57 protein-coding genes (2 of these 57 only partly in view) are annotated in these 54,495 nt (G+C 68.2%); 27 read left to right on the plus strand and 30 right to left on the minus strand.

The features are described 5' to 3' along the window. A protein-coding gene (locus SFB74_RS22140; protein ID WP_432726431.1) for a helix-turn-helix domain-containing protein crosses the window boundary here: on the minus strand, positions 1-81 show its beginning. 897 nt of this gene lie to the left of the window's left edge; 81 of the gene's 978 nt are visible here — the first part of the coding sequence; it begins with the start codon at positions 79-81; its stop codon lies beyond the left edge, outside the window. Between the two features lie 161 nt (positions 82-242). On the opposite strand from SFB74_RS22140, the gene gnd reads away from it, so the two are divergent. Both gnd and SFB74_RS22150 read left to right on the plus strand, forming a co-directional pair. Beyond that, entirely contained in the window at positions 243-1,667 is a 1,425-nt protein-coding gene (gnd, locus tag SFB74_RS22145) for a decarboxylating NADP(+)-dependent phosphogluconate dehydrogenase (protein ID WP_432726432.1), read from the plus strand. A 15-nt stretch (positions 1,668-1,682) separates the two neighbouring features. Continuing rightward, a complete protein-coding gene (locus SFB74_RS22150) occupies positions 1,683-2,234 on the plus strand; it encodes a GNAT family N-acetyltransferase (protein WP_432726433.1) in 552 nt (183 codons plus the stop codon). Positions 2,235-2,240: 6 nt separating this feature from the next. Here the strand turns inward: SFB74_RS22150 and SFB74_RS22155 are convergent, their stop codons facing one another. After that, positions 2,241-2,747, minus strand: coding sequence for a gluconokinase (locus SFB74_RS22155; RefSeq protein WP_432726434.1), 507 nt, complete (start codon positions 2,745-2,747; stop codon positions 2,241-2,243). Between the two features lie 109 nt (positions 2,748-2,856). On the opposite strand from SFB74_RS22155, the gene SFB74_RS22160 reads away from it, so the two are divergent. Genes SFB74_RS22160 through SFB74_RS22170 form a run of 3 tightly spaced genes read left to right on the plus strand, consistent with a single transcriptional unit; the run spans position 2,857 to position 8,871 of the window. Beyond that, positions 2,857-6,078 carry an efflux RND transporter permease subunit gene (locus tag SFB74_RS22160; RefSeq protein ID WP_432726435.1) on the plus strand — a complete coding sequence of 1,074 codons (3,222 nt, stop codon included), beginning with the start codon at positions 2,857-2,859 and terminating at the stop codon, positions 6,076-6,078. 4 nt (positions 6,079-6,082) lie between these two features. After that, positions 6,083-7,384, plus strand: a complete 1,302-nt coding sequence (locus tag SFB74_RS22165; protein ID WP_432726436.1) for an efflux RND transporter periplasmic adaptor subunit — start codon at positions 6,083-6,085, stop codon at positions 7,382-7,384. Beyond that, positions 7,381-8,871 (plus strand): efflux transporter outer membrane subunit, encoded by a 1,491-nt coding sequence (locus SFB74_RS22170; RefSeq protein WP_432726437.1) that lies wholly within the window; start codon positions 7,381-7,383, stop codon positions 8,869-8,871. The genes SFB74_RS22165 and SFB74_RS22170 overlap by 4 nt, the downstream gene beginning before the upstream one ends. A gap of 26 nt (positions 8,872-8,897) precedes the next feature. Here SFB74_RS22170 and SFB74_RS22175 read toward each other — a convergent pair whose 3' ends face one another. The 15 genes from SFB74_RS22175 to SFB74_RS22245 form a co-directional block, all read right to left on the minus strand. Continuing rightward, positions 8,898-9,752, minus strand: a complete 855-nt coding sequence (locus tag SFB74_RS22175; protein ID WP_432726438.1) for an oxidoreductase — start codon at positions 9,750-9,752, stop codon at positions 8,898-8,900. Positions 9,753-9,920: 168 nt separating this feature from the next. Beyond that, positions 9,921-10,544: an START domain-containing protein gene (locus SFB74_RS22180; RefSeq protein WP_432726439.1), complete on the minus strand. Its 624-nt coding sequence runs from the start codon at positions 10,542-10,544 to the stop codon at positions 9,921-9,923. A gap of 133 nt (positions 10,545-10,677) precedes the next feature. Beyond that, complete coding sequence (locus SFB74_RS22185; RefSeq protein ID WP_432726440.1) at positions 10,678-11,688, minus strand: AraC family transcriptional regulator ligand-binding domain-containing protein; 1,011 nt, start codon at positions 11,686-11,688, stop codon at positions 10,678-10,680. 155 nt (positions 11,689-11,843) lie between these two features. Continuing rightward, the gene (locus tag SFB74_RS22190) at positions 11,844-12,773 is read right to left on the minus strand and encodes a LysR substrate-binding domain-containing protein (protein ID WP_432726441.1); all 930 of its coding nucleotides are present in this window, start codon (positions 12,771-12,773) and stop codon (positions 11,844-11,846) included. 49 nt (positions 12,774-12,822) lie between these two features. After that, positions 12,823-13,182, minus strand: coding sequence for a hypothetical protein (locus SFB74_RS22195; RefSeq protein WP_432726442.1), 360 nt, complete (start codon positions 13,180-13,182; stop codon positions 12,823-12,825). 96 nt (positions 13,183-13,278) lie between these two features. Next, positions 13,279-13,674 (minus strand): roadblock/LC7 domain-containing protein, encoded by a 396-nt coding sequence (locus SFB74_RS22200; protein ID WP_432726443.1) that lies wholly within the window; start codon positions 13,672-13,674, stop codon positions 13,279-13,281. After that, positions 13,671-14,213, minus strand: a complete 543-nt coding sequence (locus SFB74_RS22205; RefSeq protein WP_432726444.1) for a GTP-binding protein — start codon at positions 14,211-14,213, stop codon at positions 13,671-13,673. Before SFB74_RS22205 ends, SFB74_RS22200 begins: the two co-directional genes overlap by 4 nt. Positions 14,214-14,231: 18 nt before the next feature. Then, positions 14,232-14,903: a hypothetical protein gene (locus SFB74_RS22210; protein ID WP_432726445.1), complete on the minus strand. Its 672-nt coding sequence runs from the start codon at positions 14,901-14,903 to the stop codon at positions 14,232-14,234. Positions 14,904-14,933: 30 nt separating this feature from the next. Beyond that, positions 14,934-18,689, minus strand: a complete 3,756-nt coding sequence (locus SFB74_RS22215; RefSeq protein ID WP_432726446.1) for a pilus assembly protein — start codon at positions 18,687-18,689, stop codon at positions 14,934-14,936. Between the two features lie 20 nt (positions 18,690-18,709). Next, positions 18,710-19,294, minus strand: coding sequence for a pilus assembly PilX family protein (locus tag SFB74_RS22220; RefSeq protein WP_432726447.1), 585 nt, complete (start codon positions 19,292-19,294; stop codon positions 18,710-18,712). A 14-nt stretch (positions 19,295-19,308) separates the two neighbouring features. After that, a complete protein-coding gene (locus SFB74_RS22225; protein WP_432726448.1) occupies positions 19,309-20,469 on the minus strand; it encodes a PilW family protein in 1,161 nt (386 codons plus the stop codon). Continuing rightward, entirely contained in the window at positions 20,466-20,888 is a 423-nt protein-coding gene (gene pilV, locus SFB74_RS22230; protein WP_432726449.1) for a type IV pilus modification protein PilV, read from the minus strand. The genes SFB74_RS22225 and pilV overlap by 4 nt, the downstream gene beginning before the upstream one ends. After that, positions 20,885-21,487: a pilus assembly FimT family protein gene (locus SFB74_RS22235; RefSeq protein WP_432726450.1), complete on the minus strand. Its 603-nt coding sequence runs from the start codon at positions 21,485-21,487 to the stop codon at positions 20,885-20,887. The genes pilV and SFB74_RS22235 overlap by 4 nt, the downstream gene beginning before the upstream one ends. Next, the gene (locus SFB74_RS22240; protein WP_432726451.1) at positions 21,475-21,942 is read right to left on the minus strand and encodes a type IV pilin protein; all 468 of its coding nucleotides are present in this window, start codon (positions 21,940-21,942) and stop codon (positions 21,475-21,477) included. The genes SFB74_RS22235 and SFB74_RS22240 overlap by 13 nt, the downstream gene beginning before the upstream one ends. A gap of 401 nt (positions 21,943-22,343) precedes the next feature. Next, a complete protein-coding gene (locus SFB74_RS22245; RefSeq protein WP_432726452.1) occupies positions 22,344-23,270 on the minus strand; it encodes a LysR family transcriptional regulator in 927 nt (308 codons plus the stop codon). A 337-nt stretch (positions 23,271-23,607) separates the two neighbouring features. On the opposite strand from SFB74_RS22245, the gene SFB74_RS22250 reads away from it, so the two are divergent. Beyond that, positions 23,608-24,153: a MarR family winged helix-turn-helix transcriptional regulator gene (locus tag SFB74_RS22250; protein WP_432726453.1), complete on the plus strand. Its 546-nt coding sequence runs from the start codon at positions 23,608-23,610 to the stop codon at positions 24,151-24,153. 71 nt (positions 24,154-24,224) lie between these two features. Beyond that, positions 24,225-24,803, plus strand: coding sequence for a DUF1569 domain-containing protein (locus SFB74_RS22255; RefSeq protein ID WP_432726454.1), 579 nt, complete (start codon positions 24,225-24,227; stop codon positions 24,801-24,803). A 12-nt stretch (positions 24,804-24,815) separates the two neighbouring features. Here SFB74_RS22255 and SFB74_RS22260 read toward each other — a convergent pair whose 3' ends face one another. Then, on the minus strand, positions 24,816-25,649 hold the full coding sequence (locus SFB74_RS22260; protein WP_432726455.1) for a hypothetical protein: 834 nt from the start codon (positions 25,647-25,649) through the stop codon (positions 24,816-24,818). A 181-nt stretch (positions 25,650-25,830) separates the two neighbouring features. Here SFB74_RS22260 and SFB74_RS22265 point away from each other — a divergent pair, with 181 nt between their 5' ends. Beyond that, a complete protein-coding gene (locus tag SFB74_RS22265) occupies positions 25,831-26,583 on the plus strand; it encodes an alpha/beta fold hydrolase (RefSeq protein WP_432726456.1) in 753 nt (250 codons plus the stop codon). 7 nt (positions 26,584-26,590) lie between these two features. Here the strand turns inward: SFB74_RS22265 and SFB74_RS22270 are convergent, their stop codons facing one another. Further along, positions 26,591-27,625 carry an RNA methyltransferase gene (locus SFB74_RS22270; RefSeq protein ID WP_432726457.1) on the minus strand — a complete coding sequence of 345 codons (1,035 nt, stop codon included), beginning with the start codon at positions 27,623-27,625 and terminating at the stop codon, positions 26,591-26,593. A gap of 42 nt (positions 27,626-27,667) precedes the next feature. Then, positions 27,668-28,762: a PA0069 family radical SAM protein gene (locus SFB74_RS22275; RefSeq protein ID WP_432726458.1), complete on the minus strand. Its 1,095-nt coding sequence runs from the start codon at positions 28,760-28,762 to the stop codon at positions 27,668-27,670. Between the two features lie 124 nt (positions 28,763-28,886). Between SFB74_RS22275 and SFB74_RS22280 the strand changes: the two genes are divergently transcribed. From SFB74_RS22280 to SFB74_RS22305, 6 genes are read left to right on the plus strand one after another with little or no spacing between them, the layout of a single operon-like run. Then, complete coding sequence (locus SFB74_RS22280; RefSeq protein ID WP_432726459.1) at positions 28,887-29,480, plus strand: GbsR/MarR family transcriptional regulator; 594 nt, start codon at positions 28,887-28,889, stop codon at positions 29,478-29,480. Positions 29,481-29,540: 60 nt separating this feature from the next. Beyond that, positions 29,541-29,960 carry a thiol-disulfide oxidoreductase DCC family protein gene (locus SFB74_RS22285; protein ID WP_432726460.1) on the plus strand — a complete coding sequence of 140 codons (420 nt, stop codon included), beginning with the start codon at positions 29,541-29,543 and terminating at the stop codon, positions 29,958-29,960. Positions 29,961-29,997: 37 nt separating this feature from the next. Next, positions 29,998-30,939 carry an SAM-dependent methyltransferase gene (locus SFB74_RS22290; RefSeq protein ID WP_432726461.1) on the plus strand — a complete coding sequence of 314 codons (942 nt, stop codon included), beginning with the start codon at positions 29,998-30,000 and terminating at the stop codon, positions 30,937-30,939. 48 nt (positions 30,940-30,987) lie between these two features. Beyond that, positions 30,988-32,043 (plus strand): SRPBCC family protein, encoded by a 1,056-nt coding sequence (locus tag SFB74_RS22295; RefSeq protein ID WP_432726462.1) that lies wholly within the window; start codon positions 30,988-30,990, stop codon positions 32,041-32,043. After that, entirely contained in the window at positions 32,040-32,669 is a 630-nt protein-coding gene (locus SFB74_RS22300; RefSeq protein WP_432726463.1) for a DUF4166 domain-containing protein, read from the plus strand. The genes SFB74_RS22295 and SFB74_RS22300 overlap by 4 nt, the downstream gene beginning before the upstream one ends. Positions 32,670-32,676: 7 nt before the next feature. Further along, positions 32,677-33,036, plus strand: a complete 360-nt coding sequence (locus SFB74_RS22305; protein WP_432726465.1) for a DOPA 4,5-dioxygenase family protein — start codon at positions 32,677-32,679, stop codon at positions 33,034-33,036. On the opposite strand, the gene SFB74_RS22310 is transcribed toward SFB74_RS22305, so the two are convergent. Continuing rightward, complete coding sequence (locus tag SFB74_RS22310) at positions 33,033-34,352, minus strand: Rieske 2Fe-2S domain-containing protein (RefSeq protein WP_432726466.1); 1,320 nt, start codon at positions 34,350-34,352, stop codon at positions 33,033-33,035. The genes SFB74_RS22305 and SFB74_RS22310 overlap by 4 nt on opposite strands. Before the next feature lie 34 nt (positions 34,353-34,386). Then, the gene (locus tag SFB74_RS22315; RefSeq protein ID WP_432726467.1) at positions 34,387-35,373 is read right to left on the minus strand and encodes a Bug family tripartite tricarboxylate transporter substrate binding protein; all 987 of its coding nucleotides are present in this window, start codon (positions 35,371-35,373) and stop codon (positions 34,387-34,389) included. Positions 35,374-35,483: 110 nt separating this feature from the next. Between SFB74_RS22315 and SFB74_RS22320 the strand changes: the two genes are divergently transcribed. Next, complete coding sequence (locus tag SFB74_RS22320) at positions 35,484-36,311, plus strand: helix-turn-helix domain-containing protein (RefSeq protein ID WP_432726469.1); 828 nt, start codon at positions 35,484-35,486, stop codon at positions 36,309-36,311. A 1-nt stretch (position 36,312) separates the two neighbouring features. Here SFB74_RS22320 and SFB74_RS22325 read toward each other — a convergent pair whose 3' ends face one another. Continuing rightward, on the minus strand, positions 36,313-36,969 hold the full coding sequence (locus tag SFB74_RS22325) for a glutathione S-transferase (protein ID WP_093209685.1): 657 nt from the start codon (positions 36,967-36,969) through the stop codon (positions 36,313-36,315). Between the two features lie 92 nt (positions 36,970-37,061). On the opposite strand from SFB74_RS22325, the gene SFB74_RS22330 reads away from it, so the two are divergent. From SFB74_RS22330 to SFB74_RS22340, 3 genes are all read left to right on the plus strand, one after another. Then, positions 37,062-38,282 (plus strand): polyhydroxyalkanoate depolymerase, encoded by a 1,221-nt coding sequence (locus tag SFB74_RS22330; RefSeq protein WP_432726470.1) that lies wholly within the window; start codon positions 37,062-37,064, stop codon positions 38,280-38,282. A 351-nt stretch (positions 38,283-38,633) separates the two neighbouring features. Then, on the plus strand, positions 38,634-39,518 hold the full coding sequence (locus tag SFB74_RS22335; RefSeq protein ID WP_432726471.1) for a universal stress protein: 885 nt from the start codon (positions 38,634-38,636) through the stop codon (positions 39,516-39,518). After that, positions 39,515-40,150: an N-acetyltransferase gene (locus tag SFB74_RS22340; RefSeq protein ID WP_432726472.1), complete on the plus strand. Its 636-nt coding sequence runs from the start codon at positions 39,515-39,517 to the stop codon at positions 40,148-40,150. The genes SFB74_RS22335 and SFB74_RS22340 overlap by 4 nt, the downstream gene beginning before the upstream one ends. A 4-nt stretch (positions 40,151-40,154) precedes the next feature. Here the strand turns inward: SFB74_RS22340 and SFB74_RS22345 are convergent, their stop codons facing one another. After that, entirely contained in the window at positions 40,155-41,111 is a 957-nt protein-coding gene (locus SFB74_RS22345) for a LysR family transcriptional regulator (RefSeq protein WP_432726474.1), read from the minus strand. A gap of 87 nt (positions 41,112-41,198) precedes the next feature. Here SFB74_RS22345 and add point away from each other — a divergent pair, with 87 nt between their 5' ends. Genes add through SFB74_RS22360 form a run of 3 tightly spaced genes read left to right on the plus strand, consistent with a single transcriptional unit; the run spans position 41,199 to position 44,375 of the window. Beyond that, positions 41,199-42,290: an adenosine deaminase gene (gene add / locus SFB74_RS22350; RefSeq protein WP_432726476.1), complete on the plus strand. Its 1,092-nt coding sequence runs from the start codon at positions 41,199-41,201 to the stop codon at positions 42,288-42,290. 8 nt (positions 42,291-42,298) lie between these two features. Then, complete coding sequence (locus SFB74_RS22355; RefSeq protein ID WP_432726477.1) at positions 42,299-43,276, plus strand: Bug family tripartite tricarboxylate transporter substrate binding protein; 978 nt, start codon at positions 42,299-42,301, stop codon at positions 43,274-43,276. Positions 43,277-43,298: 22 nt separating this feature from the next. Further along, complete coding sequence (locus SFB74_RS22360) at positions 43,299-44,375, plus strand: nucleoside hydrolase (RefSeq protein WP_432731979.1); 1,077 nt, start codon at positions 43,299-43,301, stop codon at positions 44,373-44,375. A gap of 42 nt (positions 44,376-44,417) precedes the next feature. Here SFB74_RS22360 and SFB74_RS22365 read toward each other — a convergent pair whose 3' ends face one another. After that, positions 44,418-44,870, minus strand: coding sequence for a CBS domain-containing protein (locus SFB74_RS22365; RefSeq protein WP_093209578.1), 453 nt, complete (start codon positions 44,868-44,870; stop codon positions 44,418-44,420). 164 nt (positions 44,871-45,034) lie between these two features. Here SFB74_RS22365 and SFB74_RS22370 point away from each other — a divergent pair, with 164 nt between their 5' ends. Together SFB74_RS22370 and SFB74_RS22375 are read left to right on the plus strand one after the other, a co-directional pair. Beyond that, on the plus strand, positions 45,035-46,345 hold the full coding sequence (locus SFB74_RS22370) for an O-acetylhomoserine aminocarboxypropyltransferase (RefSeq protein WP_432726478.1): 1,311 nt from the start codon (positions 45,035-45,037) through the stop codon (positions 46,343-46,345). A 1-nt stretch (position 46,346) separates the two neighbouring features. Next, complete coding sequence (locus tag SFB74_RS22375; RefSeq protein WP_432726480.1) at positions 46,347-47,156, plus strand: alpha/beta fold hydrolase; 810 nt, start codon at positions 46,347-46,349, stop codon at positions 47,154-47,156. A 4-nt stretch (positions 47,157-47,160) separates the two neighbouring features. On the opposite strand, the gene SFB74_RS22380 is transcribed toward SFB74_RS22375, so the two are convergent. Continuing rightward, positions 47,161-48,150, minus strand: a complete 990-nt coding sequence (locus SFB74_RS22380; protein ID WP_432726481.1) for a Bug family tripartite tricarboxylate transporter substrate binding protein — start codon at positions 48,148-48,150, stop codon at positions 47,161-47,163. A gap of 8 nt (positions 48,151-48,158) precedes the next feature. Beyond that, positions 48,159-49,586: a M20 family metallopeptidase gene (locus SFB74_RS22385; RefSeq protein ID WP_432726482.1), complete on the minus strand. Its 1,428-nt coding sequence runs from the start codon at positions 49,584-49,586 to the stop codon at positions 48,159-48,161. 128 nt (positions 49,587-49,714) lie between these two features. Between SFB74_RS22385 and SFB74_RS22390 the strand changes: the two genes are divergently transcribed. After that, on the plus strand, positions 49,715-50,683 hold the full coding sequence (locus tag SFB74_RS22390) for a LysR family transcriptional regulator (RefSeq protein ID WP_432726483.1): 969 nt from the start codon (positions 49,715-49,717) through the stop codon (positions 50,681-50,683). Here the strand turns inward: SFB74_RS22390 and SFB74_RS22395 are convergent. After that, positions 50,667-51,329: an NmrA family NAD(P)-binding protein gene (locus SFB74_RS22395; protein ID WP_432726484.1), complete on the minus strand. Its 663-nt coding sequence runs from the start codon at positions 51,327-51,329 to the stop codon at positions 50,667-50,669. The genes SFB74_RS22390 and SFB74_RS22395 overlap by 17 nt on opposite strands. 14 nt (positions 51,330-51,343) lie before the next feature. Further along, complete coding sequence (locus SFB74_RS22400) at positions 51,344-51,730, minus strand: thioredoxin family protein (protein ID WP_432726485.1); 387 nt, start codon at positions 51,728-51,730, stop codon at positions 51,344-51,346. 112 nt (positions 51,731-51,842) lie between these two features. Here SFB74_RS22400 and SFB74_RS22405 point away from each other — a divergent pair, with 112 nt between their 5' ends. Then, positions 51,843-52,181: an Mpo1-like protein gene (locus SFB74_RS22405; RefSeq protein ID WP_432726486.1), complete on the plus strand. Its 339-nt coding sequence runs from the start codon at positions 51,843-51,845 to the stop codon at positions 52,179-52,181. Here SFB74_RS22405 and SFB74_RS22410 read toward each other — a convergent pair. Further along, positions 52,178-53,389, minus strand: coding sequence for a YihY family inner membrane protein (locus tag SFB74_RS22410; RefSeq protein WP_432726487.1), 1,212 nt, complete (start codon positions 53,387-53,389; stop codon positions 52,178-52,180). The two genes, SFB74_RS22405 and SFB74_RS22410, sit on opposite strands and share 4 nt — an antisense overlap. 35 nt (positions 53,390-53,424) lie before the next feature. Here SFB74_RS22410 and SFB74_RS22415 point away from each other — a divergent pair, with 35 nt between their 5' ends. Next, a complete protein-coding gene (locus tag SFB74_RS22415) occupies positions 53,425-53,832 on the plus strand; it encodes a DUF2069 domain-containing protein (RefSeq protein WP_432726488.1) in 408 nt (135 codons plus the stop codon). Continuing rightward, positions 53,829-54,495, plus strand: the 5' portion of a protein-coding gene (locus SFB74_RS22420) for an FAD-binding oxidoreductase (RefSeq protein ID WP_432726489.1). Its footprint extends 770 nt past the window's final position; the window shows 667 of its 1,437 coding nt (coding positions 1-667); the start codon lies at positions 53,829-53,831; its stop codon lies off the right edge, out of view. Before SFB74_RS22415 ends, SFB74_RS22420 begins: the two co-directional genes overlap by 4 nt.

The raw sequence follows: 54,495 nt of genomic DNA on the forward strand, positions 1-54,495 counted from the left end.
GACCGCGCCCACCCAGTAGTCGAGCCGCTGCGCGGGCGGCACGGCGTCGGTGGACCAGCGGTGGATGGCGTCATGGCTCATGCGCGCGAAACGATAGCCAAGGCGGACCCGCTTGCCAATCGGGAATAGACCGCCTCCGACGCCCCCGCGCGCGCCGCACCGGCACAATGGCCCTCGAACCAAACCGGTGCGCCGGGCGCCTGGCCCGCATGCACACACTCGAAGGAAGGGCAATTCAGGTCATGACCAACAAGCAAAGCGATTTCGGACTGATCGGCCTGGCCGTGATGGGCCAGAACCTGGTGCTGAACGTGGAAAGCCGCGGCTTCCAGGTCAGCGTCTACAACCGCACCGAGGCCACCACCGAGGCCTTCATCGCCGCCAACCCGGGCAAGAAGCTGGTGGGCGCGAAGACGCTGGAAGAGTTCGTCCAGAGCCTGGCCAAACCCCGCAAGATCCAGATCATGGTCAAGGCCGGCGCGCCGGTCGACCAGGTGATCGAGCAGCTCATTCCGCTGCTGGACAAGGACGACATCGTCATCGACGGCGGCAACAGCCTCTACACCGACACCGAGCGCCGCGACGCCTACCTGAGCAGCAAAGGCCTGCGCTTCATCGGCGCGGGCGTCTCGGGCGGCGAGGAAGGCGCGCGCAAGGGCCCGTCGATCATGCCGGGCGGGCCGCTTTCCACCTGGGAAGTGATGAAGCCGATCTTCGAGAGCATCTCGGCCAAGGTGGACGGCGAACCCTGCGTCATCCACATCGGCCCCGGCGGCGCGGGCCATTACGTGAAGATGGTGCACAACGGCATCGAGTACGGCGACATGCAGCTCATCTGCGAGGCGTACAGCCTGTTCAAGGCGGCCGGCTTCACCACCGACGAGATGGCCGCCATCTTCAACGAGTGGAACGACGGCGAGCTGCAGAGCTACCTGATCCAGATCACTGCCAAGGCGCTCGAGCAGAAAGACCCGGAAACGGGCAAGCCGATCGTCGACGTGATCCTCGACAAGGCCGGCCAGAAGGGGACGGGCCAGTGGACGCTGATCAACGCGGCCGAGAACGCGGTGGTCATCAGCACCATCAACGCCGCCGTGGAAGCGCGCGTGCTCTCGTCGCAGAAGAAGGCGCGGGTGGCGGCCAGCAGGCAGCTGCAGGGGCCGAAGATCGAACTGTCGGTGGAGAAGAAGGCGCTGGTGGCCAAGGTGCACGACGCGCTCTACGCCTCGAAGGTCATCAGCTACACGCAGGGCTTCGACCTCATCAAGACCATGGGCGACAAGAAGGGCTGGGGCCTCGACCTGGGCGGCATCGCCTCCATCTGGCGCGGCGGCTGCATCATCCGCGCGCGCTTCCTCAACCGCATCACCGACGCCTTCCGCACCGACCCGGCCCTGGCCAACCTGATGCTCGACCCGTTCTTCAAGGACCTGCTGAACCGCACCCAGCAGAACTGGCGCGAAGTGGTGGCACTGGCGGTGAGCAACGGCATCCCGGTGCCGGCATTCAGCGCCTCGCTGGCCTACTACGACAGCTACCGCACCGAGCGCCTGCCGGCGAACCTGCTGCAGGCGCAGCGCGACTTCTTCGGCGCGCACACCTACGAGCGTGTCGACAAGCCCGAGGGCCAGTTCTTCCACACCGACTGGCCCGAAGTGATCGGCTGAACACCGTGTGATCCCATGCCGGCCCTCGACTACCCCAGCCACCTGGTCGAGGACTGGCAACTCGCCGACGGCACGCCGGTGCGCATCCGCCCGATCCGCGCCGAGGACCTAGCCATGCACACGGCCTTCGTCGGCGGTCTCTCCAGGGAAACCGGCTATCGCCGCCTGCTGTCGCCGCGAACGCCGCAGCCCGACGAGCTGTGGCGCATGACGCACATCGACTACCACCGCGAACTCGCGCTCATCGCGACCACGTTGGTCGACGGCGTCGAACAGCAGATGGGCGTGGTGCGCTACGTGCGGGGCGAGACGCCCGAGACGGCGCAGGTCGCCGAGTTCGCCATCGTCATCGCCGATGCCTGGCAGCACCACGGCCTGGCCCTCAAGCTCATGCGCAAGCTGATCGACGCGGCCACGGCGGCCGGCGTCGGGCAGCTGGCGGACATCACCCTCTACGACAACACGGCGATGCTGGCGCTGGCGCGCAAGCTGGGCTTCAAGGTACAGCGCGATCCGGGCAATCCGAACGTGACGCGCCTGCGGCTCGTGCTGGGTGCGTCCGCGTGAACCGGTTCAGCCCCGGGCCAGCCAGCCTTCCACCTGCCCGACCGACTCCGCCAGCGGCGCCGTAGCCTCCACCGCCAGCACGCCCGCCTCGCCCACCGGCGACTCCAGCGTGGCGAACTGATTGGCCACGAGGCTGGCCGGGAACGTGTGTTCTCCCGCATCCGCCCGCGCGGCCACCCGCCGCTGCGCCTCGGCCTGCTCGATTTGCATGAACACGAAGCGCAGGCCCGGAGCGGCCGCACGCAGCTGGTCGCGATAACTGCGCTTGAGCGCCGAACAGGTCAGAACCGCGCCCTGCGGCGCCGCTGCCAGCGCACGGCCCAGCGTGGCCAGCCAGCCGGCGCGGTCGGCATCGGTCAGTGCGATGCCGCGGCTCATCTTCTCGACATTTGCCGGCGGATGGTGGTCGTCGCCTTCGATGAGCGGCAGCCCGAGGGCCTTGGCCAGCGCCGCGCCCAGGCTCGATTTGCCGCATCCCGAAACGCCCATCACCACCAGCCGAACCCCGTCCATACGCACCCTTTTGGTAAAGCACCACACCTCATTCAAAGGCGCCTGCAAACCTAAATCTACTTCCTTATGATGCAAAACCTTTTTCCGCCGGAAGCAGAGAGCCTTCGCCATGGTCCAGCTCGCGTTGCGTCGTCCGTACACCTTCATCGTCATGGCGATGCTGATCGTGCTGGCCACGCCTTTTGTCCTGGCGCGCATGGCGACCGACATCTTCCCGGAAATCAACATCCCGGTGGTCAGCGTCATCTGGAACTACACCGGCCTGCCGGCACAGGAGATGGGCCAGCGCATCTCGGGCCAGGTGGAGCGCGGGCTGACCACCACCGTGAGCGACATCGAGCACATCGAATCGCAGTCGCTGGCGGGCGTGGCCATCATCAAGGTGTTCTTCCAGCCCACGGCCAACATCGAGATGGCCATCTCGCAGGTAGTGGCCTCGATGCAGGCGCAGGTGCGGCAGCTGCCGCCGGGCATCACGCCGCCGCTGGTCATCAAGTACTCGGCCTCCAGCGTGCCGGTGATCCAGCTGGCGCTGTCGAGCCCCACGCGCTCGGAGAACTCGCTCTTCGACGCCACCGTCAACCAGCTGCGCCCGCAGCTCATCACGGTGCCGGGCGCGGCCATTCCCTTTCCCTACGGCGGCAAGAACCGGCTGATCTCGGTCGACCTCGACACGCAGGCGCTGCAGGCGCGCGGCCTCTCGCCGGCCGACGTGGTGAACGCGGTGAACACGCAGAACCTGATCCTGCCCTCGGGCACGGCCAAGTTCGGCGCCACCGAATACAACGTGAAGATGAACGGCTCGCCCGATGCCATCGCGGGCCTGAACGACCTGCCGATCCGCACGGTGAACGGCGCCACCACCTACCTGCGCGACGTGGCCTACGTGCGCGACGGCTTCTCGCCGCAGACCAACGTGGTGCGCCAGGACGGCGTGCGCGGCGTGCTGCTGTCGGTGCTGAAGAACGGCGGCGCCTCCACGCTGGACATCGTCTCCAACATCCGCGCGATGCTGCCCATCGCCGCCCAGACGATGCCGGAGGACATCAAGATCACGCCGCTGTTCGACCAGTCGGTGTTCGTGAAGGCGGCCGTCAAGGGCGTGGTGTTCGAGGCCATCCTGGCGGCGGCGCTCACGGCCGCGATGGTGCTGCTCTTCCTGGGCAACTGGCGCAGCACGCTCATCATCGGGCTGACCATTCCGCTGTCGATCCTGGCGTCGATCCTGGTGCTGTATTCGCTCGGCGAAACGCTCAACCTCATGACGCTGGGCGGCCTCGCGCTCTCGGTGGGCATCCTGGTCGACCAGGCGATCGTGACCATCGAGAACATCGAGCGGCACCTGCACATGGGCACGCCGCTGAAGGAGGCCATCGAAGTCGGCGCGGGCGAGATCGGTTCGGCCGCCTTCGTCTCCACGCTGTGCATCTGCATCGTGTTCGTGCCGATGTTCTTCCTCTCGGGCGTGGCGCGCTTCCTGTTCGTGCCGCTGGCCGAAGCCGTGGTGTTCGCCATGATCGCCTCGTACCTGCTGTCGCGGACGCTGGTGCCCACGCTGGTGATGCTGCTGATGGGCGGTTCGCATGCGGCGCACCAGGCTCCGCTCGAGGGTGCCAAGCAAAGCGCCCTGCAACGCCTGTACCGCGCCTTCGACCGCCGCTTCGAACGCGTGCGCCGCGCCTACACGCTGGTGCTGTCTGCAGTGCTTTCCAAGCGCGCGGGCTTCATCGGCCTGCTCCTCGGCTTCTGCCTGCTGTCCTGCCTGCTCTACCCCGCGCTGGGCCGCGACTTCTTCCCCACGGTCGATGCCGGCCAGATCCGCCTGCACCTGCGCGCGCCCACCGGCACGCGCATCGAGGAAACCGCCCGCCTCACCGACCGGGTGGAGGCCGCCATCCGCGAGCTGGTGCCGCCCGACCAGCTCGAGACCATCCTCGACAACCTCGGCGTGCCCAACAGCGGCATCAACCTGTCGTACAGCAACGCCGGCACTATCGGCACCTTCGATGGCGAGCTGCTGCTGTCGCTGAAGGACGGCCACAAGCCCACCGAGCAGTTCGTGTCGCTGCTGCGCGCCGAACTGCCCAAGCGCTTTCCGGGCACGGAGTTCTTCTTCCAGCCGGCGGACATCGTCACGCAGATCCTGAACTTCGGCCTGCCGGCGGCCATAGATGTGCAGTTCAGCGGCAACGACATGGCCGGCAACGCCGCGCGCGCGGCCGAACTGACCAAGGCGATCCGCCAGATTCCCGGCGCGGTCGACGCCCACGTGCACCAGCGCCTGGACGGCCCCGCGCTGAGCCTGCAGATGGACCGCACGCGGCTGCAGCAGTACGGCCTGACCGCCTCCAACGTGGGGCAGAACGTGCTCATCGCGCTGTCGGGCAGCTCGCAGACGGCGCCGGCCTTCTGGCTGAACCCGGCCAACGGCGTGGTCTACAGCATCGCGGTGCAGACGCCGCAGTACGTGGTCGATTCGCTGGACTCGCTGCTGAACATCCCGGTGGGCGCGGGCGGCACGCCGGCGGCTGGCAGCGGTTCGCAGCAACTGCTGGGCAACCTGGTCGACGCGCAGGCCGCGCGCCAGCCGGCCGTGATGTCGCGCTACAACATCGCGCCGGTGATCGACGTGTACGTGAGCGTGCAGGGCACCGACCTCGCCAGCGTGGCGTCGAAGGTGCGGAAGCTGGTCGACGAGATGCGGCCCACGCTGCCGCGCGGCAGCCGCGTCGACATCCGTGGGCAGGTGCAGACGATGCAGTCGTCGTTCATCGGCCTGGGCGTGGGGCTGGCGATGGCCATCGTGCTGGTGTACCTGCTGATCGTGGTCACCTTCCAGTCGTGGCTGGACGCGGCCATCATCATCACCGCCCTGCCGGCGGCGCTGGCGGGCATCGCGTGGATGCTGTTCATCACCGGCACCACGCTGAGCGTGCCGGCGCTCACGGGCGCGATCATGACCATGGGCGTGGCCACGGCCAATTCCATCCTGCTGGTGTCCTTCGCGCGCGAGCGGCTGGCCGCGGGCATTCCGCCGCTGTCGGCCGCGCTGGAAGCCGGCGCCACCCGCATCCGCCCGGTGCTGATGACGGCGCTGGCGATGATCATCGGCATGATCCCGATGGCCCTGGGCCTGGGCGAAGGCGCCGAGCAGAACGCCCCGCTGGGCCGCGCGGTGATCGGTGGCCTGGTCTTTGCCACTGTGTCGACATTGTTTTTCGTGCCCGCCGTGTTCGCGGGAGTGCACAGTCGGCTTGCGCACCGCCGTGCGGCGCGCGAGGCCGCCCAGCAGCATCAACCCCCAGCAGCCACAGCGGCCCAGGAGACCTGATTCCATGACGGAGCAACGCCATTCGGCATTGGCCATCCACCCCATCGCCGTCGAGGAAGGCGACGGCGAGCAGCTGCTGCGCCGCCGCCAGATCGTTCGGCGCACACGTTGGCTGGTGCTCATCGTCCTCGTGCTGCTCGCGCTGGGTGCGGCGCGCACCGTGTTCGTGCGCATCGCCAACGCCCGTGCGCTCGAAGCGGGCACCGCCGAGCGCGCCAGGCAGTACGTGCAGACCGCCCTGCCCCGCGTGCCCACCGCGGGCCAGACGCTGTCGCTGCCCGGCACGCTGCAGGGCTTCGTGCAGTCGCCCATCTCGGCACGCGCCAGCGGCTACCTCAAACGCTGGACCCGGGACATCGGCAGCCGCGTCGAAAAGGGCGAGCTGCTCGCCGAGATCGAGACGCCCGAGATCGACCAGCAGCTCTCGCAGGCCGTGGCAGCGCGCGCGCAGGCCGCCTCGGGGCTGGAACTGGCGCGCAGCACCGCCGAGCGCTGGGAAGCGCTGCGCAAGAAGGACGTGGTTTCGCAGCAGGACCTCGACGAGCGCCGCAGCGCCGTGGCTCAGGCCACTTCCAACGTGGCGGCGGCCGATGCCAACGTGCAGCGGCTGAAGCAGACCGAAGGCTTCAAGCGCGTGGTGGCGCCGTTCTCGGGCGTGATCACGCGGCGCAACGTCGACGTGGGCGACCTGATCGACGCCGGCGCGGGCGGCGGCGCGGGGCGCGCGCTCTTCATGCTGGCGCAGACCGATCCGCTGCGCGTGTACGTCAACGTGCCGCAGGCCTACGCGCAACTGGTGAAGGCCGGCCAGCCGGTGGTGGTGACGCAAGCCGAGCTGCGCGGCCAGACTTTCAAGGGCGAGGTGGCGCGCACCTCGGGCGCGATCGACACGACCACGCGGATGATGCAGGTCGAGATTTCGCTGCCCAACAAGGACGGCGCGCTGCTGCCGGGCGCCTACGTGCAGGTGTCGCTGCCGCTGGCGGCGAGCCGCACGCTCACGGTGCCGGCGAACGCGCTGCTGTTCCGCGCCGAGGGCACGCGCATCGCGGTGGTCGATGCGAAGGGCCGCGTCGGCCTGCGCGCCGTGACGCTGGGTCGCAACTACGGCGAGAACGTCGAGGTGATCGACGGGCTCGAAGGTACCGACCGCATGGTGCTGAACCCCTCCGACTCGCTGGCCGAGGGCGACATCGTCGCGGTCGCGCCCGATGCCCAACCGCAGCAACCACAGCAGCAGCCGGGCGCTTCGAAGGCCGGCACGCCTCCAGCCCCCGCCACGCTGCCGAAGAAGGAGCCGGCGTGAAGCTGCGACAGCTGGCCACCGCCGCTGCCTGCGCCGCATTGCTCGCGCTCGCCGCGGGCTGCGCCGTCGGCCCCGACTACAAGACGCCCGACACGCCCCTGCCCGTGAGCTGGAAGCTCGAGGAGCCCTGGCGCGTGAGCACGCCCAGCGACAGCGCCGACAAGGGCCCCTGGTGGAAGCGCTTCGACGACGCCACGCTCGACACGCTGCAGGCACAAGCCCTGGCCGGCAGCCCCACGCTCGCCATCGCCAACGCGCGGCTGGCTCAGGCGCGCGCCACGCTGGCCGCCACTTCGGCCAGCCAGTACCCGCAGCTCGGCCTGGGCACCCGCGCCTCGCGCCTGAAGATCTCGGCCAACCGGCCGCTCACCAACTACGCCACCGCCAACTCATCGACGGTGCAGAACGACTTCGCCGTCTCGCTGAACGCGAGCTACGAAATCGACCTCGCGGGCCGCGTGCAACGCACCGTCGAGGGCGCGGCCGCCTCCGCCGAGCAATCGGCTGCCGACCTCGCCAACACCAGGCTGCTGCTGAGCGCCGAACTCGCCAACAACTACTTCAACCTGCGCTCCACCGACATCGAGCTCGACGTGCTCTCGCGCTCCATCGGGCTGCAGCGCCGCGCGCTGGAGCTGGTCACGGCGCGCCACGACCTGGGCGCGGTGTCGGGCCTCGACGTGGCGCAGCAGCAGGCGCTGCTCGAAACCACGCTCACGCAGGTCGACGTGCTGAAGAAGCAGCGCGCCCAGTACGAGCACGCGCTGGCCACCCTCACCGGCACGCCCGCTCCGAACTTCTCGCTGCCGGTGGACCTGCGCGAGATCAAGCCGCCCGCGGTGCCGCTGGGCGTGCCGTCGGAAATCCTGCAGCGCCGGCCCGATGTGGCTTCGGCCGAACGCGCGATGGCCGCGGCCAATGCGCAGATCGGCGTGGCCACGGCCGCCTTCTATCCGAGCTTCGTCATCTCGCCCACCGTGGGCGTGGACAGCCGCCTGATCGAGACGCTCTTCAACGGCCCCAGCCTGCTGTGGTCGGTGGGCGTGTCGGCCACGCAGGTGCTGTTCGACGGCGGGCGCATCCGCGCGAATGTCGATTTCGCGAAAGCCGGCTACGACGTCACCGTCGGCAACTACCGCCGCACCGTGCTCACCGCGATGCAGGAAGTGGAGGACGGCATCACCGGCCTCTCGGCGCTCGACAGCGCCACCACGCAGGCGCAGTCGGCCGTTACTGCAGCGCGGCGCGTGCTCGACATGGCGACCAGCCGCTACGAGGGCGGTGCATCGACGTATCTCGACGTGATCACCGCGCAGCAGTCGCTGCTGACGGTGGAGCGGCAGGCCGCGCAGTTGCAGGGGCAGCGGCTGCTGACCTCGGTATTCCTGGTGAAGGCGCTCGGCGGCGACTGGTGCGGCGCCGACACGGCCGGCGCGCCCGCGAACTGCCCTGCTCCCGTCTCCGACCGCACCGCCAAGGCCGGTTGAGCCGCGGCTCTCGCCGGCGCCGGCTCTCAGGAGCTGCCGGCGGCCGCCTGGCGGGAGATGCCGGTAGCCATGCGCATGAAGCCGTCGAAAGTACGGTCCGACATCAGGCGGCGCAGGAAGATCATCGGCTTCGCGCCGAACCCGACTGCATAGCGCGTCTTGGGCCGCCTGGCTGTCACTGCCTTCGCGATCGTGTCGGCAATCAGCTGCGGGGGCGACTGGCGCTTGCGGCTCGCCTCCCCGACCATCGACAGCGACATGGCCTTCGCCTGCCCTGCGTATGCGCCCCTGCCCGACACGTCGCGAAGCTTGTCGGCAGCGATGTCGGCCCACTCGGTCCTGATGCCGCCGGGCTCGATCACGACCACGTCGATACCGAAGGGCTGGACCTCCATGCGCAGGCAGTCGCTGATCGCCTCGAGCGCGAACTTGGTGCCGTGATACCAGGCGCCCAGCGGCGTGTGGATCTTTCCGCCCATCGAGGTGATGTTCACGACGGTTCCCGAGCGCTGCGAGCGCATGTGCGGCAACACCAGCTGGATCAGGCGAACGGCACCGAACACGTTGACGTCGAACTGCGCACGGGCTTCCTCGAGCGGAACATCTTCCACCGCGCCGTAGGAGCCGTAGCCGGCGTTGTTGACGAGCACGTCGAGCCGGCCGGAGCGCGCGATGATCTCCAGCACGGCGTTGCGCATCGAGGCGTCGTCGGTCACGTCCATCTGCAGGACGCGAATGCCGACATCGGCCAGGGGCCGCATCCGGTCGAGGCGGCGGGCGGCGGCGTACACCGTGTAGCCAAGCGCGTAGAGCTTGAGAGCGGTCGCCTCGCCGATGCCGGAAGAGGCGCCGGTCACCAGGGCAACTTTTGATGATTCCATGTCGATTCGTCCTTTGCTGGAGCTTGTGTTCGACGCGCCGTGTGCGGCACGCCTGCGATGAGATCGACTGTACGAACGCCCCGACGTCGGCGATCTGGCAATCGGTGCCACCGGACTCGCAGGACGCGACAGCGATGCCTGCGCAGCCGGAGCCATCTGCATCCGGCCTCAGTTGGACGCGTGGAGATAGCCTCTCAGCGCCTTCAGCGTCTCGAACGGCGTATCGACCGCCGCCCGATCGGCCAGCCACTGCGGAATGGCGCCTCCGGGAGACGCCTGCATCCGATACGAGACGCTGACACCTTCCGCGGTCGGCACCAGCCTCCACTGGCCGTCGGCCTTGGGCACTCGCACCTTTCCTTCGCGCTGCGGCACGTATCCGGGAACGGCCTCGACCTTGACGGTGGTGACATCCGCCGCCGAACTTCCGGAGCGCGAGTAGGTGAAGCGGTAGACGCCATCGCGCGCGGACACGGGCCAGGGCGCCTTGTTCTCCAGGTAGTGGTAGTGCTCGGTGTCCGTTGACTTCAGGAGATCGGACACCACCACGTCGGGCATCCACTTGCGGAAGGCGGCGGCGTCCTTCAGGGTCTGCACGACGCTGTCGGCACTGGTCTTCAGTTCGACCTCGCCACGGAACTCGCGCAGGGAAGAACCGGGCACTTCGCGCACGTAGACCTTGATGCCGTCCGATTCCTTCGCGAGCGACCAGTTGTCTTGTGCAAGGGACGCCTGGCCGGCCAGAAGGCCGATGACCGCGGTCGCGACCAGCACGTTGCTTTTCATGTTCATTTCGGAGTTACCTCGTTCGGATGGAAGAGCCCCGACCTTAGAAGGCACCCCGAACGTGGCCACCGGCAGAACGCGCCATGGCGAATGCGGACGGCGCCATCGGCGCCCCTCCCCTTCCCCTCCCTTCCCGACCTCAGTTCAGGCGCATGGCCTGGCGCGCGGTATCCGCCGTCTGCCCGGTCCATTCCTGGAAGGCCCGATAGAAGGAATTCGGATCTTCGAAGCCGAGCAGGAAAGCGATCTCTCCACCCGACATGGAGGTGTTGGCCAGGTAGTGGCGCGCCAGTTGCTCACGCGTGCTGCTGATCAGCAGCCGGAAATTTTCCCCTTCGTCTTCCAGGCGGCGCTGCAGCGTCCGCCTGCTCAGCGCCAGGCGATCCGCGACCACGTCGATGGTCGCGGCATTGCTCGGCAGCAGTTCGAGCAGCAGCGCCTTCACCCGCTGCGCCGTGGTCGCCGTGGCGTCGAGCTCGCCGAGCCTCCTGCGCAGGTCGGGCTCGAAGACGCGCCACATGCCCTCGTTGAGCGTGAGGAACGGGCGAAGTGCGTCGGTCGCGGCGAAGGCGACGGTCGCATGCGCTCCCTGTTTCACCGGCGCACCGAAATACGCCTCGTACCGCCTGCCATGCGCCGAAGCCGGGAGCACCGGCAGCGTCACGCGCTTCGCGTTGACCGCCTCACGCGTCGCGAGTCGCACCAGCCGCACGAAGAACGCGAGTTCAGCGATCTGCAGCGACTGGGGCACGTCGGTCCGGGCCAGCAGCCATCGCGGCGACAGCGTCAGGTCGCCGTTCTTCGCGACCTCGACCTCCAGGGACATCGGCGCCACCAGCTGCTTGTACTTCGCCAGGCGCTGCACCGCCTGCATGAGGTTGGCGCTGCACAGCGCCGCGAAGATGGGCGGATCGAAGGATTCGGCCGACACCGTCTCGACGATGCGCAGCGCGAAGACAGGGTCTCCGGCTTCCGCCTCGAGGGCTGTCCAGAAGCGGAAATACTCCTGCGTGGAAAGGCTCTTCTCCTTGCGGAAGAAGAGATCCTCGGGCAGGCCCGCACGGCGCAGCACGAGTTCGGGCCGCAGGTTCAGGTCGTTCAGCAGCGCCCGCCACCCGGTGTTCAGGGAGAAGTCTTGTGCGATTGCCATCCGGGCCCCACTCCTGGTTCGCGAGCGGGGGCACAGGCCACCCGCACGTCGATTGATACATCCGAAAGTGTAGGCAGTCGCCCGCCGCAGGAAACTGGCAAAAGGCGCCAGCCGTCCTGCCGGATGCGCCAGCAGGTCGCCGGGAACACCCGCATTCAGGCGGCCGCGGTCCTTGTGGACGTCGGCGCCCAGTCCTGCTGGGAGAGTTTTTCCATCGCCATCTCGACGAAGGCCGACACCGCATGCGGAATGTGGTGTCGGCTCGCATAGATGACGCTCAGGCCGCGCCCCGCGCGCCTGTATTGAGGCAGCACCGGTACCAGCCGGCCGGCGGCCACGTCGGGCGCCACGAGGATCGACGGCAGCGCGGCGATGCCGAGCCCCGCGCACGCCGCCTTGCGCAGCACGTCCTGCATGTTGCTGATGAAGCGGCCCTGCACGCGCACGTCCTGCTCGATGCCGTCGGGGCCCTGCAGGCGCCAGGTGGAGAGGCTGCCGGTGTCCGGCGGCTGCGTCACGCACTGGTGCCTACCCAGTTCCTCCACGCTGGCGGGCTGGCCATGCGCGGCCACGTAGGCGGGGCTGGCGAAGAGGCCGCCGTAGCTGGCGAAGATCTTGCGCGCCACGTAGCTCGAGTCGCGCAGCGGGCCGCCGCGGAAGGCGACATCGATGCGATCCGCGATGAGGTCGGCCACCACGTCGCTGAGCACGAAGTCCAGCCGCACGCGCGGGTGCGCGGCGAGGAAACCCGACACCCATTCCATCGGAAAGAAATCGAAGAAGTGAGCCGGCGCTGCCACCCGCACCGGACCGCTGGGCTCCTGGCCGCCAGCGATCTGCCGTTGCCCCGCGCCGATGAGCTCCTCGACCGCCGGCATGCACCGCTCCAGGAATGCCTGGCCCGCGCTGGTCAGCGCCAGCTTGCGGGTCGAGCGCTGCAGCAGCCGGGTGCCCAGGTGCTCCTCGAGCTGGCGGATGCGGCGGCTCACGGTTGCCGCGGGCACGCGCAGATGCCGCGCGGCTTCGGCAAAGCTGCCGAGCCGCGCCACCTGCACGAACATGGCGACTTCATTCAGATCGAGCAATGCAATTCCCCCTGCGGCGGCCTTGTGCCCGCCGGCACCATCCGGAAGTTCAGAAGTCCATCAGCTTGTCGGCGTCCAGCGTCTTGCGGCGCGCGAGAGCGAGGTTCGCGCGCTGCTTGTCGAGCACCACGTAGAGGAAGAGCCCCTCCTTCGCGGCCGAGGGGCGGATGATGTGGTACTGCCTGCCGAGGGTGATGAGCATGTCCTCGATCACGTCGCTCAGGCCCAGCGCGCGCATGGTCTTGAGCTTGGCGCGCACCACTTCCGTGTTGCCCGCCGCGGCGATCTCCATGTCCACGCCCGATCCCTCGCTGCCGAGGACCATGCCGCTGCCCGAATCGACGACGGCCGCGCACATGGCGCCGTCGATGGTCAGGATGTCTTCGAGCGTCTGCTTGATGGAAGCCAAATTTTTCTCCGGTGAAATCGTTGAAAGGAAGGTCTGTTGCTGCGTGCAAGGAAATCCGCGCGCCACGCAGACACGCGCGGAAGAATCAATCTGCGGTCATGCCTCGGCGAGGGTCCTGGCGAGCTGGGCGGCCCGGTAGGCCACCATCGCGGGCACGGCGCTGGCGCGAGCCAGCACGTTGATGACGAGCTCGGCGTCGCGGCGGTGCACGCTCTGGAAAACCGCGAAGCCCGAGTCCGTCAGCACCATCACGCTCTCGCGGCGGCCGAGGCGGGCCTCTTCGGAAACCACGCCGCCGATCGCCACGATGGAACTGCCCATGGCGGCGACGCGGGCCGCGTCGGTGTCGCCGGCAATCGCCGAAGCCACGTCGAAACCGTCCGCAGTGGCAACCACGGCGGCGGTCACGCCGGTCAGCTCGTCGACCAGCCGCTGCACCTCGCGCTGGGCGTGCGCCGCTGCCGTCCTGGACAAGCCGTGTCTGGAACTCACTCTTTTTCTCCCCGCATGTCGGCTTCGAGTTGCATCAGCAGCGTGTCGATCAGCAGGATCACGTCGCTCCTGCTGCGCACATCCACTCCGAGAATCGGGAACACCCGGCCCGTGGCGGTGAGCCGTTCGGCGTAGTCGTCGAGGGTTGGAGCGGGATGGGTCTGCATGCGCCCCACGCCGACGACGCAGGGCAGCGTCCGCAGGGCCTCGGCGAAGCCGTCCAGGTAGACGCCGAGGTCGGCCAGCGGATCGGGCCGCGAGTTGTCGGTCAGCACGATCAGGCCCAGCGCGTTCCTTGCGAGGATCTTCCAGAGGAAATCGAAGCGGGCCTGCCCGGGCGTGCCGAACAGGCGGACGCGGTCGCCGTTGTCGAGCGTGAGCTGGCCGAAGTCCAGGCCCACCGTCGTGCGGGCCTTGCCGATGGACGCGTCGGAGTTGTGCACGTCGGTCACCACCGGCGCGATCTCGCTCACGAGCCCGATGGCCGTCGTCTTGCCCGCGCCGACGGTGCCCGTGATCAGGATCTTGTGCTCCTTCATGCGCTCCTCATGCGCTACTCATTGCACTCGCAGGCCCAGCCGGCGGCGGATGCCGTTGATGAAGCTTCGCGCGAAGTCGCCGCGCACCGTCTTGTCGCCCTTCGCCATGAAAGGCGGCAGGGCCTGCGCCACGTGCAGCTCCAGCACGCCGGCCTTGCGCAGCTCCTGCAGGAAGGCGACGCACTGGGAAAACGGAAGCTGGCTGATGTCGGCCAGCTCGGTCGCATTCAATGCGCGGCGCGCCAGCAGGCTCGCCATGCGGATGTTGTCGAGGTCGTTGCGCAGCAGCATGGCCGGCGGCCAGCGGCGCAGCATGAAGTGCTCCGCGTCGGACACCTCGACCTCCAGCGCCGTCTGCTCCTGAAGCGTGAGGCCTCCGGGCTGCGCCTCGCGCAACGCATGCTCGATGCTCCTCAACCACTGCTGCAGCCTGTCGGCGCGGATGGGCCGCTCCATGGTGCCGGGCTGCCCGCCCGCATTCATGCGCGTGAGCCTGAGCACGGCGGCCGCCATGCCAACCACCCTGGGATATTCATGCTCCACGGCCAGGCCGTCGACCAGCAGCGCGTCGTACGGCGGCGCGTCGACCAGTTGCCAGGCAAAGCCGGCGTCGCTCGTGGACAGCTTCACGATCGTCCGGATCACGATGACCTCGGCGATGGGCAATTTGTAGACACCGAGCCTCAGCAAGACACGCTCCCTTGCGCCACCGCGCCCATGTCAGTTCATCGCCGGCACTTCGCGCCAGTTCAAAAGGCGCAGCGAGATGCCGCTCGCAAGATCGGCATCGACCTTCTTCGTCTCGCCCTTGGTGGTACCGGCGACGATGCGGGTCGTGCCGTCCACGCTGACGAAGCGCAGGTCGATGACCGAGTTGGAGACGCTCACGAAGCCGGTGGTCGCGGGCAGCAGCACCGACCTGCCGGTTCCGTAGTTGACGGCGTAGACCCGGCTCTGCCCCGAGGGGCTGCAGGCATCGCCGGTGGTCAGCAGGCTGGAGAAGCCCACGATGCCGTTGAAGGCGACCGGGTTGATCGTCATGCGCCAGCCCACGCCGCCGGTAGTGCCCAGGTCGAGGTACCAGCCCTTGGATGTGTTCGACAGCGTGATGCCCGCCGTCACGTCGCTCACCTGCGTGAGCTGGCTGCGCGTGACCGGCGTGCTGACGGTGCCGAAGGCGCCTGCCGTGCCGTCGAGGATGGCGTAGAAGGTCTGCGCGGCCGCAGAGCTCACATCGGACGAGTCGAGCAGCCTGCCGGTGCCCAGCAGCACGAAGCGCTTGCGCGAGACGGGATGGATCTCGATCAGCGGCGCGGTGGTGACGGGCTGCGCGTTGGTGGAGGCGTCTGTCAGCGTGGCCAGCAGGGTCGGCGCCGGATAGGAGGCGGTGCTGCCCTTTTCCGCCGTGAGGTCGAAGCGCCAGAGCTGCCCGTCGAGGTCGGCCGCGTACACCGAATCGGTGGTGTTGTCGCCGAAGTCCGCCACATAGGCGGAGGCCTGCGCCAGCCCGTTGGAGGACGTGGGCGTGGCGATCTTCTCCAGCAGCGCGCCGGTCTTCGGATTGACGAGGTACAGGTAGCCCTTGCCGTCGCTGTTGTTGTAGCCCGAGGTCAGCATCACGACCCAGCCGTACTTCCTCGTCTTCACCACGATGGGCGCGCCGTAGCTGTAGCCCATGGTGGTGTCGCTGAACTCCCACTTGACCTTGCCCGCGACGGCGGCCTCGGTGCTCATGCTCGCGGGATCGGTCACGTCGATGGCGTAGTAGCTCTTGCCGCCCTTGCCCAGCCCGCCGACGAGCAGCGAGTGCCAGTCGGCGTTCTTGCCATCGCTGGTGGTGGTGAACACGCCGCCGGCGCTGTTCAGGTCGACGTCGAAGGCCAGCGGCGTCGCGTCCACGTAGTAGTGGTGGGCATAGCCCGGGTTGCCGAGCTGCGCCAGGCCGTCGACCTGCGGCGTGCCGTTGGGCCCCTGGAACAGCGCACTGGGCACATAGGCGAACTGCTCGGTGCCCGCCGTGCTTCCGGTGAGCGCGCCGTTGAACGCATGCAGCATGCCGTCGTTGGCACCGACGTAGACCATGGTGGGACGCGCGTTCCACTTCGTCTTGAAGGCCGCATATCCCGGATTGCTGTTCTCGGCATAGGTCGAGCCGGGCGGCCCGACGGGCGTCACTTTGGCGTCGACGATGTCGCCCAGCAGCAGGTTGCGGCTGCGCAGCGCCTTGGTGCTGCCGGTGGCGGTCGAAGTGGTTTCGTTGGTGCGGTCGCCGCGCAGGTAGTTGAGGTAATCGGTGGCGGTATTGCTCTTCGCGTAGGAAGGCGCCAGCGCGGCCAGCTGGGCGGTCGTCACGCTGGCCGCGCGGAAGGCCACGCCCTTGGTGCCGTCCCAGGTGACGACGCGGCGGGCGGTGTCCCAGCCGCCGCTGGCGAGCTGCGCCTCCAGCGTGGTGCTGCTGGTCCAGGCGGTCGCGGTGGACGGCGTGCCGTCGCTGGCGAAGCTGATGGAGCTGGCCGTGAGCACGCCGGTCCAGCCCTTGGAGTCGTACTGCGAGGCATACGAAGCACTGCCGGTGGAAGACACCTGCGCGCTGGAAAGCGAGAACGAGGTGGTGAAGGCCTGGATGGCGTTGGCGATGTCGGTGAACGCGGCCTTCAGGCCGCTGACCATCTGCCCCGCGTTGCCCGCCAGGAAGTAGTTGTCGGGCCGCAGGCGGCTGGTGCCGTTCATGTTGATGCTGTCGCCCGACGAGTTCCACCAGCTCTGCGTCAGCGCGGTCTTGGTGTTGTTCGGGTCGTAGCTCGAGGGCACGCTGAAGCCGCCGTACTTGGCCGCGAGGTAGTACGGGTTCCGGTCTTCGGCCCGCTGGTACTCCATGACGTCCATCCAGTAGGTGGAGATGTTCTGCACGCCGGTCAGGTCGGGGCGGATGTCGTTGACGTGCACGCCATAGGCCAGGCCCGCGATGTAGTAGGTCGAGTCGGTGCCGCCGACCTTCCACCATGGCGTGGGCGTGGTGAAGCCTTCCAGCGTCTGCAGGTTCTTCGTCCAGGTGTCGGCCTTGTTGACGGTGTCCGAGGTGACGGCCGAGGGAGCGGCGCGCCCGCTCATCGTGATCGAGCTGCCGCCCACGTTGTAGTCGTAGTGGGTGTGGTCGTCGCCGATGCCCAGGATGAAGTTCTTCTGGCACGAGTAGGCGATGGGGTCCTTGCCGCTCCAGTCGATCACGGCGGGAAAGCCGTCGAGCTTCGCGTCCCTGCCCGTCGCGCCGGCGGCCACCGAGTTGGTCCACTCGGGCACGTTGCCGAGGTTCTCGAAGTAGCGCACGGTCGCGTAGTAGAGCTCGCTGACGTTGTCGTACGTCATGTAGGTCTTCGCGGCCTGCCCGAACTTGTTCAGGTAGTTCATCACCCCGCTCTGCGAGACGCCGCTCGCGGTGGCGGAAGTGGTGTCGGGGTTGGTGTTCATGATGCCGGTGGCGGCATCCCATTCGCCCCGGGTGTTGGTGGTGACCGAGGTGGAAAGCGGCTGCGGATAGGTCGGCCCGATGAAGCCCATCGGCGCGCGCATCACGCCGCCCTGCTGCGTGTTTCCGCCGGCGTTCAGGTAGGAGAAGGCGCTGTAGCGGATCTTGTTGGCGTTCTGCTGCAGCAGGCCTTCGGGCTTGTAGTTGGTTCCGTACTTGACGCAATTGGCCTCCACGCCGCCGGCGGCCGAGGAGGAGTCGCAGACCTTCACGCGCACGTAGACCTGGTAGACCGACTTTGCGCTGCTGCCCTTGCTGGCGCTGTCGAGGTCGCTCAGGTCTGAGCCCGCCTTGGTGGAATCGCCCGTGCCGGTGAACACCATGGTGTTGCCGCGCGACCAGATGCTCGAGTTGAACTTGCTCCAGTTGGCGAACGGCGTGACGGACGAGACCAGCGTCGCGGGCAGCTTGTGTCCCGTGCCCTGGTCGGTGCCCCGCAGCGGAAAGTTGGTCAGGTTGCCCTGGGCGGAGCCCCAGGCCTTCTCGAGGATGGTCTGGGTGGTGGTGTCGATGCTGCGGTAGCCGCCCGACAGCGCCCAGCGGAACGGGTCGATGGTCTGCATCGTGGCCCAGTTCATGAAGTTGCCGCTCCACTGGCCCGAGCAGCCGTGCTTGTTGGTGCCGGTCGACGCGCCCGCGGGCTGGAAGTAGCTGTCGGACGCTGCGTTGCCCGTCACCGCCGGCGCGACGTACTGGTACGTGTAGCACTTCTTCGGATCGAAGTAGCCGAGGTACTCGGTGGCATCGGCGTAGTCGCCGAGGTTGGCCACGCTGATGGCGGTGGGGTATTCCACAGACAGCGCAAGCGCCAGGTTGCCCGGCACGTCGGACGTGGCGAACACCGGCTGGTCGGCCAGCTTGGTGGCGGCCGCGGCGGTCATGCCGTGCAGGAGCAGCGCGAGAACCGCGGCGGAAACGGAGAGCGGCGAGCGACGAAGAACGCGTGTCATGGTGATGCGGTGCTTCTTTCTCAATCTGGCTTGGTGAACGTCGACTGCAGGAACACCTGCGTCTCGCGCGGCCCGCTGACCCGCATGCTCAGGCGATAGACGGTGGCCGTCGGCGGCGGAGGCGGCGGCACCGGGCCCGCCGTGCCGCCGCTCGGCGCGGCGGAAGACTGCACGCAGACCGTGCTGTTGGCCGTACCGCTGGCGGTGCAGAGGCGGTCGATCACGTAGCGAATACTCACCTGCGCGTCGGCGTCCGTGATGTCGTTGGAGGTCTTGCCCACGGTCGCGAAGGCCGTGTCGTCGAACAGCACCGTGGGCATGCCCTGCGCATTGGTGTCGAGCTTGCTCGCCTTGAAGTTCTCGGCCGGCACGTCGGCCGTGGTGGTGGCCAGCGTGCCGCCGGTGGCGAACTTGGCAAGCACGGCCGACACCGCCCTCTCCCCCTGGTTCACGAGGTCGCGCCTGAAGGCCAGGTTGCCGGCGGAAGTCAGCGACGTGTGCATGGAACGCACCACCGCCACGCCGCCCGCCAGCAGGATCACGAGGACGATGAGGCAGAACAGCAGGACGACGCCGCGCTCGTGCTTCGCCGGCCTTGCGGACATGGACAACTTCTTCTTCATGGCAGCAGCAGCATGTTTCGCAGCGGGACGGTGAAGTCGACGACCCGGTAGCGGTAGTACGTGTCGTCCGCGCCGGTCAGCTTGACGGTCTGCGCGAGCGACTTCTTCGATGCGTCCACGGCATCGGAAAACAGCGTGAGCGAGTTGACCGACACGACATCGCGTTCCTTGCTCGCGCTGCGCATGACCAGCGCGACGCGCACCGCCACGATCTGCCTGAGCGTGGCCGTGGTGGTCATGACGGTGGCGATGTCGTAGCCCGTCGCGCCCGGGTCGGCCCAGGCGTCGAGGATGCCGTCGCCGTTGGTGTCCAGGCCGTAGAGCGCGTGCATCCCGATCACGCTGTCGGCGAGCGCCTGCGCGGTGGTGGTGTCGCCGACCTGCAGCATGTCGTAACCGTAGAGCGTGCTGTTGTCGCCCACGCCGAAGAGCTGGAACTGCACATTGCCGTTCGCCGGATTGCCCAGCGGCGTGACGTAGGTCGAAGTGCTCGCGGCCAGGGTCTGCAGCGACGTCGTCTTGCCGGCCGTGTAGTAGGTGCCACCCAGCGTCAGCACCTTGGCCGAGGTGCCCGAGACCTGTTCGAGCAGGCAGTCGGCGGTGCCGTTCTGGCTCACCAGCACGAGGTCGCCGGTGGCGATGCCGACCGTGTTGTCCATCGAGAGCGTGGTGGCGCTCCCGGGGTCGGTCAGGCCGCGGGGCACGCCGCCCGCCACCGCGTCGCCGCCCATGACCACGAGCACGTCGGAGCCTGCATCGGACTGGTTCTTGGCGATGAGCACCGGCGCGACGCGCAGGTCGGACGGCGCACCGGAAAGGAAGTTCTTCTTGAAAGGCGCCGGAAATGCGCTCGCGGACGGCAGCAGGGATGCCGCGTTGAGCTTGCAGCCGAACACGCCCCGGTCTGTCGGCTGCGTGGACTGGATCAGGCTGGAGCCCGCGCTGCGCAACGCGCGGTCGAGCATGTAGGAGGCGTATGCGCCGGCCTGGTCCATGTCGTTGGTGGAGGTGGTGGTGCGCCTCTTTCCTTCTCCGACCGTGATGACGCTGGTGACCGCCAGCGTCACCACCAGCCCGATGACCATGGCCACGAGCAGTTCGATCAGCGAGAGGCCGCGCTGCCTGGGCGGCAGCGTCGTATGGCACGCGGGCCTCATGGCAGCGTCACCCGCGTGGAGAAGGTGCTGCCGTCGGAGCCGGTGCGCGAAGGCGCCTTCCAGGTGATCGCAATGGTGGCGCTGTTGGTGCCCACCGCCGTCACGGTGACGGCGCCGTTCGGCAACCCGCCATTCGCCTGGTCGGCCACCCGCTTCTGCCAGGCCGAGCCGGCGCTGGTGTCCACGGTGACCGACTTGCCCAGCCACATCGCGCTGGCGATGTCGTTGGCCAGCAAGGCGGCGCGGTTGCGGTCTTCCGCGTCGGTCGAAAGCGCGATGGCGCGCGCCTGCAGCCCGACGAGGCCGAGCACGCCGAACGAGAAGATGAGGATGGAGACCAGCACCTCGAGCAGGGCGAAGCCCCGCTGCCGCGAGGCGCCGCGGGAGGAACGCGGGAGAGCGGGGAGTCTTTTCTTCATGGACAGCCGTCGGGGGAATCGCTCAGCTTGCGGGCCGGATCGCACATGCGGATCTGGCCACCGAGGGCCACCAGCACGCGCAGGGGCCGATCGGCACCGGGAGAAAGGGAGATGTCGTAGGCCTGCACCGCGGAGCCCGTGTCGCAGCTCGCGCCGCTCACGCCGGTGTCGGTGTTCGCCACCATGCGGCCCAGGACGTTGAAGCAGACGGCGGCGGGGCCGGTGATCTGCACGCCGGAAGCAACGTCCGAGAGCACGCCGGACTGCACGAACGCGCTCTTCGCATCCATGCTCGACTTGGAGACGTTGATCGACCAGCCGCTGCCGTTGGCTACCGCCGTGAGGCTGGTCTGCGGCGCGGCGCTGTTGGTCAGCGAGAACACGATGGGTCGGCTGCGGCGCAGCGCCTCGGATTGGGCGAAGCGCAGCCCGTTCTGCAGCGAATCGCTCACGGTGCGCACCTTGTTGTTCGCGATCCAGGTGGCGAACGCGGGCATGGCCAGCATCGCGAGGACGCTGAGCAGCACGATCGTCACCATCAGCTCGATGAGGGTGAAGCCCGACGGTGCACGGCGCGAGTGGCGGCTCAGGTGGGACACGTCTGCCCCCGCCGGGTCACCCAGGCCTTGTCGCAGCCGGTCCACCCCGACACGCCGGTGATCGTGGTGGACTGCACGCCGAGCTGGTCCACCATGAACGTGAAGCCTGCGGTCGGGCCGCTGCCCACGGCCTGCAGCGTGTAGGTCGTCGATGTCGCCGCCGGGCTCGTGGTGCACGACAGCGTGAAGTAGCCGGCGACGTTGGTCTTGCTGCAGGGAGGAACGAAGGTGCCGGTCTTCAGGTAGCTCCGGTTGTCCTGGTAGAAGCGCTCCATGTCGGCGCGCAGGGCCGCCAGGCCATTGGTGCCGTCGACGAGCTGGCCGCGCAGGACGTAGTCGCGATAGCTGGGCAGCGCGACCGCCGCGAGGATGGCCACGATGGCCACCGTGACCATGACCTCGATCAGCGTGAAGCCGCCGGCGCCGGGGGCGCGACGCCCGCTTCCCGGCGGCATCGCCGAGCTCAAAGACCGTGTCCGCATCCGCATCCCTTCCCTGTAACCAAGAAAACCCATCCATTCCCGAAAACCGGGAAAACGATGAAAATGAATGAATTGGCGATGCGCTGAAAGACTCGTCCAATTCAAGGCCACCCGTGCATGCGCTCGAGGGAGAGCGAAATTGGATTGCCTATGCACATGCCCGCCGCCGGGTGGCATGTGACAATTGTTTACCGTCTTTGTAGCTTTCTACTAGCGCGCCAGATGAGATTCAGCTGCTCAACTTTCGACGGAATCGACTGCATTGCGCCAGGCAATGCGCAGCGCAATTCGCACCAAAACAAGGCGAAATGCTCCAATTTGGTTCGCAAAATAGAAGCCACAGCCGAATTGCCGCGCCGCTGCATTGACGCCAATTAAGGCGTCTGTGCGCCGGAGGACGGCGCCCACTCCTGCAGGCTGAGCCTTTCCACCGCCATGTCGACGAAGGCGGTGACGGCCAGCGGCCGCTGCTGGCGGCTGGGGTAGACCACGCTCATGCCCCGGCCCGCGCGCATGTACTGCGGCAGCACCGGCACGAGCCGCCCGGCGGCGACTTCGGCTGCGGTCAGGATCGCGGGCAGCGCGACGATGCCCAGCCCGGCGCAGGCCGCCTCGCGCAGCGCCACGTGCACGTTGCTGCTGAAGCGCCCGCGCACCCGCACGTCTTCTTCCGTGCCGTCAGGCCCCTGCAGGCGCCAGACGGCGACGCTGCCGGTTTCCGGCGGCTGCGTCACGCATTCGTGCCCGGCCAGTTCGCGCAGGTCGGCGGGCGTGCCGTTCGCCGCGAGGTAGGCGGGACTGGCAAGAAGGCCGCCGTAGCTCGTGAAGATCCTGCGCGCCACATAGCTGGAATCGCCCAGGGCTCCGATGTGGAACGCCACGTCGATGCGGTCGGCGATGAGGTCGGCCGGCAGGTCGCTCAGCACGAAGTCGAGCTGCACCAGCGGATAGGCCGCGAGGAAGGCCGACACCCAGCCCATGTCGAAATATTCGAAGAAACTTGCCGAGGCCGCCACCCGTATCGCGCCGCTGGGCTCCTTGTTGCCGGCAACGTGCAGTTGCCCTGCCTCGATGAGTTCCTCGACCGCCGGGCCGCAACGCTCGTGGAAAGTCTGGCCCGCGCTCGTCAGCGTGAGCTTGCGGGTCGAGCGCTGCATCAGCCGGGTGCCCAGGCGTGCCTCCAGTTGCTGGATGCGCCGGCTCACCGTGGCCGAGGGCATGCGCAGGTGCCGCGCGGCTTCCGCGAAGCTGCCGAGGCGCGCCACCTGGACAAACATGGCGACTTCATTCAGATCGAGCACGAGGAATCTTTCCTTGAATGACTGCTGGAATGCGACGGCGGCCTTATCAATTCCGCAATTGCTATCGATCGATCATAAAAATGCAATCGATCCGATCCGAATCAGGATGCAAATTAACGATATTCAACGGAAAGCACTTGGCCAATACTGAGCAGTAGCTGACTTATTGCAATTGGCGGAAATCTCATAAACAAATTCGCCGATCGAGCAGCCATTGCGGCAATACTCGTCACCTCGGTTGGTTATAGGTAGTAACCAAAAATTAATCTAATCAATTACCCACCAGTAAGGTCGGTTGAATCGCCCCCCTCTGCCTCGACTTCCCGGTCCGATTCCCATGCAAGCATTTCCCGACGCACATGCATTGCGCTCGCCGCGCACCCTGGACGACCTGCTCCTGTACCGCCTCTCGCGGGCCACGCGCCCGGGCAGCGGCATGGCGACCCGCCTCGTCGAAGGCGGCTTCGGCATCACGCACCGCGAGTGGGGAATGATCGGCATGCTCGCGCAGATCGGCGAGATCACCTCCTCGGCATTCGCCGAGCGCCTGCAACTCGACCGCGTGCGCACGTCGCGCGGCCTGCGCAGCCTTGCCGAGAAGAAGCTGGTGGAGCGCAGGCGCGATGCCGAGGACGGACGCGAAGTGCACGTGCGCCTGAGCGCCGCCGGCCGCCAGCTGTGCGACGCGGTGTTCCCGAGAATCGCCCGCCTCAACATGGATCTGCTCGAGGCCATCGACTCCGAGCACCTGGACATCTTTCTCAAATGCCTGCGCCGGCTCGAACAGCGCGGCAAGGAGCTGAGCGCACTGGGCGTGGTGCCGGAGAAAGCCGATCGCCGATCGGGCGGCACGCGCCACAGATGGCCTGAGCACATCGCCTGACGCGGCGTCATCGCGGATCGTCGGAAATTTGACAGTTCCCGCGCCGCCCGGTGCCTACCATCCGGCACCACATGAACACCTACCCCAAGGACGACGAACGCATCTCGCGCCCCAGGCGCGCCCTGCTGGCCGGTGGCGCGCTGCTGGCGGGCGCTGCCGCGGCGGGTGCCGGATACGTCGTCACCCACTCCGACCAGCCGATCGCCATGGACGATTTCTCCGACCTCCCCCGCGCCATGCGCACGCTCGAACGCCTGCGCACGACACCGCTGCACACCCGCTCCGGCTGGGACCTGGCCCAGGTGCTGCACCACGGCGCGCAGAGCGTCGAGTACTCGCTGGACGGCTTCCCGCAGCTCAAGCCCGCCTGGTTCCGCGCCTCGCTGGGCAGCATGGCGTTCGCGGTGTTCTCCGCGCGCGGCCGGATGAGCCACGGGCTCGAGGAGCCCATCCCCGGCGCGCCGGCGATCGCGTCAGGCCAGGCGCTCGATGCCGCCGTGGAGCACCTGATGACCGCGCTCGGCCGCTTCGAGCGGCATGCCACGGCGCTCGCACCGCACTTCGCCTATGGCGCGCTGAGCAAGTCCGAATACACGCGGGCTCATCTCATGCACCTGGCGAATCACTGGGAGCTGGTGGACGCCGGCTGACGCGCACGGCCGTCATCGCGGCGTGTAGGTGATCTTCGTCGTGACGATGCCTCCCACCACGTCGCCGGTGCGCGTGGAGAGCTTGAGCATCTGGCCGCGATAAGGACCTTCGGCGGCGATCCAGTCTTCCTGGTTCTGCACGAGATCCGATCCGTCGACCTGCCGGAAGCGCACCACCCCGCTGAACCTGCAGGTGTTGATCGTGCCCATGGGCGTTTCGAGAGCCTCGCGCCCGACGTAGGTTCGCGTTCCCGTGATGACCTGTTCATTGCGGATCTCGCCGTTCTCGCCTTCCACGGACTTGACCGAATAGTTGGCGTCGATCGTCTGGCCGGGCGACATCGCCGGCATGACCACAGGCGGATCGTTGTAGGCATAGCCGTACTTCGGGTCCACGTCCTCGCCGCCATTGCGCGTGCCGTAGCGCACCACCTTGCCGTCGACGAAGTCGATGTACTGCCTGTCGGTCGTTCCTCCGCCGATGCCGTAGTACTGGGTACGCAGCAGCCGAACGGGGTTCACGCCCATGAAGGATTCTCGTGAGCGGGTGATCGTGACGGTGCGCAGCTTGGCTGTCTCGCCGTTGCTGATGACGTCCTGCTCCGTCTCCAGCGTGGTGCCTTCGTGCAGGTCGGCCTCGTTGAAGCATGCGGCCGACGAAGTGCCGGGCTCGGGCTGCTGGCTCGGTGGCGGAGCAGGAGGCGGCGGCGGTGGGGGTGGCGGCGGAGGAGGTGGTGGTGGCGCGGGAATGATCGGCAATCCGGCGCCGCCATCTCCTGCGCCCCCGCCTCCGCATGCAGCCAGTGCTGCCAGCGCGACAGCGGCCATTACGTGTTTCGCATTCATCGACCTTCCTCCATTCGTCCAGTCCCTAAAAAAAGAAGCGCGCCTGGAAGCCTTGGCTTTCCTGTTCCTTATGGCGCGGGGCGACTTTGCGGGAGGCCGACAGGGGCTCACTAGTGCACAAAGTCATGCGTGCACCGGCGGGTATTCTTGAGCCCTCGAAGAACCGATGGAGACGGCGGACATGTACTCGGAACAAGGCGGCGAAGGCCCCGACCTGCTTCTCTTGCTGCACGGCATGGGCGCGACCGGCGCCGTGTGGTCGCCCCTGTGCGCCGATGCCGGCACCCGCTGGAAAGGCCGCTGGCTCGCGCTCGATCTGCCCGGCCATGGCAGTTCCGGCAAGCAGGACTCCTACGCCATCGGCCAGCACGCCGCGAGCGTTGCGCGCGCCGTGCTGCCGCAGCTCCAGCCCGAAGGACGCCTCGTGGTGCTCGGGCACTCGCTGGGCGGCGTGATCGGTCTCGCGCTCGCCACGGGCTGGTTCGGTGTCCTGCCGCATCGCGTCTTCGCCGCAGGCATCAAGATCGCGTGGAGCGATGAGGAAGTGCGTCGCATGGAGGCGCTGGCCCTGCAGCCGGCGAAGCTGTTCGCCAACGAGGAAGAAGCACGCGAGCGCTATCTGAAGGTTTCGGGTCTTGCAGCGATTGCCGATGCGCCGCCAGCAGTTGCAGCGCGAGGCATCGCGCAAGGCAGCGACGGCTGGCGCCTTGCTATGGACCCTCGCGCCAACGCGGTGGGCAAGCCGCCGCTATCGGAACTGATGACGCTCGCGCGCTGCCCCGTCCACCTCGCACGTGGAGGCAACGACGCGATGGTGACGCTGGAGCAGACCCGCTCGCTCGACGCCGATGCACGCGACCTCGGGCCGCATGGCCACAACGTGATGGTCGAGGCGCCCAGCCAGGTCTGGGACTGGATGGCGTCCTTCAACTGAAGCGCAGCTATCCGACTCTGCGGATCGGTATCGCGACTTCGGCCACTTCAGCCGCGCGCGCCCTCAGCTGGCCGCATCCGCCATCCACATCCTGCCCGGCCGACTGGCGCAGCTTCGTCAGGATGCCGCGCTCGTGCAGCGTGCGGGCAATCTGCTTGCAGCGCTCCCACGAAGGACGGTTGAAGTCGACGCCGTCCACCGCGTTGAACGGAATCATGTTCAGCACGCCCCACTTGCCCGAGAGCAGCCGGACGATGCCGTCGATCTCGTCCTGGCCGTCGTTGACGCCCTCCAGCAGCGTCCATTGGTACTGGATCGGATAGCCGCTCTCCCGTGCATACCGCTCGCCCGCCTCGACGAGCTCTTCGGGCGTCATGGCGGGCGCGCGCGGAAGAAGCTTCCTGCGGAGTTCGGCCTTGGTGGTGTGCAGCGAAAGCGCCAGCGCGGGCCTGACGCGCTCCTTCATCAGCCGCTCGAAAACGCGCGGATCGCCCACGGTGGAGAACACGAGGTTCTTGTGGCCGACGTTGCCCACGGTGCCGAGCAGCTCGATCGCCTCCAGCACGTTGTCCATGTTGTGCGCCGGCTCGCCCATGCCCATGAACACCACCTTGCGCACCGGCCGTCGCATGCGCGCGAGCGCGACCTGGGCAATGATCTCGGCGCTTCCGACCTGGCGCAGCAGGCCGTCGCGGCCCGTCATGCAGAACTGGCAGCCCACGGCACAGCCCACCTGCGACGACACGCAGAGGCCGTCGCGCGGCAGCAGCACGCTTTCGACGGTCTGGCCATCGGCGAGCGCGACCAGCAGCCGCTCGGAACCATCGGCGCCCGGATGCGCCGCGACGACGCGCGCCAGCCCGGCGAGTTCGGCCTCGATGGCCGGCAGGGCCTCCATCAGCGGCGCGGGAAAGAAGCTCCCGGGCAGGCGCCTGCCGCTGTTCCTGGGCAAGGCGTGGGACCACAGCCGCAGGATGCGCTGCTCGTGGCTGGGGCCGGCTCCGGCTTTACGCAGCCGCTGTTTCAGTTCGTGGATTCGCATGCGCCCTCTGGGGCTGGAAGCTAAGCGCCAGATTGTGCACCGCTAGAACAGGCTGCCCTGCCCCGCCGCCCCCGGCGGCCGGAACGCGGAAACGTCGAGCGGAATCCGCTCGCGGTTGTAGCCGAGGCGGTTCGCGGCCTTCTGGAAGCGCTGATGGATCAGGTCGGCCCACAGGCCCGAGCCCTTCATGCGCGTGGCGAAGTCGGCGTCGTAGTCCTTGCCGCCGCGCATCTCGTGGATGCGCGCCATGATGCGGTCGGCGCGCTGCGGGTAGTGCAGCGCGAGCCATTCCTTGAAGAGCGGAGCGACCTCCCACGGCAGGCGCACCACCGTGTAGAAGGCGCTGCGCGCGCCGGCGTCCCATGCGGCTTCGAGCACCTGCTCCATGTCCTCGGTCACGAAGGGAATCTGCGGCGCCACGCTCACGCCCACCGGCACGCCGGCCTCGGTGAGCGTACGGATGGTGCGCAGCCGGCGGTGCGGCGCCGCGGCGCGGGGCTCCAGCTTGCGGGCAAGGTCGCCGTCGAGCGTGGTCACGGTGACGTACACGGCGGCAAGGCGGTCGGCGGCCATGGGCGCGATCAAGTCGAGGTCGCGCTCGATGGCACTCGACTTGGTGACCAGCGCGAAGGGATGCCGCGTCTCCTGCAGCAGCTCGATGACCGATCGCGTGAGCCGCAGTTCGCGCTCGATGGGCTGGTAGCAGTCGGTGGCGGTGCCGATGGCTATGCAGCTCGGCCGGTAGTTCCTGCGCCCAAGCTCGGCGCGCAGTACCTCGACGAGGTTGCGCTTGGCGATCAGCTTGGTCTCGAAATCGAGGCCCGGCGACAGGTTGAGATAGCTGTGCGTGGGCCGCGCGAAGCAGTAGATGCAGCCGTGCTCGCAGCCACGGTAGGGGTTGAGCGAGCGATCGAAGTAGATGTCCGGCGATTCGTTTCCGGTGAGCGCCGACTTCACGTCCTCGAAGCGCACCTCGGTGGCAAGAGGCGGCAGCTCCTCGGCCTCGGCTGCGCCTTCTTCGAGCGTGCCCCAGCCGTCGTCGAAGGCGTTGCGCTCGTCCTTCGAGAAACGATGCGCGATGTGCGTGGCCGCGCCGCGGCCCTTGATGGCGTGGATGGGTATGCGGGCGGCTGGCATGGTCGGCGACTCCTTGGCAACTCGATTTACTGTTTATTCATACAGTATTCCACTGATTCACCGTCATTGCCGATTTTTTAATTTCTTTCTTGACAGAAATTTCGAGAATCCTAAACTCGGCGCCATGGAACTCACCGACATCCAACGCAAGTTCGTCCTGCACTGGGGCGAAATGGGCTCCCTCTGGGGCGTGAACCGCACCGTCTCGCAGATCCACGCCCTGCTCTTCGCATACGGCAAGCCCATGAACGCCGAGGAGCTGTGCGACACGCTCGGCGTGGCCCGCTCCAACATCAGCAACAGCCTGAAGGAGCTGCAGGCCTGGAACCTCGTGCGCATCACCCACACGCTGGGCGACCGGCGCGATTACTTCGAGACCAGCGTCGACGTGTGGGAGCTGTTCCGCACCGTGGTGCGCGAGCGCAAGGAGCGCGAGTTCGACCCCACCGTGCGCGTGCTGCGCGAACTGGTCTCCAGCCCCGACTTCCAGAAGGAGCCGGCCGACGCGCAGGACCGCATCCGCTCCACCATGGAACTCATGGAAAAGCTCGCCACCTGGGCCGACGAGATGCTGCGGCTGTCGCCCGGCACGCTCGACAAGGTGATGACGCTGGGTGCGAGCGTGCAGCGCTTCGTGCGCGGCGACACCGCTTCGAACGACAAGGGTGGCAAGGGCGACGACCCCGACGCGCACCACGCCAGCCTTCCCATGATCTGAGGCCTCTTTTTTTGCCCAATCATTTCTGTTTCAACAGAAATATCGAGAACAAAGAACATCATGAGCCCCGCTGCGACACCCACCTACCCGCTCACGATCTATTTCGATGCGAGCTGCGCGATCTGCTCCGCTGAAATGGGCGCACTCAAGGCGCGCGACGCGGGCGGCCGGCTGCAACTGGTCGACTGCTCACCCGCCAGCTTCACCGGCGGACCCGCACCACGCGAGGCGCTGATGGCGACCATCCATGTGTCGGACGCCGAAGGCAGGGTGCATATCGGCGTGCCGGCCATACGCATCTGCCGCACGGCAGTGGGCCTCTCCAGCGGCAGTTTCCTGCTCGACCTGCCGGTCGTCGCTCCGCTGGCCGACCGCGCCTATGCGCTGCTGGCGCGCAACCGCTATCGCATCCCACGCTGGCTGGCCGCAAGGCTCGCCGGGCGCGTCGCGCCTTCATGCGACGACAACTGCCGCATCTGAGAAAAGAACCGACGAACAACCACACGAGGGAACCACCATGCCCACCGTCTTCCAGCCCGACTTCCGCATGCCGCACGAAATGTCCGCGCGCACCCGGCCCGAGCACCCCGACGCCCCCATCACGGCCGAGGACACGCAGGACTACTTCACCGAGGTCGCGACCGACTACGGCGCCTGGAGCCCCAGCTACAACATGCACTTCGGCTTCTGGCGCGCAGGCCTGAACCCATTGCGGCGCGAAGGCATGCTGGTGGAGATGAACCGCGTGGTCGGCCGCGCCCTGCGCCTCGGTGACGACACCCGCCGCTGCGTGATCGACATGGGCTGCGGCGCCGGCGCCACCGCGCGCACGCTGGTCGGCGACAGCCCATCGCTCTACGCCATCACCGTGACCAATGTGGCCGTGCAGAACCGCATCGCCGCCAAGCTCGATGCCGCCGCTGGCGTGGCCGACCACATGGCGCACATCGAGGCCGACTACACCCGCACCGGCCTGCCCGCGGCGCAAGCCGATGGCGCGTGGGCCGTGGAAAGCGCCTGCTATGCCGGCGGCACCGACAAGGCCGACTTCATTCGCGAGGCCGCGCGGCTGCTGAAGCCCGGCGCACGCCTCGCGGTGGTCGACGGCTTCCTGCTGCGCCGCCAGCCCGGTCGCCTCGCGAACTGGCTGCATCGCCTGTGGGCCGACAGCTGGGCCGTGCCCACGCTGGCCGTGCGCGACGATTTCGTCGCGGCGCTGCAGGCACATGGCTTCGAAGACGTGGAAGTGAAGTCGCTGCGCTGGCGCGTCGCACCCAGCGCGCTGCACATCCCGGTGCTCGCCACCCGCTTCACGCTGGCCGAACTCTGGAAGGCGCGCGGCAGGCTCAGCCCATGGCGGCGCAAGCACATCGTGGCCAGCTACTGCGCACTGGCGCTGGGCATGTTCTGGCGCGACTTCGACTACTGCATGGTCACCGCGACGCGCCGTTGCGACTGAACAGGCAGGCCCCGAAAACGACACAACGAGGAGAAGAAGAGGTTCCGCATGCAAAACGACTCCGAAGAAAGCAGGTTTTCCGAACTCACCCCCATCGGGCAGCCCGCCGCTGAAGAAGCACAACCCAAGCCCGTTCGCGGCATGCCTTTCGGCTGGTTCTGGCCGATGGCGGCCGGCGCCGCGATTGCGCTCGTGCTGCGCATCGTCTTCAGCAGCGCACCCGGCAAGCCCTACTCGGCCATGCTGGGCTCCTTCGTCTATTTCGTGCCCGCGGTGTGCGGCGCGGTCACCGTGTACATGGCCGAGCGCATCGAGCGGCGCAGCTGGGGCTACTACATCTGGGCGCCGTGGGTGGCGACCTCGCTCTTCGTCGGCGGCACGCTGCTGGTGTTCATCGAAGGGCTGATCTGCGCGATCGTCATCGTGCCGCTGTTCGCCACCATGGGCAGCGTCGGCGGGCTCGCGATGGGCATCGTGTGCCGCATCACCAACTGGCCGAAGCAGGCCGTCTACAGCTTCGCGATGCTGCCGCTGGTGCTGGGCGCCATCGAGCCCCAGCTGCCCAACCCCGACCGCTACTCCGACACCTCGCGCGCGCTCTTCATCGCCGCGCCGCCCGAGCGCGTGTGGCACGAGCTCAACGCCGCGTACGACATCCGCCCCGAGGAAGTCGGCGACGCGTGGGCGTATCGCATCGGCGTGCCGATGCCGATGTCGGGCGTGACGGTCGACACCCCCGAGGGCCGCGTGCGCCAGGTGCAGTGGCAGAAGAACGTGCACTTCGAGGAGGTCATCACCGAGTGGCAGCCCAACCGCCTGCTGAAGTGGCGCTTCCGCTTCTCGCCCGACTCCTTCCCTGCCGGCGCGCTCGACGACCACGTGATGATCGGCGGCCAGTACTTCGACCTGCGCGACGCCACCTACACGCTGACGCCGCGCGACGGCGGCACCGAACTTCGCGTGGCCGTTTCGTGGCGCATGAGCACCAGCTTCAACTGGTATGCCGACCGTGTCATGCATCTCATGCTGGCGGATGCCTCGCAGAACATCCTGCGCTTCTACAAGGCACGCGCCGAAACCACGGCAACCGCGGCGGCCCGATGACGATGCAGCCTGTCTTCCAGCAGGCGCTCGGCACCGACTGGGAAAAGCTGGGCGACGTCATCCGCCGCCACTACACGATGCGGCCGTTCTCCGACGACCACGTCTGCGTGCGCGGAACCATGAGCGAGGTCTGGCACGCCCCTTGGGCCGCGCTGCTGATGCCCTTCGGCCGGCTGTTCGGCGCGCTCGTGCCGCACCAGGGCAAGGAGGTTCCGATCGAAGTGCACTACCGCTGCCGCCCCGACAACGCCACGCTCTACTGGGACCGCATCTTCCATTTCCCCGGCAGGCCGCCCTTCCATTTCCGCTCGCACATGGAGCTTGCGGAAGGCCATGCCGGCGAGGTGATCGAATACGTGCGCTTCGGCATAGGCATGCGCCTGGCTGTGAGCGCGGAAGAAGGCGCGGTGGTGTTCCGCGACCGGGGCTATGTCTGGCACATCGCGGGGCTGCGCATTCCACTGCCGCTGGGCCTCTTCATGGGCACGGCCTACGTGGAGGAGCGCCCCGATCCCGCCGATGCCGACCGCTTCACCATGAAGATGCTGCTGCGCCACCGCCTGTTCGGCGACGTGTTCCGCTACAGCGGCCGCTTCCACCTCGGGCCGCGAACAGGATCACAATGAGCGCACCATGCCCCGCCGACCAGAAAACCTCTACGCCCAGTACCACGCCCACGTCTATTTCGGGCCCGACACGCTCGCGCAGGCCCGCGCCCTCTGCGAACGCGCAGGCCACGAACTGATGGTGGTGGTCGGCCGGGTGCACGAGCGGCTGGTGGGCCCGCATCCGCACTGGAGCTGCCAGCTCGCCTTCGACGCCGCCGAGTTCGACCAGGTCATCGGCTGGCTCGAAGCCAACCGCGACGGGCTCGACGTATTCGTGCACGGCGTGACCGGCGACGACCTCGCCGACCACACGACGCACGCCATGTGGCTGGGCGAGGAAAGCGAACTCGACCTGCGGATGTTCCGGCGCCAGGCCTCTTCCTAAACCGTTTCCTCCTCCTGGCCGGCGCCGTGCACCTTGAAGAAGGTGGCGCCTTCCACCTTCTGGCCGATGGCCTTTTCGTAAGCCGCGCGCACATCCTCCGGCTGCCCGGCCTGTCCGAAGAAGTCCTTCAGGTACGGCCCCAGCAGCGGATGCGCCGCCAGCTCCTTGCGCGGCAGGCCGTTGATCATCTCGTCGCGGCACGCCGAGGGCAGGAACACGTCGCGATTCTTCTCCGGATCGCGGATCAGCCCCTTCGGCTCGTGCGCCGGGTCGGCCTGCATCGCCTCCAGTTCCTCGAAGAAACGGCGGCGCATCATCACGATGCCCTTGTCGCTCTGGCCCAGCTTCTCGCGCGTGCGGTCGGTGATGGCGCCCTGCCCCACCCACACCACGAAGTCCTGGTTGGCGACGTGGCTGGTGATCCAGCGGCCCGTCACCGGGTCCTTGATCGGTCCGTACCACGAGGGAATGCGCTCCTGCACGTAGGGCTCCTGCTCGTTGGGCACGCGGCTCAGCACCCACAGCACGCTCAGCGTGTTGTGGTCGTCGATGGGCACGCGCCATTCGAAGTGATGGCCCAGGAAGAAGCCGTTCGGCCACAGCGTGACGCGGCCGGTGGTCCACATCACGTTGTCCTCGCGCTCGCCGCCGCGCAGGCGCTTGTAGACGAAGCCGTGCTCGAACTCCTCGAAGGCCAGCTTCAGGTGCGTGGGCACGTAGGGCCCTTCGTCGCCCTGCAGGCGCGTGGTCCAGTTGTTGTGGGTCCACTCGAAGTGCACGGGGTCGATGGAGTTCTCCTGGCACTGGAACCAGTTGCACGGGATCTCGGCGAACACCGCCTGCGCGAAGCCGTTCGCGCAATTGAAGAGCTCCCAGTCGGGCAGAAGCGGTGCGGGCTGCGGACCCATGTAGGCCCACAGCAGGCCGGCCTTCTCCTGCACCGGGTAGGCCTTGATCTTCGTGTTCTTGCGCATGCGCGCGCCGGGGTCCAGCGTTTCCTCGAAGGGCTGGTGCACGCACTGGCCGCTCTGGTCGTACTGCCAGCCGTGGTAGCTGCAGCGCAGGCCGCACTGCTCGACGTAGCCGTAGGACATGTCGGCGTTGCGATGCGGGCAGCGGCGGTCGACCAGGCCGTAGTTGCCGCTCAGGTCCTTGTAGAGCACCAGGTCTTCGCCGAGGATGCGCAGCGGCTTCACGGCCTTGTCGTCGAACTCGCTGGCGCCCGCGATCGGGTGCCAGTAGCGGCGCAGGTAGTCGCCCATCGGCTTGCCGGGGCCCACTTCGGTCAGCAGGCGGTTCTTTTCTTCGCTCAACATGCGGAGTCTCCTTGTTCCTTGTCGCTTGTGTTCTTCAATCGGCGCGGATGCCGAACTCGCGCACCAGCCTGCCGAAGCGCTGGTCGTCGTCCGCGATCTGCTGCGCCAGTACCGAGGGCGCGCCGCCCACGGGTTCGATGCCGAGCGCGGCCATCTTTGCCTGCACGTCGGGCATCTTCAGGATCTCGTTGAAATGCCTGTTGAGCGCCTGCACCACATCGGGCGGCATCGCCTTCGGGCCGAGCAGGCCCATCCATGCGCTCACGTCCACGTCCTTGAAGCCCAGCTCGATGAAGGTGGGCACTTCGGGCATCAGCTTCGTGCGCTGGCGCTCCGCGACGCCGAGCGGCACCAGCTTGCCCGCGGCGATGTGGCTCGCCACCGCGCCCGGCGTGATCCAGCCCACGCCGACATGGCCGCCCAGCACGTCGTTGACCACCGGCGCCACGCCGCGGTACGGCGCGTGCGTGGCCGCGATGCCCGCGTCCTTGTTGAAGAGCTCGCCCGCGATGTGCATCGGCGAGCCCGCGCCCGGCGTGCCGTAGCTGACGGCTTTGCCGGCCTTGGCTCCGGCCACGAGCTGCGCGACGCTGCGAATGCCCGTCACCGGCGCGGTCACCAGCAGCAGCGGGATGTTGCCGGTCTTGACGATGGGGGTGAAGTCCTTCACCACGTCGTGCGCAACGCCGGGGCCGGCCTTCAGCACGTGCTGCGCGATGGGAAAGGTGCTGGGCGTGAACAGCAGCGTGTAGCCGTCGGCCGGCGCCTTCGCGACCCAGACGTTGCCGATCATCCCGCTCGCGCCGGGCCGGTTGTCGATCAGCACCGGCTGGCCAGTGCGCTGCGACAGCTTCTCGGCGTAGGTGCGCGCGATGGCGTCGGTGTCGCCGCCGGCCGGGTAGGCCACGACGATGGTGATCGGCTTCGATGGCCAGGCCTGCGCCATGGCCGCGGTGACGGCACATAGCGAAAGAACGGCTGCTGCAGCGGCACGGGCCGCGTTTCGCGGGTGAAACAACATGCTCTTTTCCTTCTCGGTGGGACGACGTTGGTGTCGTCCGCACTGTAGGAACGGGGCTGCGAAGCCAGAAGATATAGTTTCACGCAGCGAACCTTTTTCCGGAGACCGGCATGTCGGACACCACGGGCGCGCAGAGCGTGAAATCCATCGACGCATTGCGCCGCGGGCTCGACGTGATGCTGGCCATCCAGCGCTCCTCGGCCGTCACGCTGCAGGAGCTGCACCGGCAGACAGGCCTGTCGAAGGCGACGCTGCTGCGCATCCTCAAGACGCTGCAGCAGGCCGGCTGGGCAGAGCGCAGCGAGCACGACCGGCGCTACGTACCCACCTCGGCCACAGGGCAGTCGGGGCCGGCGGCGGCATGGCGCACGCGACTGTCGGCACTTGCTGCGCCCGCGCGCGCCACGCTGCAGCGCGTGGTGCCATGGCCCATCGACCTGGGCGTGCGCGACGGCACGGCCATGCTCATCCTCGACACCGACAGGCCGCGCAACGGACTGGCCGTCAACTACCGCGCGCTGGGCTTTCGTCCGCCGATGCTGCTGTCCTCGCTGGGGCGCTGCTATCTCTCGTTCTGCCCGGAAGACGAGCGCCGCGAGATCCTCGCCGCGCTGGCGCGTTCGCCGACCGATTTCGACCGCAGCGCGCGGCGCCCCGAGAACATCCGCCGCATGGTGGCGCATGCGCGCGATCTCGGCTACGTGACGCGCGACCCGACCTCGACCAGCATGGATTCGCCCGACCGCTTCGGCGCGATCTCGGTGCCGCTGCGCCAGGGCGAGCGGGTGGTGGGCTGCCTCAGCTGCGCCTGGCTGCCGGCGGTGAAGAACGAACGCGAGATCGTGTTGGCCCACCTGGGCGACCTGCAGCAGGCGGCGCAGAACATCGAGCGCAAGCTGGCGCAGACCGGCTTCGAATTGCCGCCTGCATCTGCCTGACTCAGAACTCCGCGTCGAGCTCGTCGATCTCGTCGGGCTCCTGCTTGGCGGCCGCCACCCATTCCTTCATGGCCGGCAGCTCCATCACGCGCTTGCAGTAGGCGGCGCACACGGCATCGAGCGCCACGTCGTAGCTCAGGAAGCGCGTGACCACCGGCGCATACATCGCGTCGGCCATGCCTGGCTGCTTGCCGAAAAGGAAGGGGCCGCCATAGGCCTTCAGGCATTCGCGCCAGATGGCGACGATGCGGTCGATGTCCGCCTGCGCGCGCGACCACACCTTGAAGTTCTTGAAATGGGCCTTGATGTTCATCGGCAACGCGCCGCGCATCGAGGCAAAGCCCGAGTGCATCTCGCCGCAGATGGCGCGGCAATGGGCCCGGGCGGCGATGTCGTCGGGCAGCAGGCCTGCCTTGGGCTTGATCTCGTTGAGGTACTCGCCGATGGCCAGGGTGTCCCACACCTTCACGCTGCCGTGCTGCAGGGAGGGCACGAGCATCGACGAGGACAGCAGCAGCATCTCGGCCTTCATGGCCGGATCGTCGGGCGGAATCACCTTCTCGCTGAAGTCCAGCCCGGCCAGCCTGCACATCAGCCAGCCGCGCAGCGCCCACGCACCGTAGTTCTTGCTGCTGATGGTGAGAACGGGTTTGGCCATCTCGGAGCTCTCCTTGGGCGTTGCGCCTTTGCCCTTGCCGCGTGCAAGCCCCATGCCATGCAGCTGGCCCGCAACTTGCCTGCACGGGGCTCATGCTGTACCGGGCCTACCAGAACCAAGCCGACCTGCTCTCCCCGGCACGGCTCGCGGCGCAATACCTGGCCAAGGCCCTGTGGCAGGAAGGCACCGAGCGCACCATCCTGCGGCGCATGGCGGCCCAGTTCGAGGTGTTCTCGCGCATGCGGCTGACCCACACCCGGCCCGACTACGGCATCCACAGCGTGGTGTCCGACGGCTCGGAGGTGGCCGTTCACGAGGAGAAGACTCTCGTCTCGCCCTTCGGCACCCTGCTGCATTTCCGCAAGGACACCGATGCGGTGCATCCGCCCGTGCTGCTGGCCGCACCGTTGTCGGGCCATTTCTCCACATTGCTGCGCGAAACGGTGCGCACCCTGCTGCGCGACCACGACGTGTACCTGACCGACTGGCACAACGCGCGCGACGTGCCCCTGTGGCATGGCGGCTTCGGCCTCGACGACTACACCCTGCAGCTCGTCCGCTTCCTGGAAGCCGTGGGCCCGGGCGTGCACATGGTGGCGGTGTGCCAGCCCTGCGTGGCCGCGCTGGCCGCCACCGCGCTGATGGCCGAGGACGACAACCCCGCCACGCCGCGCAGCCTGACGCTGATGGCGGGCCCGGTCGACTGCCGCATCAACCCGACCGCCGTGAACAAGCTCGCGACCGACCGGCCCATCGACTGGTTCCGGCGCAACCTGATCAGTCATGTGCCGTGGCCTCACGCCGGCATGATGCGGCGCGTGTACCCCGGCTTCCTGCAGCTCTCTGCCTTCATGAGCATGAACCCCGAGCGGCACAAGAAGCAGTTCGAGGACATGTACAGCCATCTGGTCGAGGGCGACATCGAGAAGGCCCGCACCATCGGCACCTTCTACGACGAGTACCTGGCCGTGAACGACCTGCCGGCCGAGTTCTACCTGGAGACGGTGGAGCGCGTGTTCCAGACCTACGACCTTCCGCTGGGCAGGCTCACCGTGGGCGAGCGCACCGTGAACCCCGCCGCCATCCGCCGCACCGCGCTGCTCACGGTGGAAGGCGAGCGCGACGACATCTGCTCCGTGGGCCAGACGGTCGCGGCGCAGGACCTCTGCACTGGCATCCGGCCCTACATGAAGGCGCACCACCTGCAGGCCGGCGTGGGGCACTACGGCGTGTTCAGCGGCAGCAAGTGGAACGCGCAGATCTATCCGCGCGTGCGCGAAACCATCCATGCCGCAGCCGAGCTGAACGGCTGAGAGACCCCTTCCAATCTGGCAAAGGCCGTGAGGCCATTGTTTGCCCTTGGGCGCGGGGCTTCCTACACTCGGCCGCCATGCAACGCCAGCCCGTCATCCGCAGCACGCCGCGCGCAGTCTTCACTGCGCGGACGGCCGCAGGGTCGCACCAGACCCTCGCAGATCTCTGAGCCCGGCGGTCAGCCTCCTTCCCCCTTCTTCAGCACCATTCATCGACCGCCGGGCCCAAGCCCCGCGCGGTAGCGCGCCCGCACGGGCGCGCCGCGCTCTCCCCAGCTGAATCCCTTGCCCGCCGCCAGCCGCTTCGCCGTGGCCGGCGGCCGGCTTTGCCATGCGGAAAGAGCACTGACGATGAACAACATCCAATCGATCCTGGCGGTGACGGACCTGTCGGCGCACGGCCTGCGCACTGTGGTGCGCGCGGCCTCCATTGCGGCGGCGCACGGCGCGCTGCTGAAGATCATGTACGCGCCCGCGGCTTTCGCGGGCACTGCCGATGCCGATGCGGCACGCGGCCTTGGCGCCGTGTGCCTCGAGGTGGCCGAGCGCTTCGGCATCCTCGTCAAGAAGATCGACGACACGCACGGGCGGCTCGACGATGCCGCCCGCGAGGCACGCTGGTGCGACCTCGTGGTGATCGGCGACGAACCCGACCGTTCGCTCGCCGCCTTCTTCCGGGGCCAGCCAGCCGAACGGCTGCTGCGGGCGGCGCAACGGCCCGTGCTGGTGACGCGGCTGCACGCACAGGCCGCCGGCTACGCGCGCATCCTCGTCGCCATCGACCTCGTCGAGGAATCGCGTGCCCTGGTCGATCTGGCCTGCGACTTCGACGGCCAGGCCGACATCGAGCTGTTCCATGCCTTCACGCCCATGCACGAAGGCAAGCTGCGCTACGCGGACGTGTCGGCGCACGTGATAGACGCCTACCGCCACGCCTGCGCCCGCCAGGCGCGCGAGCGCATGCTGTGGCTCTCGGACGCATCGAGCGCGCGCCGCAACCGCGTGGTGTCGTCGATCGGTCGCGGCGACCCGGCGCGGCAGGCAGCCGTCCAGCAGCAGTACACCGGGGCCGACCTGCTGGTGGTCGGCAAGCGCAGGCGCTCGGCGTTGACGGACTTCCTGCTCGGCAGCGTGGCGCTGCGCGTGCTGCGATGGTCCACGGGCGACGTGCTCGTGGTGCCGCATGGCGTGCAGGCGCGGCATTCCGCGGCATTGGCGCAAAGGGGCGCGGCATGACGTCGCTGGCGCTGCCATTTCCGTTTCTTCCCCTGCTGCCGTGCTGGCGCTTCAGGCCGGCCGAACTGCGCATCGACGTCGATCCGGGCAGGGCCAGCCCCGTAGACACGCTCGCGCCCGTGCACGAACGCATGCGCGCCATGCACGACCGCCTGCAGGAGATGCCTGGCCTCGCGCTCGACGACCCCGGCCTGCGCGCACGCTTTCGCGAGGCCGACGGCGAGTTCTACGTCTACATCGAGGATCTGCGCCGCGACATGCTCGTCGGCTACACCGTGTTCAACCGGCTGATCGAGCTGAGCCGCAGGGCCGACCGCCACATCCGCGCGCCGCATTCGCAGTACCACCCGGCCTGGCAGCGGCGCGGGCTGGCCTCCGCCGTCTATCGCTGGGCGCTGGGCCGAGGCATCTGCCTCATGAGCGGCGCGCGGCAGTCGCCGGGCGCGCATGCGCTCTGGCAGCGCCTGTCACTCCGCTACGAGGCCGGCTTCGCCGACCTGCGATGCAAGCAGCTGAACTATCTGGGCCGCGAGATCGGTGGCGCCACGCTCGACTCGCTGCACACGCGCATGTTCCTGCTCGGCGAAGGCTGGACGCTGGAGCGCTTCCGCTGCGAGACGCAGATGGACTAACGCCTCAGCGCCGCGTCCGCATGCCCTTGCCGCTCACGCGCCGCACCGTCGCCTCGCCGGCCTGCGGCAGCCGATCGCGCAGGAAGGCGATGAGCTCCTGAGCCACCACGTTGCGCATCGGCCCCGGCAGGTAGGCCAGCACCACGCGGCGCTCGACGCGCGGCTTCAGCAGCGACACGACGGCCAGTTCGGGATCGCGCAGCGACGATGTGTACAGGCGCGGCATCAGTCCCAGAGCCTGCCCGCCGCGCACCAGCGCATAGAGCGTCTCGGAGTAGCTCACGCGATACGGCTGCGGCCCTTGCGCGAACTGCGCGCGCGCCGGGTTGCCCAGCGCCGGCATGCTGCCGCTTTCGAAGAGCACCAGCCGCTCCTTGCCGATGGCCTCCCAGGTGGCATCGCCGGCCGCCGCCAGCGGGTGGTCGCGCCGCACCACCAGCACCAGCGGGTCGCGAAACAGGTCGATGCAGGTCAGCCCGCCCGGCGGCTCGGTGATGGCGGCCACCGCCATGTCGATCTGGCCACTGCGCAGTTCGGCCAGCAGGGCGTTCGACGGGGCATCGCGCCAGGACAGCTCCACCTCGCGATGGCCGCCTTGCAGGAATTCGCTGGCGGCGGCCGCCACCCGCGCGCTGGCCGAGGGGATCACGCCGATGCGCACGTAGGCCCGGCCGCGCTGCACGGTGCTCTCGATGTCGCGCAGCGCCACCTCGAAGGTGTTGACCAGGAAGTCGGTGCGCGCGAGCACCTCGGCGCCGACGGGCGTGAGCTCGAGCCGGTGGGTGGAGCGGGTGAGCAGCTCGGCGCCGAGCAGCTTCTCCATCTGCTTGATGGCGTTGCTCAGGGCCGGCTGCGTGATGGCCAGCCGCCGCGCGGCCCTGCCGAACTGGCCTTCTTCCACCAGCACCGAGAAGAACTGCAGCTGTCGCAGCGTGAGCGCGCGCAGGGGCAAGGCGGCCATGGCGAATCCCCGGTTATTGATTCAGTGAATCAAATTATAGAAATTCAAAATTTTCCTTATGGGCACTGCGTTACTAGACTGCCCGCCATGATCAGCCCCACCCACGCGCCCCTCACGCTGGAGGCGATGCTGCACGCGATGCCCAAGGCCGAGCTGCACTGCCACCTGTTCGGCACGGTGCGCCACGAGACCTTCAAGCAGCTCAATCAGCGCGCCGGTTCGCCGCTGGCAAGCGACGAAATCGAGGGCTTCTACACGCGCGGCGAAAAACCGGTCGGCGTGCTGCGGGTGCTGCGCGCGCTCGACGCCCAGCTGGTGCGCAGCGCCGGCGACATCTACCAGCTCACGCTCGAATACCTGCAGGACGCGGCTTCGCACAACGTGCGCCATGCCGAGTTCTTCTGGAATCCCACCGGCACAGTGCACGAGTCGGGCATTGCGTATCCGCTAGCGCAGGGTGCCATCGTGCGCGCCATACACGACGCGAAGCAGGAGTTCGGCATCGACGGCCGCCTCATCGCCGCCATCGACCGCGAGGCCAGCCCCGAGGCGGCCGTGGAGATGGTCGAATGGGTCAAGGCCCACCGTTGCGACGAGGTGATCGGCATCGGCATCGACTACCGCGAGGTCGACCGTCCGCCGGAGATGTTTGCCCGGGCCTATGCCGAGGCGAAAAAGGCCGGCCTGAAGACCACCGCGCACGCCGGCGAGTTCGGCATGCCCTGGACCAATGTGCGTACCGCACTCGACGAATTGCAGGTCGATCGCATCGATCACGGCTACACGGTGGTCGACCAGCCCGACTACGCGCACAAGTGCGCCGAGCGCGGCGTGATCTTCACCGTGGTGCCCACCAACTCCTACTACCTGCGTACCTTGCCTCCGGAGCGCTGGGCCCTGGACCACCCCATCCGCCGCATGCCCGGCCTGGGCCTGCGCATCCACCCCAACACCGACGACCCGACGCTGCACAAGGTCACGCCCACGCAGGCTTGGCTGATGATGGTGCGCGACTTCGGCTTCGGCCTGGACGACCTGCGCGGCTTCATGCTCAACGGCCTCGACGGCGCCTGGATCGACGACGCCCAACGCCGCGAATGGCGCACGCAGTGGAGCGCCGAGTTCGACGCGCTGCGCGCGCGGCTCGACACCGAACCCGCCCCCACCAACCACGAATGACCCACGCCATGAACACGCACCGCCGCCTGCTTCTCGCCGCCGCCCTCTGTGCGGCCCTGCCCACCGCCGCCCTCGCGCAGGCCTGGCCCTCGGCCAAGCCCATCACGCTGATCGTTCCCTTCACAGCCGGGGGCAGCGTGGACGTGAACGCGCGCCTCGTGGCCCAGCGCCTCGGCGAGCGGCTCAAGCAGTCGGTGGTGGTGGAGAACGTGGCGGGCGCGGGCGGCGCCATCGGCGTGGCCAAGGCCGTGAACGCGGCACCCGACGGCTACACGCTGGTGGCCGGCCCCGACAGCGCCATCGCCATCGGCAAGCTGGTGAACCCCTCGGCCTTCCGCTTCGATCCGCTCAAGGACCTGGCGCCGGTGGGCATGCTCAACACCGCGCCGATGGTGCTGGTGGCACGGCCCGGCCTCGAGGCACAGACCTTCTCCGACTTCGTGAAGCTGGCCAAGGCCAAGCCCGGCAAATACAACTACGCGACCTCGGGCGTGGGCACCGTGCTGCAACTGGCGATGGAGCTGCTGAAGGAACGCAGCGGCATCTTCGTCACGCACGTGCCCTACCGCGGCGGCGCGCAGATCGCCACCGACGTGATCGGCGAGCAGGTCGACCTGGCGATGCTGGTGAGCACCAGCGCCATCCCGCACGTGAACGGCAAGCGGCTCAAGGCGCTGGGCATCACCGGCACCAAGCGGCTGGCCGCGCTGCCCAATGTGCCCACCTTCGACGAGATGCCCGGCCTCAAGGGCTTCGACATGGTGAGCTGGACCGGCATCTTCGCGCCCGCGAAGACGCCGCCTGCCGTGGTCGCGCAGATCAACCAGGAGCTCAATGCCGTGCTGCAGGAAGAAGGCGTGCGCAGCAAGCTCGTGGAGCAAGGTGCGCTGCCGGGCAGCGGCACGCCCGAGTCCTTCGCGAAGTTCGTGCAGGCCGAGTACGCGCGCAACCAGAAGATCGTGCAGACCGCCAACATCAAGGAGTGAGCCTGTGAAGAAGACCCTGCCCATGCTGTCCCGCCGCGCCCTGCTGGGCGCATCCGCCGCCGGCCTCGCGGGCATGGCCTTCGCACAGAGCCCGAGCCCGGCCGAACTGGCACAGGCGCTCGCCGGCACGCCCGCCACCCGGCTCCCGCCTGTGACGGGCAAGCGCCAGGTCATCATCGACACCGACCCTGGCCAGGACGACGCCATCGCCCTGCTGATGGCCATGGCCGCCACCGACCGGCTCGACATCAAGGCGCTGACCGTGAGCGTGGGCAACCTGCCGCTCACGGTGACCGAGAAGAACGCGCGCATCGTGCGCGACTGGGCCAACCGGCCCGAGGTTTCGGTCTACGCCGGCTATCCGCGCCCGCTGGTGCGCGAACCCATCTTCGCCGACGACGTGCACGGCAAGACCGGCATGGAAGGCCCGACGCTGCACGAGCCGCGCGGCCCGCTGGAGCCCAAGCACGCGGTGCAGTACATCATCGAGACGCTGCGCGCCGCCCAGCCGAAGAGCATCACGCTCGTGGGCCTGGGGCCGCTCACCAACTTCGCGGCCGCGCTCAACTCGGCGCCCGACATCAAGGCGGCCATTGCCGAGATCGTGGTGATGGACGGCTCCTGGGGCGTGGGCGGCAACATCACGCCGGCCGCCACCTTCAACGTGTATGCGGACCCCGAGGCCGCCTCGATCGTGTTCCGCAGCGGCGTGCCGGTCACGGCCATGTCGCACGACGCCGCGCGCCGCGTGCTGCTGACGCCCGATCGCATCGCGCCCTTCCGCGCCATGCGCAACAACGCCGGCAAGGTGGTGGCGGAGATCTTCGACTCGATGATGGCCTACGGCCTGCGCCGCCGGGGCGTGGCGGTCGGGCCGATCTACGACCCGTGCGTGATTGCGTACCTGCTGAAGCCCGAGCTCTTCAAGGGCGCGAAGGTGAGCGTGGATGTGGAGACGAGGGGCGAGTTCACGACCGGCGCGACGGTGGTCGACTTTCGCGGCTACAACCGCCGCACGCCCAATACGCTGTGGATCAGCGAGGCCGATACCGAGGGCTTCTACGCCCTGCTGCAGGCGCAGATCGCGCGGCTGCCCTGAACAGGGCCCCCCGCGCAAAGGGAGGCAAGGGAGGCCGGCGGGTCAGCCGGCCTTTTCGTCTTCTTCCGGCCAGTCGCGGATGTAGGCCTTGAGCATCTTGTTCTCGAAGTTCTGGCTGTCCACCACGGCCTTGGCCACGTCGTAGAAGCTGATCACGCCCATCAGCATGCGCTTGTCCATCACGGGCATGTAGCGCGCGTGGCGCTCCAGCATGATGCGGCGGATCTCGTCGAGGTCGGTTTCCAGCGTGCAGGTGACGGGGGCGTCGTCCATGGCCTTGCGGACCTGCGTGGTGCCGACCTGGCCGCCGTTGGCGACGATGGTGACGATCACCTCGCGGAAGGTGAGCATGCCGACCAGGTCGCCGTGTTCCATGACCACCAGCGAACCGATGTCCTTTTCCGCCATCGTCTTGGCGGCTTCTGCCAGCAGGTCGTCTGGCGTGATGGTGAAGAGCGTATTGCCCTTGACGCGAAGGATGTCGCTGACTTTCATCGTGTGCTCCTCTCGAACTCGATCCCGGCTATCTGGGCGGGGGTTACGTTTTTGAATATAGCCCACAATCGACGCCGACCTGAGCGCCCCTGTCGCGCACGCATGAATTGCAGACGTAACGGGGCTTTGCCAGGAGACAACAGCTCAGACCCAGAAAGGCCCTCATGCCCGGATATTCCGACCCCGGTTTCGACACCCTCGCGCTGCACGCAGGCGCCGCGCCCGACCCCGCCACCGGCGCGCGGGCGGTGCCGATCCACCTGACCACCTCCTTCGTCTTCGAGTCGAGCGACCACGCCGCCGCCCTCTTCAACCTCGAGCGCGCCGGCCACGTGTACTCGCGCATCAGCAACCCGACCAACGCGGTGCTGGAGCAGCGCGTGTCGGCGCTCGAAGGCGGCATCGGCGCCATCGCCACCGCCAGCGGACAGGCGGCGCTGCACCTGTCGGTGGCCACGCTGATGGGCGCGGGCTCGCACATCGTGGCCAGCACGGCCCTGTACGGCGGCTCGCAGAACCTGCTGCACTACACGATGCGCCGCTTCGGCATCGAGACCACCTTCGTGAAGCCCGGCGACCTCGACGGCTGGCGCGCCGCGGTACGCCCCGAGACCAAGCTCTTCTTCGGCGAGACCGTGGGCAACCCCGGGCTCGACGTGCTCGACATCCCGGCCGTGGCCGACATCGCGCACGAGGCCGGCGTGCCGCTGCTGGTCGACTCCACGCTCACCTCGCCCTACCTGATCAAGCCCTTCGACTGGGGCGCCGACCTGGTCTACCACTCGGCCACCAAGTTCCTGTCGGGCCACGGCACCGTCATCGGCGGCGTGGTGGTCGACGGCGGCAGCTTCGACTGGGAGAAATCCGGCAAGTTCGCCGAGCTGACCCAGGCCTACGACGGCTTCCACAACATGGTCTTCAGCGAGGAAAGCACGGTGGGCGCCTTCCTGCTGCGCGCCCGCCGCGAGGGCCTGCGCGACTTCGGCGCCTCCATGAGCCCGCACACGGCATGGCTCATATTGCAGGGCATCGAGACGCTGCCGCTGCGCATGGAGCGCCACATCGACAGCACGCAGAAGGTGGTCGAGTTCCTCGCGAGCCACCCCTTCGTGTCTCGCGTGGGACACCCGCTGATCGAATCGCACCCGAGCCATGCGCTCGCGCAGAAGCTGCTGCGCCACGGCGCGCGCGGCGCCGGCGCAGTGTTCAGCTTCGACATCAAGGGCAGCCGCTCACAGGGCAAGGCCTTCATCGAGACACTGAAGATCTTCAGCCACCTGGCCAACGTGGGCGACTGCCGCAGCCTGGTGATCCACCCCGCGAGCACCACGCACTTCCGCATGACCGACGAGGCGCTGGCGGGCGCGGGCATCTCGCAGGGCACGATCCGCCTGTCCATCGGCCTCGAAGACCCGGCCGACCTGATCGACGACCTCAAGCGCGCCCTGAAGGCCGCGGAAAAGGCGGGTGCCTGACATGAACTACACAGTCAACGGCCACACCACCTACTGCTACACCGGCGGCAAGCCCTTCGACGCGGCCAAGCCCACGGTCGTCTTCGTCCACGGCGTGCTCAACGACCACAGCGTGTGGATCCTGCAGAGCCGCTGGTTCGCCAACCACGGCTGGAACGTGCTCGCGGTCGACCTGCCCGGCCACTGCAAGAGCGAGGGCCCGCCGCCGGCCAGCGTGGAAGACGCGGCGCAATTCGTCATCGCGCTGCTCGACGCGGCCGGCGTGCGCAAGGCCGCGCTGGTCGGCCACAGCTTCGGCTCGCTGATCGCGCTCGAAACGGCTTCGCGCGCCCCCGACCGCATCACGCACCTCGCGATGGTCGGCACGGCCTACCCGATGGTCGTGTCGCCCGCGCTGCTCGAAAGCTCGGTGAGCGACCCGCAGCGCGCCATCGCGATGGTCAACACCTTCTCGCACTCGCTGCTGGCGCCGCCGCCCTCCTCGCTCGGCCCGGGCACCTGGCTCTACGGCAGCTCGCGCGCGCTGATGCGCCGCGTGCTCGCGAGCAACCGCGAGGCGAACGTGTTCCACATCGGCTTCAAGGCCTGCAACGACTACGCCAACGGCGAAGCCGCCATGGAGAAGGTGCAGTGCCCGGTGCTCTTCCTGCTGGGCGACGCCGACCAGATGACGCCACCGCGCGCCACCAAGGCGCTCGTCGGCAAGGCGCGCAACGCCAAGGTGGTGACGGTGCACGCCGGCCACGCGCTGATGAGCGAGGCGCCCGACGCGGTGCTGTTCGCGCTGCGCGACTTCGTGACGGCCGCCTGAGCGCCTACTCCGCCGCGATGCCCGCCCGGTGGGCGAGCGCGCGGTAGCGCGAGATCTCGCCTTCCATCTGCGCGCGGAACGCCGCCGCGCCGATGGCCACCGGCTCCATGCCCTGCGTGCGCAGCTGCGCCTGCAGCGCCGGGTTGCCCATGGTCGCCACCACCGCGCGGGCGAGCTTGTCGATCACCGGAGCCGGCGTGCGTGCCGGCGCGGCGAAGCCGTACCAGGCATCGAAGGTGGCGTCGGGCAGGCCCTGCTCGGCCAGCGTGCGCACCTCGGGCAGCATGCTGGAACGCGTCGCGCCCACGATGCCGAGCGCGCGCAGCTTGCCCGCGCGCACGTGCGGCGCCACGGAAGCCACGGTGTCGATGCCGACCTCGATCTCGCCGCCGATCACCGCCATCGCCCCCTGGCTGCTGCCCTTGTACGGAATGTCCTGCAGCTGGATGCTCGCGGCCAGCGCGAACAGCTCGCCCGCCAGGTGCGGCCCCGAACCCGAGCCGAATGTGGCGTAGCGGATGCTCTTCGGCTTCGCCTTTGCCGCCGCGATGAGCTCGGGCAGCGACTGCCACGGCGTGCCCTTGCCCACCACCAGCACCAGCGGCGTACGCGCCACGATGGCGATGGGCGCGAGGTCGCGCACCGTGTCGTAGGGCAGCTTCGCGCGCAGGGCCGGGTTCACGCTGAAGCTGGTGGAGCCCGACAGCAGCAGCGTGTAGCCGTCGGGGGCGGCCTTGGCGACCGCGTCGGTGCCGATGATGGTGGAGGCACCGGGCTTGTTGTCGATCACGATAGGCTGGCCCAGGTGCTCCGACAGCGTCTGCCCCATCGCGCGCGCCACGAGGTCGGTGCCGCCGCCCGGCGGGAACGGCACGACCAGCCTGATCGGGCGGTCGGGCCAGGCACCCTGGGCGAAAGCGGGCGCATGGGCGCCCAGCACGGCGGAGGCAGAAAGCAGCAAGCCGAATCGGCGGCGGGAAATGGCGAGGCTCATGGTGCGTGTCAGGAAAGGGAGGAAACGGATTGCGGCAGACGTCCGGCAGCCCACGGCGCGAGGCCCGGCTCACCCAGGTCCCAGTAAAGGCCGGCCATGATCTGCAGGCCCTCGCGCGCCAGCGGCGCGAGCAGGTGCTCATTGGGTGCGTGCTGCGCGCAGGCGGGATACGAATGCGGCACCCACAGCGTAGGCAGCCCCAGCAGGTCGGCGAAGACGTCGTTGGGCAGCGAGCCGGCGAGGTTGGGCAGCAGGTCCAGGCGCTGGCCACTGCTCTGTTCGATGGACCGGCGCGCCCAGCCCACCCAGGGGTTCTCGACGTCGAGCCGCGTCGCGGCGCCGGTCAGCGTGACCTGCACCTCGACCTGCTCGAAACCATGCGCGTCGAGATGCCCGCGCACGATCTTCTCCAGGTCCTGCCACGGCGTGCCGACCACGAAGCGCAGCTGGCAATGCGCCACGGCCTCCGAGGGAATCGCGTTGACGGGCCGCTGCGGCGAGCCCGCGCCGAGCGCCAGCACCTCGATGGTGTTCCAGGCCACCAGCCGCTCGGCCGCGCTCAGGCCGGGCTCGCCCCAGCCCTCGTCGAGCTCGGGATCGTCCGCGCCGCCGCCGATGGCGATGCCGGCCAGCGCATCGCGCACAGCCTGCGTGACCGGTGGAGGCCGCAGGGCCTCGACGAGGATGCGCCCGCGCGCATCCACCAGCGAGGCCACCGCATGGCTGACGACCGTGCCCGGGTTGACCAGCACGCCGCCCCAGTTGCCCGAGTGATAGCCACGCGGCCGGGCGCGCAGCCGCAGGCTGAAGTTGACCGCGCCGCGCGAGCCGAGAAACAGCGTGGGCCGCGCCGCGCTCACGCGCGGGCCGTCGCTGGCGATGAACAGGTCGGCGCGCAGCTTGTCGCGCTGCTGCGCGCACACCGCGTGCAGGCCGGGCGAGGCAGCCTCCTCACCCATCTCGACGAGCCATGTCACGTTGTAGCCAAGCCGCCCGCCGCGCGCCTCCAGCACCGCCGCGAGGCCACCGATGTTGATGCTGTGCTGGCCCTTGTTGTCGGCCGTGCCGCGCCCGTACCAGCGCTCGCCGCGCACGGTCAGCGCCCAGGGGGCGAGGCCTTCCTGCCACTGCGCGTCCTGCCCGCTGACCACGTCGCCGTGGCCGTAGGTCATCACGGTGGGCAGGGACGGGTCTTCGATGCGGCGCGCGATGAGGAAGGGGCCGCCGCCGGGCACCGGGTTGGCGATCACCTCGCAGGCGAAGCCGAGCGCCGCGAGCGGCGGGATCATTTCCTCGCTCAGGTAGGCCTCCAGCGCGGGCGTGGCGGCACCGGTGTCGCTCTCGGTGCGGAAGGCGACGCGGCGCTGGAGGTCGGAGAAGAAGCCGCCTGCGTCGAAGTAGGCGGCTGCAGCGGCGAGGCTGTCCGTGCGTTGCATGAAGGGGTTCCTTGTCTTTCTGTCCGTCGGGAGAGCAAGTACAAGGCCTGCGGGCCGATGCTTCCAGCATCGTTTTGGCAAGCTACCATTGCCTTGAAGGCAATACTCCAGACGCTTCGCCCTCCGCCATGACGCTACCGCTCCTCAGCATCCCGATGCGGCACTTCCTCGAAGTGGCGCGCAGCGGCTCGGTCAACCAGGCTGCGGCCCGGCTGTTCGTAGCCTCGTCGGCGGTGAGCCGGCAGATTGCCAAGCTTGAGGACAGCCTGGGCACGCCTCTCTTCGAGCGACACGCGCGCGGCATGGCGCTCACCGCTGCCGGCGAGCGGCTGGCGGCGCACCTGCGCAATGCACAGCTCGACATCGAGCAAGTGGTGGAGCAGGTGCGCGACCTCGGCGGACAGAGCGCGCGACGCATCCGCATGGCCTGCACCGAAGGCTTCGCGGGGCACTTCATGCCGCTGGTGATGCGCAGCTTCGAGTCGACGAACCCGGGCTGCCAGCTCGAGCTGCACGTGGGCTCGCCCGATGGCGTGAGCGCGCTGCTGGCGCGCGGCGAGACCGACATCGCGCTCAAGTACGTGGTCGCGCCCGAGCCGGGCCTGAAGATCGAGCACTCGGCCACCGCGCCGGTGTATGCGGTGCTGCGGCCCGACCATCCGCTCGCGCGCCAGCGCGTGGTGTCGGTGGCCGACGCGGTGCGCTACCCGCTGGCCGTGGGCGACAAGGGCGTGACCGCGCGCCAGCTCTTCGACCAGGCCTGCAGCCTGCAGGGGCTGCAGTACCACGCGCTCTTCGTGAGCAACTTCTCGTCGGTGCTTCTACCGTTGCTGCGCACGCCCGACGTGATGCTGTCGGGCCTGCTCACGGTGATGCACCTGATCGACGCGGGCACGGTGGTGGCACGGCCTTTCGCGGAAGCGCCGCTGCAGCAGCGGCAACTGCAGGTGCTGGCGCTCGAAGGCCGCACGCTGCCGCCGCTGGCGCAGGACTTCGTGCGGCACCTGGTCACAGCGATCGCCAGCGCGGGCCGGCGCAAGCTGGGGCGCGCGCAGGCTTCCGGCGCAACGAAGAAAGAGATCAGCCCAGGGCGTTGATGTCCGCCGGATCGAGGATCGGCTTGGCCGCGCCGTTACGCGCCACGGCCAGCATCGCGCGGCCCACCTTCTCGGTGGTCGTCACCCGGTTCGGCCAGAGGCGGAAGGCCAGCCCGAGCACGGGCCTGAGCACGACGATGGCCGCGTCGTACAGCGGCGTCTTCGAGCGGATGCCGTGCAGCGGCTGGATCATGCCGGGGCGGAACATGTAGGCGGCCTTGAACGGCAGGCGCAGCAAAGCGTTCTCGGTGGCGCCTTTCACGCGCGCCCACATGCTGCTGCCGCGCTCGCTGCTGTCGGTGCCCGCGCCCGTCACGTAGGTGAAGGTCATGCCCGGGTTGAGCCGCGCGAGCACGGTGGCGGCGGCCAGCGTCAGGTCGTAGGTGATGCGCTTGTACTCGGGCTCCTTCATGCCCACCGACGACACGCCGAGGCAGAAGAAGCAGGCGTCGAAGCCCTGCAGCTGCGATTCGATGGCGCCGTAGTCGTACATGTCCTTGTGGACCAGGTCGCGCAGCTTCGGGTTCTGTTGCCCCGTGGGATTGCGGCCGACCGCGACGACGCTTTCCACGTCGGGCGCCAGCAGGCACTCGCGCAGCACGCCCTGCCCCACCATGCCGGTGGCGCCGAAGATCAGGACTTTCATGGGAGGGGCTCCGGTCAGACCGTGAAGACGGCGGGCTTCTTGTTCAGCACGGCCAGCAGCAGGTCGACGTCGAGGCTCGAGGGCTGCGGCGGTTGCAATGCAGAAAGCATGCGCGAGAGCGTTTCAGCGTGCGGCAGCAGTGGGCCCAGGAAGCGCGTGCCGTCGGCGCCCGCGACCAGGAGGGTCGGGAAGGTCTCCACGTCGAAGGCGTCAGCGATGTCGGCATGGTCCTCGATGTCGACCCAGGCGAAGCGGAACTGCGGGTGCGCGCGAGCCACTTCTTCGAGCAACGGCCGGTAGTCGCGGCAGGTGCCGCACCATTCGGCGCAAAGGCAGACGACCCACGGCGCATCGCTGCCGGCCGGATCGACGGATTCGGGGGTGCTGGGTAGGGCGCTCAAGGCTGATGCGTCAGTGGTGTGATCGGAAGGCCGGATGGTGCGGCCGGAAGGTCGTGGCTATTATGGACAAAGCCCCCATTCCACGAGATCCGGGGGATACAGGAGACCCTGGATGAACACCACGACTGCCTCGGGATCTGCCGTCGATCCGCGCCAATTCAAGAGCTTTGCGGAGTTCTATCCCTTCTACCTGACCGAGCACGCCAACATCACCTGCAGGCGGCTGCACTTCGCGGGCTCGACGATCTCGCTGCTGTGCCTGGTGGCGCTGGTGGCCACGCTCAACCCGCTGTGGCTGCTGGCCGGGCTGGTGGCCGGCTACGGCTTCGCCTGGGTCGGGCACTTCGGGTTCGAGAAGAACAAGCCGGCCTCGTTCAAGCGGCCGCTCTATTCCTTCATGGGCGACTGGGCGATGTACCGGGATATCTGGCTCGGCAGGGTAAAGATCTAGATCAGGAGCACGTCGCCAAGCCTCAGCGAGCGCAGCGGCCCCTTCTGCCACAGATCCTCAAGCGGCTCGGCCTGCGGCATCAGCAGTTCCTTCAGCAACGGCTCGATGGGCGTCGATGGGTCGGCGAGCAGCACGTAGCGCGGGTCCTCGTTGGCGGGCTCTTCCGCCAGCGGCGCGATCCAGTCGAGCGCCACCAGCGTCTCGAGCACCGGCGCGAGCTGCAGCGCATCGACGCGCATGCGCGTCACCAGTTCGGTCGCGCCCATGCCCTTGGCCGGCGTGGCCTGCGCACGAGCCAGGTGCTGCAGCGCCTCCATGGCCAGCTGCATGGGCCAGCCGGCCGTGCCGCCACGCCGCGCGACGCCCGTCAGCAGGCTGGGCAGGTAGGCCGCGATGACCGCGCCGAGCAGCACGATCACCCAGGCCACGTAGATCCACACCAGAAGAATAGGCACTGTGGCGAAGGCGCCGTACAGCACCGAGTAGGTCGGCACCAGGCTCAGGTAGTAGCCCAGCACGCGCTTGGCGATCTCGATGGCCGCCGCCACGAAGATGCCTCCGGCCCACGCATGCGACCAGCGCACGTTGGTGTTGGGCACGTAGTGGTAGAGCGACGCCATGCCGACCGCCAGCAATGCGAACTCGAAGGTGTCGAAGAACAGCTTCACCATGCCGCGCCCCACCACGTCGCTGGTGGCCGAGACCACGTACGAGGTGGTGGAAAGGCTCACCGCGAGGATGATCGGCCCCAGCGTGATGGCGGCCCAGTAGATCAGCACCCGCTGCGCGAACGGCCGCGGGGAGCGCACGCGCCAGATGTTATTGAGCGTCTTGTCGATGGTGAGGATCAGCGCGATGGCGGTGATCAGCAGCACGATCAGGCCCGCGATGCCCAGCCCGCTGGCCTTGCTCGCGAACTGGTTCAGGTAGCCCAGCACCTGTCGCGCGATGTTGTCGGGAATCAGGCTCTCGATGAGCCAGCGCTGCAGGCGGCCCTGCATCTTCGCGAACATAGGGAACACGGTGAAGAGGGCCAGCGCCACCGTGAAGAAGGGCACCATCGCGATGGTGGTAGTGAAGGTCAGGCTGCTGGCCGTGAGGCCGAGCCGGTCCTCGCGGAAGCGCTCGCCGAGCACCGCCGCAGTGTTGCGCCACGGAAAGCGCGAAAGATCCCTCCAGAGCTGCCGTCGATTCATGGCCGGTATCATGCCATCCGCCCTTTTCGCAGCGCCCGCCGCCTACCGTGTCCGACACCCCGCTTCCTCCATCTTCCGTTCGCGCCACCCGCTGGGCCGCCGTGGGCAGCCTCGTCGGACTCATCGTGCTGGGCCTGGCCTGGGAACTCTGGCTGGCGCCCTTGCGCCCGGGCGGCTCGCTGATGGCGCTGAAGGTGCTGCCGCTGGTCATTCCACTGGCGGGGCTCTGGAAGAACCGCATGTACACCTACCGCTGGGTCAGCCTGATGATCTGGCTCTATTTCACCGAGGGCGTGGTGCGCGCCTGGAGCGACACCAACGGCACGGGCCAGGTGCTCGCGCTGATCGAGGTGCTGCTGTGCCTCGTGCTCTTCGCCGCCTGCGCCTGGCACGTGCGGCTTCGCCTGCGCCACGCCAAGAACGCTGCCCGCCAACTGGAGGCTTCCGCCCAATGACCACTGCCGCTTCTGCTTCTTCCCTGATCGAACAACTGCGCGCCATCGTCGGCGCCTCGCATGTGCTCAACGAGGGCGACCTCACCGCCTACGAGCAGGACTGGCGCAAGCGCTCGCGCGGCAAGTCGCTGGCCGTGGTGCGGCCGGCCAACACGCAGCAGGTGGCCGACGTGGTCAAGGCCTGCGCCGCGGCAGGCACGGCGGTGATTCCGCAGGGCGGCAACACCGGCCTCGCGGTCGGCTCCATTCCGGACGACAGCGGTACGCAGGTGGTTCTGAGCCTGCAGCGGCTGAACGCGATCCGCACCATCGACGCCGCCAACCTCACGATGACGGTCGAAGCCGGCTGCATCCTGCAGACCCTGCAGGAAACCGCCGAGAAGCAGGGCTACCTGTTCCCGCTGAGCCTCGCGGCCGAGGGCAGCTGCACCATCGGCGGCAACCTGGCCACCAACGCGGGCGGCACGCAGGTCGTGCGCTACGGCAACACGCGCGAGCTGTGCCTGGGCCTCGAGGTGGTCACGCCGCAGGGCGAGATCTGGGAAGGCACCAGCGGCCTGCGCAAGGACAACACCGGCTACGACCTGCGCGACCTCTTTGTGGGCAGCGAGGGCACGCTGGGCATCATCACCGCCGCGACCATGAAGCTCTACCCGCTGCCCG

The organism is Variovorax xiamenensis (genome assembly GCF_050916385.1).
In the GTDB taxonomy this organism is placed as follows: domain Bacteria; phylum Pseudomonadota; class Gammaproteobacteria; order Burkholderiales; family Burkholderiaceae_C; genus Variovorax.

What these genes read in the sequence shown, in the direction of transcription:
- SFB74_RS22280 (WP_432726459.1), top strand. Translation starts at nt 28,887, where the DNA reads ATGGAACTCACCGACATCCAACGCAAGTTCGTCCTGCACTGGGGCGAA.
- SFB74_RS22310 (WP_432726466.1), bottom strand. Translation starts at nt 34,352, where the DNA reads ATGTTGAGCGAAGAAAAGAACCGCCTGCTGACCGAAGTGGGCCCCGGC.
- SFB74_RS22325 (WP_093209685.1), bottom strand. Translation starts at nt 36,969, where the DNA reads ATGGCCAAACCCGTTCTCACCATCAGCAGCAAGAACTACGGTGCGTGG.
- SFB74_RS22205 (WP_432726444.1), bottom strand. Translation starts at nt 14,213, where the DNA reads ATGAAGGAGCACAAGATCCTGATCACGGGCACCGTCGGCGCGGGCAAG.
- SFB74_RS22215 (WP_432726446.1), bottom strand. Translation starts at nt 18,689, where the DNA reads ATGACACGCGTTCTTCGTCGCTCGCCGCTCTCCGTTTCCGCCGCGGTT.
- SFB74_RS22410 (WP_432726487.1), bottom strand. Translation starts at nt 53,389, where the DNA reads ATGATACCGGCCATGAATCGACGGCAGCTCTGGAGGGATCTTTCGCGC.
- SFB74_RS22150 (WP_432726433.1), top strand. Translation starts at nt 1,683, where the DNA reads ATGCCGGCCCTCGACTACCCCAGCCACCTGGTCGAGGACTGGCAACTC.
- SFB74_RS22175 (WP_432726438.1), bottom strand. Translation starts at nt 9,752, where the DNA reads ATGGAATCATCAAAAGTTGCCCTGGTGACCGGCGCCTCTTCCGGCATC.
- SFB74_RS22390 (WP_432726483.1), top strand. Translation starts at nt 49,715, where the DNA reads ATGACGCTACCGCTCCTCAGCATCCCGATGCGGCACTTCCTCGAAGTG.
- SFB74_RS22225 (WP_432726448.1), bottom strand. Translation starts at nt 20,469, where the DNA reads ATGAGGCCCGCGTGCCATACGACGCTGCCGCCCAGGCAGCGCGGCCTC.
- SFB74_RS22260 (WP_432726455.1), bottom strand. Translation starts at nt 25,649, where the DNA reads ATGAATGCGAAACACGTAATGGCCGCTGTCGCGCTGGCAGCACTGGCT.
- pilV (WP_432726449.1), bottom strand. Translation starts at nt 20,888, where the DNA reads ATGAAGAAAAGACTCCCCGCTCTCCCGCGTTCCTCCCGCGGCGCCTCG.
- SFB74_RS22285 (WP_432726460.1), top strand. Translation starts at nt 29,541, where the DNA reads ATGAGCCCCGCTGCGACACCCACCTACCCGCTCACGATCTATTTCGAT.
- SFB74_RS22395 (WP_432726484.1), bottom strand. Translation starts at nt 51,329, where the DNA reads ATGAAAGTCCTGATCTTCGGCGCCACCGGCATGGTGGGGCAGGGCGTG.
- SFB74_RS22180 (WP_432726439.1), bottom strand. Translation starts at nt 10,544, where the DNA reads ATGAACATGAAAAGCAACGTGCTGGTCGCGACCGCGGTCATCGGCCTT.
- SFB74_RS22380 (WP_432726481.1), bottom strand. Translation starts at nt 48,150, where the DNA reads ATGAGCCTCGCCATTTCCCGCCGCCGATTCGGCTTGCTGCTTTCTGCC.
- SFB74_RS22355 (WP_432726477.1), top strand. Translation starts at nt 42,299, where the DNA reads ATGAACACGCACCGCCGCCTGCTTCTCGCCGCCGCCCTCTGTGCGGCC.
- SFB74_RS22185 (WP_432726440.1), bottom strand. Translation starts at nt 11,688, where the DNA reads ATGGCAATCGCACAAGACTTCTCCCTGAACACCGGGTGGCGGGCGCTG.
- SFB74_RS22160 (WP_432726435.1), top strand. Translation starts at nt 2,857, where the DNA reads ATGGTCCAGCTCGCGTTGCGTCGTCCGTACACCTTCATCGTCATGGCG.
- SFB74_RS22270 (WP_432726457.1), bottom strand. Translation starts at nt 27,625, where the DNA reads ATGCGAATCCACGAACTGAAACAGCGGCTGCGTAAAGCCGGAGCCGGC.
- SFB74_RS22305 (WP_432726465.1), top strand. Translation starts at nt 32,677, where the DNA reads ATGCCCCGCCGACCAGAAAACCTCTACGCCCAGTACCACGCCCACGTC.
- SFB74_RS22240 (WP_432726451.1), bottom strand. Translation starts at nt 21,942, where the DNA reads ATGCCGCCGGGAAGCGGGCGTCGCGCCCCCGGCGCCGGCGGCTTCACG.
- SFB74_RS22365 (WP_093209578.1), bottom strand. Translation starts at nt 44,870, where the DNA reads ATGAAAGTCAGCGACATCCTTCGCGTCAAGGGCAATACGCTCTTCACC.
- SFB74_RS22250 (WP_432726453.1), top strand. Translation starts at nt 23,608, where the DNA reads ATGCAAGCATTTCCCGACGCACATGCATTGCGCTCGCCGCGCACCCTG.
- SFB74_RS22320 (WP_432726469.1), top strand. Translation starts at nt 35,484, where the DNA reads ATGTCGGACACCACGGGCGCGCAGAGCGTGAAATCCATCGACGCATTG.
- SFB74_RS22360 (WP_432731979.1), top strand. Translation starts at nt 43,299, where the DNA reads ATGCTGTCCCGCCGCGCCCTGCTGGGCGCATCCGCCGCCGGCCTCGCG.
- SFB74_RS22295 (WP_432726462.1), top strand. Translation starts at nt 30,988, where the DNA reads ATGCAAAACGACTCCGAAGAAAGCAGGTTTTCCGAACTCACCCCCATC.
- SFB74_RS22340 (WP_432726472.1), top strand. Translation starts at nt 39,515, where the DNA reads ATGACGTCGCTGGCGCTGCCATTTCCGTTTCTTCCCCTGCTGCCGTGC.
- SFB74_RS22165 (WP_432726436.1), top strand. Translation starts at nt 6,083, where the DNA reads ATGACGGAGCAACGCCATTCGGCATTGGCCATCCACCCCATCGCCGTC.
- SFB74_RS22315 (WP_432726467.1), bottom strand. Translation starts at nt 35,373, where the DNA reads ATGTTGTTTCACCCGCGAAACGCGGCCCGTGCCGCTGCAGCAGCCGTT.
- SFB74_RS22300 (WP_432726463.1), top strand. Translation starts at nt 32,040, where the DNA reads ATGACGATGCAGCCTGTCTTCCAGCAGGCGCTCGGCACCGACTGGGAA.
- SFB74_RS22155 (WP_432726434.1), bottom strand. Translation starts at nt 2,747, where the DNA reads ATGGACGGGGTTCGGCTGGTGGTGATGGGCGTTTCGGGATGCGGCAAA.
- add (WP_432726476.1), top strand. Translation starts at nt 41,199, where the DNA reads ATGATCAGCCCCACCCACGCGCCCCTCACGCTGGAGGCGATGCTGCAC.
- SFB74_RS22330 (WP_432726470.1), top strand. Translation starts at nt 37,062, where the DNA reads ATGCTGTACCGGGCCTACCAGAACCAAGCCGACCTGCTCTCCCCGGCA.
- SFB74_RS22345 (WP_432726474.1), bottom strand. Translation starts at nt 41,111, where the DNA reads ATGGCCGCCTTGCCCCTGCGCGCGCTCACGCTGCGACAGCTGCAGTTC.
- SFB74_RS22405 (WP_432726486.1), top strand. Translation starts at nt 51,843, where the DNA reads ATGAACACCACGACTGCCTCGGGATCTGCCGTCGATCCGCGCCAATTC.
- SFB74_RS22275 (WP_432726458.1), bottom strand. Translation starts at nt 28,762, where the DNA reads ATGCCAGCCGCCCGCATACCCATCCACGCCATCAAGGGCCGCGGCGCG.
- SFB74_RS22375 (WP_432726480.1), top strand. Translation starts at nt 46,347, where the DNA reads ATGAACTACACAGTCAACGGCCACACCACCTACTGCTACACCGGCGGC.
- SFB74_RS22370 (WP_432726478.1), top strand. Translation starts at nt 45,035, where the DNA reads ATGCCCGGATATTCCGACCCCGGTTTCGACACCCTCGCGCTGCACGCA.
- SFB74_RS22265 (WP_432726456.1), top strand. Translation starts at nt 25,831, where the DNA reads ATGTACTCGGAACAAGGCGGCGAAGGCCCCGACCTGCTTCTCTTGCTG.
- SFB74_RS22220 (WP_432726447.1), bottom strand. Translation starts at nt 19,294, where the DNA reads ATGTCCGCAAGGCCGGCGAAGCACGAGCGCGGCGTCGTCCTGCTGTTC.
- SFB74_RS22335 (WP_432726471.1), top strand. Translation starts at nt 38,634, where the DNA reads ATGAACAACATCCAATCGATCCTGGCGGTGACGGACCTGTCGGCGCAC.
- SFB74_RS22290 (WP_432726461.1), top strand. Translation starts at nt 29,998, where the DNA reads ATGCCCACCGTCTTCCAGCCCGACTTCCGCATGCCGCACGAAATGTCC.
- SFB74_RS22385 (WP_432726482.1), bottom strand. Translation starts at nt 49,586, where the DNA reads ATGCAACGCACGGACAGCCTCGCCGCTGCAGCCGCCTACTTCGACGCA.
- gnd (WP_432726432.1), top strand. Translation starts at nt 243, where the DNA reads ATGACCAACAAGCAAAGCGATTTCGGACTGATCGGCCTGGCCGTGATG.
- SFB74_RS22255 (WP_432726454.1), top strand. Translation starts at nt 24,225, where the DNA reads ATGAACACCTACCCCAAGGACGACGAACGCATCTCGCGCCCCAGGCGC.